General features: G+C 72.4%; 35 protein-coding genes and 1 pseudogene. 17 read left to right on the top strand and 19 right to left on the bottom strand.

What is annotated here, in order from left to right; all coding sequences use genetic code 11:
• Positions 1-675: pseudogene (locus SSP08S_RS61915) on the bottom strand (protein phosphatase 2C domain-containing protein); the annotation flags it as partial.
• 471 nt (positions 676-1146) lie between these two features.
• Here SSP08S_RS61915 and SSP08S_RS31260 point away from each other — a divergent pair.
• Both SSP08S_RS31260 and SSP08S_RS31255 read left to right on the top strand, forming a co-directional pair.
• The gene (locus tag SSP08S_RS31260) at positions 1147-2127 is read left to right on the top strand and encodes a helix-turn-helix transcriptional regulator (RefSeq protein ID WP_026178984.1); all 981 of its coding nucleotides are present in this window, start codon (positions 1147-1149) and stop codon (positions 2125-2127) included.
• A gap of 36 nt (positions 2128-2163) precedes the next feature.
• On the top strand, positions 2164-2646 hold the full coding sequence (locus SSP08S_RS31255) for a DUF456 domain-containing protein (protein ID WP_019071596.1): 483 nt from the start codon (positions 2164-2166) through the stop codon (positions 2644-2646).
• 2 nt (positions 2647-2648) lie between these two features.
• On the opposite strand, the gene SSP08S_RS31250 is transcribed toward SSP08S_RS31255, so the two are convergent.
• Entirely contained in the window at positions 2649-3881 is a 1233-nt protein-coding gene (locus SSP08S_RS31250) for an SGNH/GDSL hydrolase family protein (protein ID WP_019071595.1), read from the bottom strand.
• Positions 3882-4053: 172 nt separating this feature from the next.
• On the opposite strand from SSP08S_RS31250, the gene SSP08S_RS31245 reads away from it, so the two are divergent.
• Complete coding sequence (locus SSP08S_RS31245; protein ID WP_019071594.1) at positions 4054-4425, top strand: PPOX class F420-dependent oxidoreductase; 372 nt, start codon at positions 4054-4056, stop codon at positions 4423-4425.
• On the opposite strand, the gene SSP08S_RS31240 is transcribed toward SSP08S_RS31245, so the two are convergent.
• The 10 genes from SSP08S_RS31240 to ribA all read right to left on the bottom strand — a co-directional run bounded on the left by SSP08S_RS31240 (position 4422) and on the right by ribA (position 15586).
• Complete coding sequence (locus SSP08S_RS31240) at positions 4422-4925, bottom strand: methylated-DNA--[protein]-cysteine S-methyltransferase (RefSeq protein ID WP_019071593.1); 504 nt, start codon at positions 4923-4925, stop codon at positions 4422-4424. The genes SSP08S_RS31245 and SSP08S_RS31240 overlap by 4 nt on opposite strands.
• Positions 4922-6358, bottom strand: a complete 1437-nt coding sequence (locus tag SSP08S_RS31235; protein ID WP_019071592.1) for a bifunctional transcriptional activator/DNA repair enzyme AdaA — start codon at positions 6356-6358, stop codon at positions 4922-4924. Before SSP08S_RS31235 ends, SSP08S_RS31240 begins: the two co-directional genes overlap by 4 nt.
• Positions 6359-6455: 97 nt before the next feature.
• Positions 6456-7580, bottom strand: coding sequence for a ribosome small subunit-dependent GTPase A (gene rsgA / locus SSP08S_RS31230; protein WP_026178982.1), 1125 nt, complete (start codon positions 7578-7580; stop codon positions 6456-6458).
• Positions 7581-7819: 239 nt separating this feature from the next.
• Positions 7820-9073: a flavodoxin family protein gene (locus SSP08S_RS58300; protein WP_019071590.1), complete on the bottom strand. Its 1254-nt coding sequence runs from the start codon at positions 9071-9073 to the stop codon at positions 7820-7822.
• On the bottom strand, positions 9070-10368 hold the full coding sequence (locus tag SSP08S_RS31220) for an ATP-grasp domain-containing protein (protein WP_019071589.1): 1299 nt from the start codon (positions 10366-10368) through the stop codon (positions 9070-9072). Before SSP08S_RS31220 ends, SSP08S_RS58300 begins: the two co-directional genes overlap by 4 nt.
• Positions 10365-11099 carry a serine O-acetyltransferase EpsC gene (gene epsC, locus SSP08S_RS56220; RefSeq protein WP_019071588.1) on the bottom strand — a complete coding sequence of 245 codons (735 nt, stop codon included), beginning with the start codon at positions 11097-11099 and terminating at the stop codon, positions 10365-10367. The genes SSP08S_RS31220 and epsC overlap by 4 nt, the downstream gene beginning before the upstream one ends.
• A gap of 3 nt (positions 11100-11102) precedes the next feature.
• A complete protein-coding gene (locus tag SSP08S_RS56215) occupies positions 11103-12158 on the bottom strand; it encodes a pyridoxal-phosphate dependent enzyme (protein ID WP_019071587.1) in 1056 nt (351 codons plus the stop codon).
• Positions 12155-13144, bottom strand: a complete 990-nt coding sequence (locus SSP08S_RS31205) for a formylglycine-generating enzyme family protein (RefSeq protein ID WP_019071586.1) — start codon at positions 13142-13144, stop codon at positions 12155-12157. The genes SSP08S_RS56215 and SSP08S_RS31205 overlap by 4 nt, the downstream gene beginning before the upstream one ends.
• Positions 13134-14834, bottom strand: a complete 1701-nt coding sequence (locus SSP08S_RS31200) for a WD40 repeat domain-containing protein (protein ID WP_019071585.1) — start codon at positions 14832-14834, stop codon at positions 13134-13136. The genes SSP08S_RS31205 and SSP08S_RS31200 overlap by 11 nt, the downstream gene beginning before the upstream one ends.
• A complete protein-coding gene (gene ribA / locus SSP08S_RS31195; protein ID WP_019071584.1) occupies positions 14831-15586 on the bottom strand; it encodes a GTP cyclohydrolase II RibA in 756 nt (251 codons plus the stop codon). Before ribA ends, SSP08S_RS31200 begins: the two co-directional genes overlap by 4 nt.
• A 288-nt stretch (positions 15587-15874) precedes the next feature.
• Here ribA and SSP08S_RS31190 point away from each other — a divergent pair, with 288 nt between their 5' ends.
• The 3 genes from SSP08S_RS31190 to SSP08S_RS31180 are packed head-to-tail and all read left to right on the top strand — an operon-like array spanning position 15875 to position 19531.
• Positions 15875-16768 carry an FAD binding domain-containing protein gene (locus tag SSP08S_RS31190; RefSeq protein WP_019071583.1) on the top strand — a complete coding sequence of 298 codons (894 nt, stop codon included), beginning with the start codon at positions 15875-15877 and terminating at the stop codon, positions 16766-16768.
• Positions 16731-17282: a (2Fe-2S)-binding protein gene (locus SSP08S_RS63665; RefSeq protein ID WP_019071582.1), complete on the top strand. Its 552-nt coding sequence runs from the start codon at positions 16731-16733 to the stop codon at positions 17280-17282. The genes SSP08S_RS31190 and SSP08S_RS63665 overlap by 38 nt, the downstream gene beginning before the upstream one ends.
• Entirely contained in the window at positions 17279-19531 is a 2253-nt protein-coding gene (locus SSP08S_RS31180; RefSeq protein WP_019071581.1) for a xanthine dehydrogenase family protein molybdopterin-binding subunit, read from the top strand. The genes SSP08S_RS63665 and SSP08S_RS31180 overlap by 4 nt, the downstream gene beginning before the upstream one ends.
• Here the strand turns inward: SSP08S_RS31180 and SSP08S_RS31175 are convergent.
• Together SSP08S_RS31175 and SSP08S_RS63095 are read right to left on the bottom strand one after the other, a co-directional pair.
• The gene (locus SSP08S_RS31175; protein ID WP_019071580.1) at positions 19522-20670 is read right to left on the bottom strand and encodes a GNAT family N-acetyltransferase; all 1149 of its coding nucleotides are present in this window, start codon (positions 20668-20670) and stop codon (positions 19522-19524) included. The genes SSP08S_RS31180 and SSP08S_RS31175 overlap by 10 nt on opposite strands.
• Positions 20667-21788, bottom strand: coding sequence for a helix-turn-helix transcriptional regulator (locus SSP08S_RS63095; RefSeq protein WP_019071579.1), 1122 nt, complete (start codon positions 21786-21788; stop codon positions 20667-20669). The genes SSP08S_RS31175 and SSP08S_RS63095 overlap by 4 nt, the downstream gene beginning before the upstream one ends.
• A gap of 213 nt (positions 21789-22001) precedes the next feature.
• Between SSP08S_RS63095 and SSP08S_RS31165 the strand changes: the two genes are divergently transcribed.
• Together SSP08S_RS31165 and SSP08S_RS31160 are read left to right on the top strand one after the other, a co-directional pair.
• Complete coding sequence (locus tag SSP08S_RS31165; RefSeq protein ID WP_019071578.1) at positions 22002-23357, top strand: hypothetical protein; 1356 nt, start codon at positions 22002-22004, stop codon at positions 23355-23357.
• A 70-nt stretch (positions 23358-23427) separates the two neighbouring features.
• Entirely contained in the window at positions 23428-24792 is a 1365-nt protein-coding gene (locus SSP08S_RS31160; protein WP_369407103.1) for an MFS transporter, read from the top strand.
• A gap of 47 nt (positions 24793-24839) precedes the next feature.
• Here SSP08S_RS31160 and SSP08S_RS31155 read toward each other — a convergent pair whose 3' ends face one another.
• Together SSP08S_RS31155 and SSP08S_RS31150 are read right to left on the bottom strand one after the other, a co-directional pair.
• Positions 24840-26354, bottom strand: a complete 1515-nt coding sequence (locus SSP08S_RS31155; protein WP_102133440.1) for an MFS transporter — start codon at positions 26352-26354, stop codon at positions 24840-24842.
• Complete coding sequence (locus tag SSP08S_RS31150; RefSeq protein ID WP_245607989.1) at positions 26344-27729, bottom strand: helix-turn-helix transcriptional regulator; 1386 nt, start codon at positions 27727-27729, stop codon at positions 26344-26346. The genes SSP08S_RS31155 and SSP08S_RS31150 overlap by 11 nt, the downstream gene beginning before the upstream one ends.
• A 360-nt stretch (positions 27730-28089) precedes the next feature.
• On the opposite strand from SSP08S_RS31150, the gene SSP08S_RS31145 reads away from it, so the two are divergent.
• Genes SSP08S_RS31145 through SSP08S_RS31105 form a run of 9 tightly spaced genes read left to right on the top strand, consistent with a single transcriptional unit; the run spans position 28090 to position 45510 of the window.
• Complete coding sequence (locus tag SSP08S_RS31145; protein WP_019071574.1) at positions 28090-35178, top strand: non-ribosomal peptide synthetase; 7089 nt, start codon at positions 28090-28092, stop codon at positions 35176-35178.
• Positions 35175-36890: a thioester reductase domain-containing protein gene (locus SSP08S_RS31140; RefSeq protein WP_019071573.1), complete on the top strand. Its 1716-nt coding sequence runs from the start codon at positions 35175-35177 to the stop codon at positions 36888-36890. The genes SSP08S_RS31145 and SSP08S_RS31140 overlap by 4 nt, the downstream gene beginning before the upstream one ends.
• The gene (locus tag SSP08S_RS31135; protein ID WP_019071572.1) at positions 36887-38644 is read left to right on the top strand and encodes a fatty acyl-AMP ligase; all 1758 of its coding nucleotides are present in this window, start codon (positions 36887-36889) and stop codon (positions 38642-38644) included. The genes SSP08S_RS31140 and SSP08S_RS31135 overlap by 4 nt, the downstream gene beginning before the upstream one ends.
• The gene (locus SSP08S_RS56210) at positions 38641-40359 is read left to right on the top strand and encodes an acyl-CoA dehydrogenase family protein (protein ID WP_019071571.1); all 1719 of its coding nucleotides are present in this window, start codon (positions 38641-38643) and stop codon (positions 40357-40359) included. Before SSP08S_RS31135 ends, SSP08S_RS56210 begins: the two co-directional genes overlap by 4 nt.
• Positions 40356-42116: an acyl-CoA dehydrogenase family protein gene (locus tag SSP08S_RS31125; RefSeq protein WP_019071570.1), complete on the top strand. Its 1761-nt coding sequence runs from the start codon at positions 40356-40358 to the stop codon at positions 42114-42116. Before SSP08S_RS56210 ends, SSP08S_RS31125 begins: the two co-directional genes overlap by 4 nt.
• 20 nt (positions 42117-42136) lie before the next feature.
• Positions 42137-42418, top strand: coding sequence for an acyl carrier protein (locus SSP08S_RS31120; protein WP_019071569.1), 282 nt, complete (start codon positions 42137-42139; stop codon positions 42416-42418).
• A gap of 41 nt (positions 42419-42459) precedes the next feature.
• On the top strand, positions 42460-43653 hold the full coding sequence (locus SSP08S_RS31115; RefSeq protein ID WP_019071568.1) for a cytochrome P450: 1194 nt from the start codon (positions 42460-42462) through the stop codon (positions 43651-43653).
• Positions 43654-43684: 31 nt separating this feature from the next.
• Entirely contained in the window at positions 43685-44947 is a 1263-nt protein-coding gene (locus tag SSP08S_RS31110) for a cytochrome P450 family protein (RefSeq protein WP_019071567.1), read from the top strand.
• 5 nt (positions 44948-44952) lie between these two features.
• The gene (locus tag SSP08S_RS31105; RefSeq protein ID WP_019071566.1) at positions 44953-45510 is read left to right on the top strand and encodes an NADPH-dependent FMN reductase; all 558 of its coding nucleotides are present in this window, start codon (positions 44953-44955) and stop codon (positions 45508-45510) included.
• Positions 45511-45535: 25 nt separating this feature from the next.
• On the opposite strand, the gene SSP08S_RS31100 is transcribed toward SSP08S_RS31105, so the two are convergent.
• The 3 genes from SSP08S_RS31100 to SSP08S_RS31090 all read right to left on the bottom strand — a co-directional run bounded on the left by SSP08S_RS31100 (position 45536) and on the right by SSP08S_RS31090 (position 47794).
• Positions 45536-46528 (bottom strand): L,D-transpeptidase, encoded by a 993-nt coding sequence (locus SSP08S_RS31100; RefSeq protein WP_051106016.1) that lies wholly within the window; start codon positions 46526-46528, stop codon positions 45536-45538.
• A gap of 127 nt (positions 46529-46655) precedes the next feature.
• Positions 46656-47219 (bottom strand): YbhB/YbcL family Raf kinase inhibitor-like protein, encoded by a 564-nt coding sequence (locus SSP08S_RS31095; RefSeq protein ID WP_019071564.1) that lies wholly within the window; start codon positions 47217-47219, stop codon positions 46656-46658.
• Entirely contained in the window at positions 47216-47794 is a 579-nt protein-coding gene (locus tag SSP08S_RS31090; RefSeq protein WP_019071563.1) for a cysteine hydrolase family protein, read from the bottom strand. The genes SSP08S_RS31095 and SSP08S_RS31090 overlap by 4 nt, the downstream gene beginning before the upstream one ends.
• Positions 47795-48054 lie beyond the last annotated feature (260 nt).

Here is a 48054-nt window from a genome sequence, read left to right as displayed (position 1 = left end):
GGTGAGGGCGGCCGGGGGCGGCGGGTAGGCGGGCGCGGTGGGAGGCGCGTCCCCTCGGAGGGGCTGCGGGGTGGGCGGTACGGGGTTGATCGGTGCGGGGCTGATCGGTGGCGGCGGTGGCGGGAACGGCGCCGCGCCGAAGGGCGGGGCCGTGCCGACGCCGTGCCCGGCCGGAGACGGCGAGCTGTCGTCGCGCGGGGCCGGGGCCGGGGCCGCCGGACGGTGACCCGGCGCCTCGGGGTCCGCCGTGCCGCCCCGGAGGGAACCGGTGGCACCAGCGGCACCGGCACGCGGTGCCGGAACCCCTGAGCCGGGCACCGGACGCGGACCCTCGCCCATAGTCCCCGGCACCGGACGCGCACCCGCGTCCACAGGCCCAGGCGCTGGACGCACACCCTCGCCCACGGTCCGCGACACCGGGCTCGCGCCCTCGTCCACGGCCCTGGGCACCGGCCGCGGACCATCGTCCGCAGCCCCTGGGACCGGACGCACACCGCCATCCGCAGCCCCCGGCACCGCACGCGCGCCCTCGTCCACGGTCCCGGCCGCCGAGGCGAACCGGTCCTCCAGGGAGTCGGCCGCGGCCGTGGGCCCCGTGTCGTCGGTGGAGTCGTCGTACAGCTGGCCCCACCAGTCGTCCTCGTGACCGGGCGGCTTTCCCCCCTGCTGGCTCATGCCCCTAATTGTCCACCGCGCGGGCCGGATGAAAACGGGGCGTCGGGAAAATCCGGTGCGCGCCCCTTCTCGAACGGCGTGTCGGATGACGTCCCGAACACCCGTACGCCACAAGGCGATACGGCACGACGCAGAGCCGCCGGACGGTTCCACCCCCCACGGGAGAACCGCCCGGCGACCACCGAGTGACCGGATCCCGTCGCGGATCCGGTCCGTCCTGGCCCGAGTGTGGCTTGCCTTCCTGAAGGCCCGCTGTGATGCGCGCCCGACTCCCCTATGACTTACGACGGGCGCGAATCCGCAGGCCGAACAAGCCCAATCCAGGCATTGCGGACGGCTGTTGGTGCCTCGGTGGCGCAACCTTGTCAGAGTGGCCGGTGGTACGGCGATGATGTGCGGAGGCGGGTTCGCGCCGTGGCCGGTTTCCGCCACGGCCCGCGCGGTTGGGTCTTCGGGGAGGGGCGGAACCTGATGCTGGGAGCGATAGGCCTGGACGAGGCGCACGAGTCGGCGTACCGGGCTCTGGTGTCCGTCGGTGCCGCCGACGTGCCCGATCTCGCCCGCCGGCTGACCATCGGGGAGTACGACACCGAGCGCGCCCTGCGCCGCCTGGAACTGCACGGGCTCGCCGCCCAGTCGACGGCCCGCCCCGGCCGCTGGGTCGCCGCCCCGCCCGGAGTGGCCCTCGGCGCCCTGCTCACCCAGCAGCGCCACGAACTGGAGAAGGCCGAACTGGCCGCCGCGCTGCTCGCCGAGGAGTACCGGGCGGCCGCCGCCGAGACCGCCGCACACGATCTGGTGGAGGTGGTGACCGGGGCCGCGGCCGTCACCCGGCGCTTCCTCCAGCTCCAGCTCGGCGCGAGCGACGAGGTGTGCGCGCTGGTCACCGGGAACCCGGTCGCCGTCACCGGCATGGAGAACGACGCGGAGGAACAGGCCGCCGGACGCGGGGTCCGCTACCGGGTCGTCCTCGAACGCGCGGTGCTCGACCTGCCGGACGGCCGCACCGAACTGGCCGCCGCGCTCGGCCGCGGCGAGGAGGTGCGGGTGGTGGACAGGGTGCCGACCAAGCTGGTGGTCGCCGACCGGACCCTCGCCCTTGTACCGCTGACTTCACACACCGCCGAACCCGCCGCGCTGGTCGTGCACGCGAGCGGTCTGCTGGAACTGCTCTGCGGGCTGTTCGAGTCGGTCTGGCGGGACGCCCACCCGTTGCGCCTGGGCGCGTCCGGCGCCGCCGAGCAGGAGCCGGACGGCCCCGACGGCACCGACCTGGAGGTGCTGTCCCTGCTGCTGGCCGGGCTGACCGACGCGAGCGTGGCGAAACAGCTGGACCTGGGCCTCAGGACGGTCCAGCGCCGGGTGAAGCGGCTGATGGAGCTGACCGGGGTGACGACCCGGCTGCAACTGGGCTGGCACGCCTACGAACGGGGCTGGGTGACCCGTTACTGACCTGCGGTTTCCCCCGGGATCCCGCAGGCTGGGCAGATGGGAGTGGCTGAACTCCTGCTGGTCGGCGTCGTCATCCTGCTCGGCCTGTGCGGAGTCCTGGTGCCCGGAGTTCCGGGGTCGTGGCTGGTGTGGGCCGCGGTCCTGTGGTGGGCACTGAAGGATCCGCAGCCGGTCTCCTGGGGCGTCCTAGTCGGCGCCACGGCCGCCCTCCTCCTCTCCCAGGTGGTGCGCTGGTGGCTGCCGCCCCGCCGCCTCCGGGCGAGCGGCGCGACCCCCCGGATGGCCGTGTACGCGGGGACCGGCGCGCTGCTGGGCTTCCTGCTCCTGCCCGTGCTCGGCGCGATCCCCGGCTTCATGGCGGGCGTCTACGTCCACGAACGCCTGCGGCTGGGCCGGCACGCAGAGGCCATGGCCTCCCTGCGGACGGCGATGCGCTCGGGCGGCTCCAGCGTGCTGACCGAACTGTTCACCTGCCTGCTGATCGCGGGGGCGTGGCTGGGCGCCACGATCTGGGGCTGACGCTACGGCGTCCAGGGGGTCAACGGTGCCAGCGTGGTGAGGTCGACCGTGTCGGCGAGTGCGCGCATGCCGGCGTCGTTGAAGTGGAGGTGGTCGCCGGAGTCGTAGGCGGGCCGGATCCGCTGCGGCTGCTCCGGGTCGCGGACGGCCGCGTCGAAGTCGACGACCGCGTCGAAGAGCCCGCCGGCCCCGGCCCGGACGAAGGCGTTGACCGCCTGCCGTACGGCCTCCCGCGCGGCCGTGTACGCGCCGTTGCCGCCGTACGGCGTGAGGGTCGCGCCGACGACGCGGATGCCGTGGGCGTGGGCGCGGGTCACGAGGGTGCGGTAGGCGGTCTCGAAGGCGTCGGGGTCGGTGGCGTTCGGGGTGCCCTTGATGTCGTTGATGCCCTCCATGACGATCAGCACCCGCACGCCCGACCGCGACAGGGCGTCCGCGTCGAGCCGGGCCAGGGCGCTCGGCCCGGTGTCGTCGCGCAGCAGGCGGTTGCCGGAGATCCCGGCGTTGAGGACGCCGAGGCGGCGGTACGACGGCAGTTCGGCGAGGCGTTCGGCGAGCCGGTCGGGCCAGCGGTGGTTGGTGTCGCGGGTGGAGCCGTTGCCGTCGGTGAGGGAGTCGCCGAAGGCCACGACACTGCCGGCCGCCGGGGCGTCGAGGACGTCGACGCCGGTGACGTAGTACCAGGAGGTGGTGGTCGTGGTGTACGCGGCGCCGTCGCTGTCGGCCGCCCAATTGCCGCCCGGGGTGCGGTAGTTGGTCTGCCCGGCGGCGCGGTGGTAGGTCGCCGGGCCGGAGTCGTCGGGGGTGTGGACCGTGACCAGCAGGTCCGCCGCGTCGGGTACGGCGAGCGGGACGGCGTCGGTGACCAGGTCCTCGCCGGCCGGGATCGTGACCGTGCCGGCGCCGTTGAAGGTGGCGGTGCGCATCGAGCCGGGCACGGCGTTTGGACCGGTCCCGCGGAGGGCGACGGTCACCGTGTCGAGGCGGAGGGGGGCGGTGCCGAGCCGGTTGGTGAGCCGGACGCGGACGGCGTCGCCGCCGACGCTGAGATGCACGACGTTGCGGAAGGAGGCGCCGGGATGGGCCGTGGTGGTCCCGGAGGGGGCCGCCTCCCAGCTGCCGGTCCAGGTGTCGAGGGGTTCGCGCGCCGGGGCCCCGGCCGCCGTGCCCTGCCCGGCCCCCGCCCCCAACACCACTACCAGCAGTGCCACACCGATCCGTCCGGCCCCGACCATGAGCGCTCCGCCTCTCCCCGCCGATCACGAGGAGGCGACCGTGGCACGCGGAGCGGGGCGGACGGCGGAGCATCACCGGTGGCCGCGGCCGTATCCGCCTGTCCGGAGTAGGACGGAAGTCCTGGTCCCTGAAGCCGATGCGGTGGGCGGGCAGGCGTGTTTGGCTGCGGGCATGACCGAATTCACCGAGGCCGAGCGCGCGTACCTCAAGTCGCAGCGGCTGGGGCGACTGGCCACCGTCGACCCCCAGGGACAGCCGCAGGCGAATCCCGTCGGCTTCTTCCCGCAGGACGACGGGACGATCCTGGTCGGCGGGTACGCGATGGGTACGACGAAGAAGTGGCGCAACCTGCGGGCGAACCCGAAGGTCGCGCTGGTCGTGGACGACATCGTCAGCGTCAGGCCGTGGAAGGTACGCGGCATCGACATCCGCGGCGAGGCCGAACTCCTCGTCGGCCCGCACGAGTTGGGGCCGCACATGAGCGAGGAGGTGATCCGCATTCGTCCTCGGCGGATCCACAGCTGGGGCCTGGAGGCCGACTAGTTCGAGGAGTCCGACGGGTCCAACACGTCTTCCAGGGTGAGGAGTTGGACCTTGCGGTCCAGTCCGCCCGCGTAGCCCGTCAGGGATCCGTCGGCGCCGATCACGCGGTGGCAGGGGCGGACGACCAACAGCGGGTTGGCGCCGATCGCCCCGCCCACGGCCCGCACGGCGGCCCGGGACGCGCCGATCCGGGCGGCGATCTCGCCGTACGTCGTCGTCGCACCGTACGGAACGGAGTCGAGCGCACTCCACACCCGCTCGCGGAAGTCCGTGCCGGAGGTGTGGAACTCCAGCTGGAATTCCTTGAGTTCACCGGCGAAGTAGGCGGCGAGCTGCTCGCCGGCCGTACGGAAGGGGCCGGGGTCCCGCCGCCACTCCGGCTGGACGGTACGGCCGCCCTTCTGACCGGGGACGGAGAGGGAGGTGAGGGCGCCGCTGTCGTCGGCGGTGAGAAGCAACTGCCCCAAGGGGCTCTCGAAATGCGTCCAGCGGATGGTCACGGCAACTCCAACTCCCCTGCTGCGAGCAGGTGTTGTACGGCGTAGGAACGCCAGGGGCGCCAGGCGTCCGGGATGTCGGCACCGGGCGGTGCCACGTCGGGGTCGCCGAGGGCGCGGGCTCGGACGACGGCGACCGTCGCGGCGTCCATACCGGGCAGCGCGAGCAGGGCGGCTTGAGCGTCGTCGCGGTCGGCGCCGACGTCGAGGCGTACGGTGCCGTCGGCGAGGGCGGTGACCAGGCCGCCCAGCGGATCGCCGGGCAGGGCCTCCGCCAGCACGGACGGTTCGGGGAAGAGGTGGGTGAGGCTGCCGGACGGGGCGTCCAGCGTCCTGCCGTAGCGCCGTACCAGCCGCTCGGACTCCGCCCTCCCGACCAGCGCGCGTACGGCCAGTTCCTCCGGATCGGCGGCGCCCGGTGAGCGGAGGCCCGGCCGGGCGGCGACGAGCGGGCCGAGCCGGGGGTCGGCGCCGAGCCGCTCGTCGACGGCGTACGGGTCGGCGTCGAGGTCGAGGAGGCGTCGTAGCCGCTGTACTGCGGTGGTCAGGTCGCGGTGGTCGGTGAGGTGGAGGCGGGCGTCGAGCCAACCGCCGGTGTGGGGGCGGCCCTTGAGGGTGCCGGGGCGTTCGTCGACGGCGACGATCCCGGTGCCGTAGGGGAGGCTGAGGGTGCGGCGGTAGGTGCGGCGGCCGGGGGTGCCGGTGACTTCCTCGATGCCGGGGACGGCCTCGCGTTGCAGCAGGTCGAAGACGGCGGCGGACTGGTACGGGCCGCGGTGCGCGAGCCGCAGGGGGATTCCGGCGGACGGTTCGGCGGCGGGGTCGGCCCCGTTGGCCGGTGTCCTGTCCAGCTCTTTCGCCGGCGACTTGGCCGGTGGCTGGGGCGCGCTGGTGCGCAGTTCGCTGGGGGTCGAGGCGTACACGGCGCGGATCGTGTCGTTGAACTGGCGCACGCTGGCGAAGCCGGACGCGAACGCGATCTCCGTGATCGGCAGGTCGGTGGTCTGTACGAGGACGCGTGCGGTGTGCGCCCGTTGGGCCCGGGCGAGGGCGACGGGACCGGCGCCGAGTTCGGCGGTGAGCTGCCGCTGGACCTGCCGTGCGCTGTATCCGAGCCGTACGGCAAGCCCGGCGACGCCCTCGCGGTCCACCACTCCGTCGCCGATCAGCCGCATGGCGCGGCCCACGACATCGGCGCGCACGTTCCACTCGGCCGACCCCGGCACGGCGTCCGGACGGCACCGCCGGCAGGCCCGGAACCCCGAGCCCTGCGCGGCGGCGGCCGTCATGAAGAACCGCACATTGCGCCGCTTCGGCGTCACGGCCGGGCAGCTGGGCCGGCAGTAGATCCCGGTGGTCGCGACGCCGAAGAAGAACTCACCGTCGAACCGGGCGTCCCGGCTCCGTACGGCCTCGTACCTGCTGTCTTCGTCCATCACGCCGTCCAGTCTCCGCCATCCCCGGGGGTGGGGCTGGCGGAAATCGGACGCGGCGTTGACGTGGCGTCGGAGCGGGCCGAAGTGGACCGGTCCGCTAGGCCCAGCGCCCGCGCTTCGCCTCCATGGCCGCCTTCCCCTCCGCCCCCTTCCGCTTCCAGTCGCGGCGCAGCTCGGTCCTGAGCCGGGCGTCGGTCTTGGCGACGATCCACTGGTTCTCGCGCATGAGCTTGCGGTAGCTGTCGAGCCGGCGTACGGGCAGCTCGCCCGACTCGACTGCGGTGAGCACCGCGCACCCCGGTTCGGCGATGTGGGCGCAGTCCTGGAAGCGGCACCGCCCCGCCAGTTCCTCGATCTCGGCGAACACCTGCCCGACCCCGGTCCCCGCGTCCCACAGTCCGACACCGCGCAGCCCCGGGGTGTCGATCAGGACACCGCCGCCGGGCAGTACGAGCAGGTTGCGCGTGGTGGTCGTATGACGGCCCTTGCCGTCCACGTCACGCGTCGCCCGCACATCCATCACGTCCTCGCCGAGCAACGCGTTCGCGAGCGTCGACTTGCCCGCACCCGACTGGCCGAGCAGCACGGACGTACCACCGGCGGCGACCGCGGCGAGCACGTCGATCCCCGCCCCCGTCGTGGCACTGACACTCAGCACCGGCACACCCGGCGCCGTGGTCTCCACGTCCTGGACGAGATACGACAACGTCACCGCGTCCGGCACGAGGTCGGCCTTGGTCAGCACGACGAGGGGCTGGGCACCGGACTCCCAGGCGAGCGCGAGGAACCGTTCGATACGACCCAGGTCGAGATCCCCGGTCAGCGGTACGGCGACGATCGCGTGGTCGACATTGGCCGCGAGGATCTGCCCCTCGGACCGCTTGGAAGAGGTGGACCGCACGAACGCGGTACGACGCGGCAGCAACGTCCGCACATAACGCGGATCGCCACCCTCGGGATCGACGGCGACCCAGTCCCCCGTGCACACGACCTTCATCGGGTCGCGGGGGACGACGAACTCGGTGTCGGCACGGACCGTGCCGGCCGGAGTGACGACGTCGCACAGGCCGCGATCGACCCGCACGACACGACCGGGCAGCAAAGCCTGCCCGGCGAACGGGGCGAACTCGGCCTCCCACTCCGCGTCCCAGCCGTACGGCTGCAACGGATGCACGGAAGAGGGCGACGACGAGAACGAACCCGGGAGAGAAGAGAAAGACAAGGGGTGACCCTTCACAAGGGTGGCCCCGGCACCGCGCACACAGACGCGGGAAAACGAGAGAGGTCAGCCGGCGGCCACGGGAGTGGACTTGACGAACTTCCGGATGCGGGCAGCGCCCGTCACAGAGACAGCCATCGGTCACACCTCCCCAAGCACAAGCCAAGTCACCGGCGGCAACACACGGTTGCCGCTCGAACAGCACCGACCCTAAAAGACGCGCGGGCCGTGACGCCACCGAATTACGGGACACCCACAGCGAGCACGTCGTGAGGTGTGCGCGGTGGGGTGGCCAGTGCGGCCGTGGCGATGGCGAAGCGGCGGCCCTGGTAGTGGGCCGCCGCGGCGGCGCTCTGCTCGGACGGGCCGTTGCCGGCGTGGTGGAGCGTGCCGTACGGGTTGCCGCCGGCGGCGTTCACGACGGGGTCGGTGTAGCCGGGGGCCAGGACGACCGCATCCCACTGGTGCATCGCCGTGTACGCGGACAGCAGCGTGGATTCGCCGCCCGCGTGCGCGTTCAGGGTCGTGCCGAACGCCGTCACGGCCTTGCCCCGGTAGCCGGGACCCGGCAGTTCGCGTTGGGTCCGCTCGACGAAGGCGGCCAGCGGAGAGGGGAGCACGCCGGTGCGGGACCGCATCCCCCAGGCAATTCCGTCCGCCCATTCCACATCGGCCGGCGTCGCCTCGTCTCCGTCCGCGTGACGGAGCCCGGTCTCGTCGCCGTCCACCTGCCGGAGCCTGATCTCGGCGCCCTCCTCGGCGGCGCCGAGGGCCAGCGCGTCCGCGAGTCCGCGGAGTCTGCGGTCGCCCTGCTGGAACACGATCAGAAGCCGCTGGGCGCCACCGGCACGAGGGCGCGACGGCCGGGCCCGGGAAGGGCGGAGAGGGCGGACGCGGGCGGCCAGGCCGGTCATCCTCGCGCCGAGGGTCCGTGCCGCCGCCTCGGCCGATGGGCTGATCCTGCCTTGTGGGTCGGCGCACACGGAGAGGCCGTAGGGGTTGCCGCCGGTGTCGTGCCAGTCGTCGGCGGAGGCCTCCGGGGCGCCGCCGGACGTGACCAGCGCGCCCCAGTGGTACATGGTGCGGTGCAGGCTGAGCAGTGTGCCCTCCTGGCCACCGTTGAGGCTCGTCGAGCTGGTCAGGGCGGAGACCGCGAGATTGGCCAGACTGCCCGCGGACCACAGGCCGGCCGGGCCGGTGGAGTCGATGAACTCCTTGAGCGGCACGGACACGTTGCCGTAGTGCGTCGGTGTGCCCCACACGACGGCGTCCGCCCACACCAGGTCGGCGAGGTCCGCCGGTTCCGCTCCCGGACCGCCGGCCTCTTCGCGGACGCTGCGCAGTCGGACGCTCGCGCCCGCGGCCTCGGCACCGGACGCCACCGCGGCCGCCAGGGAGCGCACCGTGCCCTTCCGGGAGTGGTAGATGACCGCGACGTTCGCTCCGGTCGGGGCACGACCGTTCGGGTCACGGCCGGTCGGGTCGCCACCGTTCACGGCGCGACGACGATCTCGACGTCCTCGGCGGCGCGCTCGGCCACCGGGTGGATGTCCGTGCCGAGGGGCGCGTCGACGATCACCGACACCGAGCGCTCGCCGGAGTCGACGATGGCGCTCAGCCGGTCGCCCGGCTCCCTGGCCGTCAGCACGGCACAGCAGCGCGGCCCGGCGTCGGGACCGGTGGGCACGAGATCGGGCCAGCGCTCACCGGAGGTCGTCCAGCTCACCTCGGTGCCCTTGCTGCGGACATCGACCAGGACCCCGTACGGGTGGTCGAGGAACAGATGCCGGACCCGGCGGCCGGGCCGCGGGTAGCGGGTGGGCCGGCCCAGGGCGATGTCGACAAGGCGCTCCTCCATCGAACTGCCGGTCGCCAGTCCCCACAGCGCGGCGATGCCGTCTCCCGGGATGCGGAACGCCACCTCCATCAGGACCACCCGTTCGTCGGTGACGCGGTACTCGGCGTGCGCGATGCCGTCACGGAAGTCGAGCCGGCGCAGCACCTCGGCATGCACCCGGGACAGCTCGGCGAACTGCGAGGGTGACGACTCGGGCGCCGGCACGGTGTGCCCGATCTCCACGAAGGTCGACCCGTTGGCCTCGTTGGTGAGCTTCTCGGTGATGCCCGACCAGACGGGCTCACCGTTCTGGACCAGGCTCTCCACCGAGTACTCGGGGCCGACCACCCGCTCCTCGACCAGCAGGGTCTCGTGCTCGGGATAGCCGGCGACCACCTCGGCCAGCCCGTCGACCGAGCTCAGCTCCCGTACCCCGGAGCTGCTCATCCGGCTGACCGGCTTCAGCACGACAGGGCCCGGCCAGTCCTCCGCGGACAGGCTCAGACCGTCGCGCTGTTCGGGATGGATCGCCTGCCACCTCGGCGAGACGTCGGGCAGCGCGGTGCGCTGGAACATCTTGTTGCGGCTGATGGCGGCGGCCGGCCAGCCCGACCCGGGCAGACCGAGCAGATGGGTCAGCGCACCGGCCGCCTCGACGTAGTACTCGCCGCACGAGAGGGCTCCGCGTACGTCGTAGCGCCGCAGCAGCGGCTGCACTCCGGCGATGGTGCTCGCCGGTGACGGATCCGTGACCGGGCAGAGGTCGCCCAGTGCGGACAGCGGATGTCCGGGGTCCGCCATGAGCTCGCGGAGCCGCTCCTCGTCCCCGCCCCGGGTGAACAGCAGGACGGGAGTCACCCCCAACTCCTTTGCGTACTCGACGAGTCGGAGGTTGCGGATGATCATCTTGAGCGAGGTCATGATGATGAGGGCAGGCTCCTGCACCGTGGTCACTTCTCCTTCTCCGGCTCTCCTGTCGAGGTGACGAGCCGGCCACCGTTCTGATGTACGCCGGTCGGGTTCACGCCGTTCTGGCCGGCGCTGCCTTGACCGGCACCGTCCTGGGCGACGCCGTCCTGGCCGGCACCGTTCTGGCCGGCGCCGTTCTGGCCGGCGCCGTTCTGGCTGACGGCGCCATTGCGTCCGCCCGGCACGATGACCTCACTGCGCTTCGCGACGACGACCGTGCCGGCCGGCACATCGTCCGTGACGAACGCCTGCGCACCGATCCGGGCGTCGTCGCCGACCCGCAGCGGTCCCAGCAGTACCGAGTTCGCGCCGATCACTACCCGCGAACCCACCTCGGGATGCCGCCGCTGGCCCGGCGGCCGCCGTTTGTCGCGCCACCACCCCAGCGCGCCGAGCGTCACCTGGTGGTACAGCGTGACATCGTCGCCGATCACCGCCGTCTCGCCGATCACCGTGCCGCAGCCGTGGTCGATGAACAGCCTTCTGCCGATCCGCGCACCGGGATGGATCTCGATGCCGCCGGACAGCAGCCGACCGGTCAGGAAGATCAGTCTGGCCAGCAGCCGGTGGTCGCTGCGGTACGCGACGTGGGAGACGCGGTGCGCCCACAGTGCGATGAGGTGCGGCGACAGGATCGCCTCCGCCGTGGAGGAGACCGCGGGGTCGCGCTCGACGACCACCGCGATGTCCTCACGGATGCGCGCGAAGCGCTTCATCGCTCACCGCCCCAGTTCCGACCACTGCTCGGGGTTCCCGGCACACGCGAACACCGTGACCACCACGGCGTCGGGGGGCAGTTCGGCGGCGACCTCCTTGGCCGCCAGCCAGTTCGCCGCCGCCGAGCTGCCGATCCGCAGTCCCGTCAGGTCGAAGAACTCCCCCATGCCCCGCAGTGCCCGGGGAAGCGTCACATGACGGTGGCCCTCGACCAGGTCGTCGTGTGCTTTCACGAACGGCTGCCGGATGCCGTATCCGTGGCCGCCCGATCCCTCGTACGTCGGCTTTCCGCCGGGGCGTCCCGGGTTCGCGTACGGAGCTTCCTGCGGTGTCACACCGATCGCGCGGATGTCCGGGAACCTGCCGAGCAGCGCCCGCAGTACGCCGACGAAGGTGCCGCCGCTGCCGATGGAGGCGAGCCAGGCGGCCGGGCGGGCGTCGCCCAGGTCGGAGAGGATCTCGCCGCCGGTGGTCCGCTGGTGGATGGCGACATTGACCGGGTTGTTGTGCTGGAAGACCAGGGTCCAGTCCGGTTCGGCCGCGGCAATGCGCTGGGAGGCCCTGATGGTCTGGAGGAAACCGCCCTCGGCGGGCACCAGATCCACCTCGGCCCCCCGCTCACGGAGCTTTTCGAGCAGGCTGGGCGGGCTGCTCGACATCAGCACGAAGCGGGTCCGTACGCCGGTCCGCTGACCGAGCAAGGACATCGCCGAGGCGAGCTTCCCACCCGAGTACACCAGCAGGCGCAGTTCCTCGGGCGGCCGGTCGCCGTGGGTACGGAGCGCGTCGGCCATCAGGGCGTAGGCCGTGCGGTCCTTCACCGAGCCGTTGGGGTTCTCCCATTCGCACTTGGCGAGAATCCGCGCCCCACCCGGCTCGGAGGGCACCTCACGCAGCGAGGTGCCGCCGAGCCGTGCGTGGAAGTCGGCCATCGCCGGATACCGCTTGTGGACGTCGGCGAAGTCCAGCACGTCCTCGGGCTCGAGCGCGGTGAACGGCCGCTGCAACTGGTCGTCCGGGGGCGCGGTGGGATCGGTGTTGGTCGACGGGACCGTCATGGGCGCTCCACCAATCGGAAGCCGATCGCATAGATCGAGCGGTTGAACCAGCCGTGTCTGCGGGCGCACCGGGTGAGGTCTCCGAAGCGGGTGAAGCTGCCTCCTCGTGCGATGCGATAACTGCCCTGCCGGGTGAACAGGTCGTCGTCGACCGACTCCCCGCCTTCGTAGGGACGGTAGTCGTCGGCGACGTACTCCTCGACGTTTCCGGCCATGTCCTCAGCGCCGAACGGGGTCCGGCCGGCCGGGTAGACGCCGACCGGAGTGGTGGTCAGCGGGCCCTCCTCGACGGTGTTGGCGTGGTCGCCGCGGAAGTCGCCCGGCCACGGGAACTCCCGGCCGTCGCCGCCGCCTGCCGCGTACTCCCACTCCGCCTCGGTCGGCAGCGCGAAGTGGCGGCCGGTACGCGCCGACAGCCACTCGGCGTACCCGTCGGCGTCCTCGGGCCGTACCGTCCACACCGGATGGTTGGCCCGGGTCAGGGGGTATCCGCCGAACCGCCACGACGTGGGGAGGGCCGTGGCGCCGGTGTCGGCGAGGAAGGCCCGGTACTCCAGGTTGGTCACCGGGTAGCGCATGATCCGGAAGGCGTCGATGTCCACCCGGTGGCGCGGGCACTCCTTGCGGATCCAGGAGTCCACCACTCCGACGCGCGCCCAGCGCGCCACCACGGACGCCACCTCGTCCTCGGGGAGGCCGAGTTCGGCCTTTCCGGCCGGTACGTCGACCAGCTCCGGATCGTCGGTACGGATGCGCGGGTCGCCGCGCAGTCCGAGCACGCTGCCGGCCGCGTAACGGCGCTCGAAGGTCTCCGCGGGATCGGCGCAGACAGCGGCGAGCCGTTCGACGGGAGCGGTGAAGAGGTCGGGGTGCCCGGCGAAGAGGTCGTGCGGCAGGCGCTCGACCAGTCGGCCGGGCAGGCCCATGGCGTCCCGGTCGGAGAGCTCGTTGGGGTTGTGGACCGCGGGGAGTGCGTCAGCGCTCATCCGGCGCCCCCGGTATCTCGTAGACCCGGCCGTCGTAGGAGCTCGCCAGGAAGACGCCGCGTCCGGTGTCGTACGACAGCGAGGAGATTCCGGAGGTCGTCGGCCGCAGGGTCGGCCCCCAGGTGCCGCGTTCGCGGTCGAAGACGGCGACCTGGCCGTGGTAGGAGCCGGTCGCGATCATGCGGCCGGTGCCGTCCGCGGCGACGCACTTGATCGAGTGCGAGTGCGGGGTGTCGATCGTCTCGCAGCTGAAGTCCGGTGCCCACAGGCGGAGTTTGAGGTCGCGGCCGATGCTGGCGAAGTGGCCGCCGGACAGCGCGACGCAGCCGTTGGCGATCCGGTCGTGGGCGCCGTCCAGGCGGTGGACGAGTTCGAGGGTCCGGATGTCGTGCCAGGCCACGCTGGTGTCGGCGCACACCGAGAAGATGTGGTCGTCGGAGGCGGCGACGCCCTTGACGGCGTTGTCGTGCAGCTTGACGTCCTCGAGGTGACGGAGCCCGCCGTCCTCCGTCAGGCGGAAGACGAGCCCCTCGCCCGTGTAGGCGCCGACGACGAGGTGCGGGACGCCGTCCCGGACGAAGGGGGCGGCACAGTTGAGCGGGGACTTGTGCTGGTGCAGCACGCGTCCGCCGAGCGCGTCCATGACCTTGCCGAGCTGGCCGCTGGTGACGACCAGGGGGCCCACCGGTGTCAGGAAGTTGCAGAGGCTGCCCAGTTCGGTGACGGGCACGCCGTCGCGCATGACGATGCCGGCGTCGCCGACGCCGAGGACACCGCCCTCGTACGCGCAGGCGGCGTTCAGCCCGAGGGTGGGGGCGACCTCGGAGGGCAGCCACTGCCGGGAGCCGTAGTCGTAGGTGCGGTAGGTGGTGCCGAAGGTGCCGAACACCAGCGTCTGCCGGGCGCCGAAGGCGCAGGAGCGCGGCCAGACGTCGGCGGGGATGTCGGCCTTGTCCACCTGGGTGAGCTCGCCGCCGGAGGTGTCCCACAGGAGCATGTTCCGGTCGTAGCTGAGGCTCACCATCAGCTCGCGCGAGCTGTCCAGCACCAGTCGTTTGATGCCGGCGGCGTGGGCGGGCACGGCGTGCGAGTCGGTACCCCGGACGACCACGATCTCGCCGTCGTCGTTGCCGGCGTAGAGGGTGCCGTCGGTGCCGATGGAGATGGTGTCGGTCTCGACTCCGCCGAGGTCGATCGTGGCGACGAGGCCGCCGGTCGCCAGCGACCAGCGCCGTACCGTGCCGTCGTCGCTGGAGCTGATCAACTCGTCGCCGTCACCGGCCCATTCGACGGAGATCACGTCGGCGGTGTGCCCGTCGAAGCGGTGCACGAGGTTTCCGTCGAAGTCGTACACCCTGACCCCGTGGTCGCGGGACGCGGTCGCGACGAGTTCCCGGCCGGGGTGGAAGGTGGACATCTCGACGTCGTCGTCGTGGTCGTTGAGCACGGCGCGCAGCCGCAGGTCCGGTATCGACCACAGGCGCGCGGTGTAGTCGCTGGAGGACGTCACCAGCAGGGTGCCGTCGGGGCTGAAGCTGCACTGGTTGGCCAGGTGGTCGTGGACGACGCGGGTGAGGGCGTTCGCCCCTGCCTGGTCCCAGAGGATGACCTGGTTGTCGTAGCCGGCGGTCGCCACGTACCGGTCGCCGTAGGTCGCGATGCCGCTGATGGGACTCTTGTGCTCGATCACTTCGCGCTCCTGACGTCATCGACGTTGATCTCGTGGCCGGCGTGGTCGATCTTCGCCATCAGATAGCCGCGGTTGGCCTGCGTCACATGCACGCCCGTGGACAATCTGCGCCGCACCACGATGCCGCGCTCCCTCAGCCCCGCGGCCTTGGCGGGGTTGTTGGTGAGCATGTCGACCTGGTGCGTGCCGAGCGCCGCCAGCATCTGGGCGGCGACCCGGTAGTCGCGCAGGTCGTCGCCGAAGTTCAGCGCGCGGTTGGCGGCGAAGGTGTCCATGCCGACGTCCTGCAGCAGATAGGCCTCCAGCTTGTTGTAGAGGCCTATCCCGCGGCCCTCCTGGCGCAGATAGAGCAGCAGTCCGCCGCCGGCCCCCAACAGGTCCATGGACTCCCGGAGTTGGGGCCCGCAGTCGCAGCGCGCCGAGCCCAGGACATCGCCGGTGAGGCATTCCGAGTGCACCCGTACCAGCGGGCAGTCCTGCTTCAGCGCATCGCCGAACACCACCGCGACGTGTTCGCCCTGATCGGCCAGTCCGTGGAAGGAGACGACCTCGGCCGGCACGAACCGGTCCGGCCCGAGCTGGAGTGGGATCGACACGGAGGAGCGGATCCGGGCCGGTGGCAGCGGCTCGTCCGGTGCGCGGACCGGCCGGGTCTCCGGGCCCGGGTCCGCGTCGATGTCCGTTTCCGTGTCGGTTTCTGTGTCGGTTTCGGCGTGTATGGCCTCGTTGCGTTGACGCACCTCTGCCCCCATCGTCAGTACTTCTCGGGAGGGCACCGGTGGGAACTCCCTGCGCCGGCAGTCCGCGCGCCCCGTCACCGTGCCCGGCTCACCCGCATCGGGGCATGAGCCACTCTGTATCGGCTCGCCCACCTCGGAATCCTGGCACCCGGGGCGCCGGACGGGCCACTACGCGATCGTGTAGCGGGGCTACTCGAAGGGTCCAGCTCCGTACCGTCCTTGAATTCGGCCGAACCCGCCGTGCAGAGTGAGGGCCGTCCGGTGACGGACCCGGTGGTGCCGTGACTCCAGGGGGAATACGTGCAGGTGCTACGGCCGCAGAGCTGGCACGAGGCGCTGGCCGCACGCTCCGAACTGCCCGGCGCCACACCCGTCGCCGGCGGCACGGACGTGATGGTGGCGATGAAGCTGCGGCACTTCAGACCCGAGGTGCTGCTCGACCTGAGCAGGGTCTCCGGCTCGGAGCGGTACCGCATCGGGCCGGACTCGGTCCACTGCGGGCCCCGCGTGTGCCACACCACGGTCGCCGAGCGGCTGCACCGCCAGCTGCCGGGTCTCGCCCTGGCCGCCGGCTCCGTCGGGTCACGCCAGGTGCGCAACCGGGGCACGATCGGCGGCAATCTCGGCACGGCCTCCCCGGCGGGCGATCTGCATCCGATGCTGCTGGCCGCGGGCGCCGACGTCGAGCTGAGTTCGGTGCGGGGCAGCCGGTGGGTGCCCGCCGACGGCTTCTACCGCGACGGGGGCGGGACCGTCCTCGGCGCGGACGAGCTGATCACGGCCGTACGGGTGCCGCTGGCAGCCGGACCGCAGCGGTTCCAGAAGATCGGCCGCCGGCAGGGGCTGGTGAAGTCGCTGTGCTCCTTCGCCCTCACCCTCGACCGCGGGCAGCGCAGGATCCGCGCGGCCGTGGGCGCCTACGGGGCAGCTCCGGTTCGGCTCCTCGCCGCCGAGCAACTGATCGAAGAATCAAGGGTGTTGTACGGCGCCGGGACGCTTCCGGCGGCTCTCGTCGCCGAGTTCGGCCGACTCGCCGCCACCGCCACCACCCCGGTCGAGGAGGGCGCCGAGGCCGGCTACCGGCGCCGGGCCCTCGCCGTACTCGCCGCCCGAAACCTCACCCAGGCCTGGGCCATGTTCCTCGCGGAAGGACACGATGGACATCACCGTGACGGTCAACGGCAAGACCCATGACCGCCTCGACGACGAGGACGGGCCAGGTGAGAGCCTGCTCTTCCTGCTGCGCGAGCGGCTCGGTCTGATCGGCCCGAAGAACGCCTGCGAACAGGGCGAATGCGGCTCCTGCGCGGTCTGGCTCGACGGCGTCCTGGTCAACTCGTGCCTGGTCCTCTCGGCCCAGGCCGACGGCTGCTCGGTGCGGACCGTGGAGGGCCTGGCCTCCGACACGGCCGGACCGCTCGAAACGTCCGGCGCCTCACGGGTGCCCGGAACCTCCGGCGCGCTGCACCCCGTACAGCAGGCGTTCCTCGACACGGGCGCGGTCCAGTGCGGCTTCTGCACCCCGGGCATGGTGGTGACGGCCACGGACCTGCTGGAACGGCTGCCCCGTCCCTCCGACGCGGAGGTGCGCCGGGAGATGGCCGGAAACCTCTGCCGCTGCACGGGCTACCAGCAGATCGTCGAGGCGGTCCTGCTCGCGGCCGAGCGCATGGCCGGCCCGGCCTCCCCGGAGGTGGGGCGGCCGTGACCGCGCAGGGCATCGGCACCAGTCCGGCCCGGACGGACGGGCCGGCCAAGGTGAGCGGGACCTTCGTCTACTCCTCCGACCTGTCCGCCGAGGACATGGTGTGGGCCGCGACCCTGCGCAGCCCGCACCCGAGCGCGCTGATCCGCTCCATCGACACGACGGCCGCACTGAAGTTCCCCGGAGTGCTCGACGTCATCACCCACGCCGACATCCCGGGCCGCAAGCTGTTCGGCCAGATGAAGGTCGACCAGCCCGTGCTCGCGGAGGACCGGGTGCGCCACCACGGCGAGGCGGTGGCGGTCGTCGCGGCCGTCGACCTGGAGACGGCACGGGCGGCGGCCGGACTGGTCCACGTCGACTACGACGTCCGGCCACCGGTCACCGACGCCGCCACGGCACTCGACGCGGCCTCCGACCCCGTGCACCCGGACGGCAACCTGGTCGCGCACACCCGCATCCGGCGCGGCGCCGCACAGTCCGGGGAACTGCCCGCCGCCGATGTCGTGGTCCGCGGCAGTTACTCCCTCGGCATGCAGGACCAGGCCTTCCTGGGCACGGAGTCCGGCCTCGCGGTCCCCACCGGTGACGGCGGCGTCGAACTCCACATCGCCACCCAGTGGTTGCACGTCGACCAGGAACAGGTGGCCCTCTGCCTCGGTCTGCCCCCGGACAAGGTGGTGCTGAAACACGCGGGCGTGGGCGGCGCGTTCGGCGCGCGCGAGGATCTGTCGCTGCATGTGCACGCCTGTCTGCTGGCGCTGCGCCTGAACCGTCCGGTCAAGATGGTCTACACGCGCACGGAGTCGTTCTTCGGCCATGTCCACCGCCATCCCGCAGAGCTGCACTACGAGCACGGCGCCACCTCCGACGGCAGGCTGCTGTACGTCAGGGCCGACATCGTCCTGGACGGCGGGGCCTACGCGTCCAGTTCACCGGCGATAGCGGGCAACGCGGCGACCCACGCCGTCGGCCCCTACGCCGTTCCCCATGTCCAGGTGGACGCCCGCGCCGTGTACACGAACAATCCGCCCTGTGGCGCGATGCGCGGATTCGGCACCGTACAGCCGTGTTTCGCCTACGAGAGCCAGATGGACCGGCTCGCCGCGGCACTCGGCATGCATCCGGTGGAGTTCCGGCAGCGCAACGCGCTGCGGGAGGGCGCGAGCCTGCCGACCGGCCAGGTCCTCGACAGCCCGGCGCCGGTCGCCGAACTGCTGGAACGGCTGCGCGGGCTGCCGCTGCCCGCCGCCGACCCCGCACAGCCCGCCCATGTGGCCCGCGGTGTCGGCTACGCGGCCTGTCTGAAGAACATCGGTTTCTCGGAGGGGTTCGACGACTACTCGACGGCCCGCGTACGGCTCGAGGTCGTCGACGGGGCGCTGCTGGCCACGGTCTCCTCGGCGGCGGCCGAGGTCGGGCAGGGGGTCGTCGGCATCCAGCGCCAGATCGTCGCCACCGAACTGGGCGTCCACCGGATCGAGGTCCGCCAGGAGGACTCCAGGTTCGGCACGGCCGGCCCCAGCTCGGCCTCCCGGCAGACGTACGTCACCGGTGGCGCGGTCCGGGAGGCCTGCCGCCGGGTCCGTGCGGACGTCCTCGCCCTCCTTCACGAGTCCGGTGCCGAACTCCCGTCACCGTCCTGGCAGTTGCACGAGGGTGCGGTCGTCGACGACGCGGGCCGGCCGGTGGCCCGGCTGGCCGCTCTGCTCGGCGGCCGGGTGATCGAGCGGACCGCGGAGTTCCACCACCGCAAGACCTTCCCCCTGGACCCGGAGACCGGGCAGGGGAACTCCAGCATGCAGTTCGGCTTCGCCGCGCACCGGGCCGTCGTGGAGGTCGACCGGGAGCTGGGCCTGGTGAAGGTGATCGACCTCGCCATCGCGCAGGACGTCGGCAGGGCGATCAACCCGGAGGCCGTCGCCGGCCAGCTCCGGGGCGGCACCGTCCAGGGCGTCGGTCTGGCGCTGCTGGAGGAGATCGAGCTGGACGGCGGGCGGGTGCTCAATCCGTCGTTCGCCGGCTATCTGCTGCCCACGATGGCGGACGTGCCGCCGGTGCGGGTGGAGATCCTGGAGCGGGCCGATCCGCATGCGCCGTACGGTCTGCGCGGGATAGGCGAGCTGCCGTCGATCTCGGCGACACCCGCCGTGGCCGCGGCGGTCAGGGCCGCCACCGGGATCGACCTCGACCGGGTCCCGATCCGCCCCGACCACCTCCTGGCCGGCCTGCCGGACCCCGCTCAGCAGTAGGGCTCCCAGAGTTCGTCCTCCAGGGCGCCGGCGACCGCGGGAGAGGAGTCCCGCAGCCGGGTCAGCAGGGACCGGTTGTGCTGCCGGATCTCCTCGTCGTATCCGGCCAGCGGACTGTCCTCGGTCAGGTCGAGCAGCCACAGCGGCCGCAGCGACGCGCCGCGCAGCGCCTTGCCCTCGGCGGTCTCGGTGCCGGCGTGCAGCCGGCGCACTCCGGGGATCCGGGCCGGCATGTAGTAGGTGAGGTTGAAGTACTCGGCGGCGGAGCCGAGTCTGTCGTAGTCGAAGCCGATCGCCCGCAGGTACACGGTGTCGCCCCAGCGGTAGTACAGGCAGAACCCGATGGGCGGCTCCCCCGGGCGGGAGCACAGCACCACCTCGGCGCGCGACCCGGCGAGTTCGCCCTGTCTGCGGAAGGACTCGGCCATCGGAGCCACGTCCACGCTCCTGCCGTAGCGCAGTTCCGTGCGGGCCAGCAGCCGGGCGACGTCCTGCCAGGACTCGGCGAGCGTGCTGTGCCGCACCTCGTATCCGGCCTTCTCGAACTTCCGTACCTCGCTGCGGATCCGGCGGGCCCGGTGCGGTGACAGCGACTCCATCCAGGCATCCCAGCCGCCGGGCGGTATCTCGATCCAGGCGTCGGTCTTCAGCGCCACCGGCGCGGTCCGCACCCCCGCCTCGCGCAGCGCGACGACGTCCGGGGTGGTCAGGTACATCGCCACCCGGGCGATCTTCGGGTCGTCGTGCAACGGCGACCGCAGCGCGCGCACCGCGTCGAGCACCGCGGCGGCCGCCGCGGTCGGGTCATCGCCCTCGCCGGCCAGGATGTGCGCCAGGTAGCCCCGGCGCTGGCCGACGAGGATGCCCTCGGGTGCGGGGCTCGGCAGGCCGCGCGCGGTCAGGATGTCGTGCCAGCGCAGATGCGGGTTGGGCTCGTCGCGCACCGCGGCCACCGGGATCGCGGCCCGGCCGCCCCCGGAGGTGGCCGCCCGCACGCCTCCGGAGACCGACCCGGGTGCCATGGCGCACAGCCTCAGCCACAGCGCCGACGAGTAGAACCTGTCGCCGGCGAGCCGGTCCCACTCGGCGTCCGGGACTCCGCCCGTGGCGTCGGCGAAGCAGTCCGTCGTGGCGCTCATGGCGACTCCCGTAGTCTCTGCCGGACCGTGCCCGCGAGCTCGCTGCGGGACCGGATGCCGAGTGTGCCGAACATTTTCCGCAGGTGGTAACTGACCGTGTGCGGGGACCGGTTGATCCGGGTGGCGATCTGACTGTTGGTGAGACCGTGGCTGACCAGGTTGGCGATCAGCAGATCGGTCTCCCCCAGGCTGGCCGGCCAGGAGAGGTCCTTGACACGGCCGGGGGGACGGGCGGGCTCGCAGGGCAGGCCCGCCCGCATCGGTTCGGGCAGCGACTCAAGGACCGTCTGCCAGAACAGCGGTTGGGTGAAAACGAGCCGATCTCCGACGCCGCTGATGACACCGACGTCGGTGGCCTCCTCCACCGACGGCAGCAGCATCCCGGCGGGCTGCTCGAAGACTTCGGCGACCTCGCACAGGTCGAACTCCCGCCCGCTGAGCGCGGCGAGCTGGATGAACAGCCGGCAGCGCGGCGAGACCTCGGCCAGCAGCAACCGGACCGTCCGGCGCACCCGTTCGGGCAGGCCGGTGGAGGTCACTTCGACCATCCCGTCGACGACGGCGAGAGAGTTCTCCTCGCGTAGACCCTGCAGCAGCTCGACGAGCAGCCGGGCGTTGCCGTTCGCGGTGGCGGCGAGTGCGGCGAGCCTGGGGGAGGCGGGCGCGCCGAGCAGGGCGGTGACGAGTGCCTGCATGGTGTTTTCGGACAACGGGCCCAGGCTCACCCGGGTGTTGGGCAGCGAGGCTTCGCTGGGTGGCAGCGCGAAGACCCGCTCCACCTCGGGACCGCCGCGACCGGTCCGCCGGGCCAGCGCCCACACGACGGGCGCCGACGTGAACTCGGCGACGAGCGGGGGCAGCGCGGACGGCAGCTCTTCGTCGAGCTTGTGCAGATCGTCGACAGCGACCAGGACGGGCGTCCCGCGGTCCTCCTGCGCGAGCCAGATCCGCAGCAGGGCCGGGACCGTGACGACATGGGCGGGCGGGATCCGGAAGCCCCGGTCCCGGGCCTCGTCCACCAGGGCGGTCAGCAGATGGCTCTTCCCGATCCCTGAAGGGCCCTCCACCAAAAGGAGCGAGCCCGCTCCCCGTTCCCCCGTCGTCAGGATGCGTTCCACCGGCGTTCGTCGTTCTTGTGACATGGCCGAACATAACCGTGCCTGCATGGTTGCAGAACCATTCCCTTCGCGACTTCAAGTAATCTATTGTTAACACACAAGTGCCGTGTTGCCCGAGGTAGTTGACCGGATATTTGAGACTGACCACGGTTCGCACGGGAACGGTGTATGCGGACCGAGTGAGCGACCACCACCAAGCGGAATGGGGTATTCATGTCGGCGGAGCTGGTAACTGCCCAGTACAACCGGGAGTTCCGCACAGCGGGCAGCGGTCTGCCCGCAGTCGCCCAGCATGTCAACGAGTTTCCGACACTCGCCCCGTGGCGCGGCGAGCATCTGCCCAGGCCGTTCTTCGTCGCCGAGCGGGAAATTCGGGAGTTCGCCGACGACCTTCACCATCTCCTCAACATGCTCACATCCTTGCCGGAGCGGCTGTTCGACGGAGATCTGGACGCCTTCCGGTCGGTGCTGGGAATCAGCGACGACCGCTGGGCGGCGATGCGGCGGCTCGGCGACGGACCACTGGTCCATAACGGCCGCGCGGATATGTACCACGACGGAACTTCTTTCAAAGTTCTGGAGTTGGGCCTGGGCAGCGAGGTCGGCGGCTGGGACCTCGCCGGCGAAATCCCCAGAGCGATGCTGGAGAAGGAGGCCTTCGCCGAATTCGCGCGCCGGAACCGGCTCGGCTACACCCATCCCGCGCGGGCCGCGGTGGAGGCGCTGCGACAGCTCGGCGCGACGGTGGCACCCGGCCGCGAACCGGTGGTGGCCCTGCTGGAATGGCAGGGCGGCCTCGCGGACTACGGCGACACCTGGCACACCTTCCAGTCCGTGCTGAAGTGGGCGGGGCTCGACCTCCTGGTGGCCGAGGTCACCGATGTGCACGAGCGGGACGGCGCCCTCTACCTCGGGGACACGAAGATCGATGTGGTCTACCGCTGCTTCGTCGCAGCTCAGATAGCCGAGGAGCCCGGCGGCTGGGACCTGGTCGAGCCACTGCTGCGTGCGCACCTGGCGGGCGGGACCCTGCTCTGGACACCGCTGTCCAGCAACCTGTTCAGCAACAAGAGCTGCATGGCACTGCTCTCGGACCCGGCGCGGCGGCGGAACCTGGGCGAGGACGAGTGCCGGCTCGTCGACCGGGTGCTGCCCTGGACCCGGCTGCTCAGCAAGGACGCGATGGCGGCCGACACCGACCTCGTCGACGAATGCCTCGAGCGGCGCGAGGAGTTGATCCTCAAGGTCAACGCACGGGGTGGCGGAGTGGGTGCCGTGGTGGGCTGGGAAACAGCCGAAGCGGAATGGCGGAAGGCGCTGGAGAACGGCGCGGAAGAGGGCTGCGTGGTTCAGCAGAGGGTGATTCCCAGGGCAGAGCCCGTGGTCGATCCGCTATCGGGAGAAACCGAGGAATGGCACGCCGCCTATGGAATGTTCTACACCCCGCATGGTTATGCGGGAATGTATGCCAAAGCGGTGCCGGCCGGAGCGGGCAGCATCATCACGATCAAGGCGAATGCCAATGCGCGGAGCGTAGGCGTCTTCCATCAGAGCGATCTGCCGAAGTGAACCGTCCGCCCGTCCGCCCGACGAAAGCGAAATTTCCGCCGACGCCGCGTCGCCGGACCGAAGAGAGGCCATGATGTCCCAGCCTTCCCCCGCGCCCTCGACATGGCAGCGGATTCAGACAGCCTGGGGTCTGCCCGACCTCACGGGAAAAGGCCGATTCGTCACGGCAAACCTGATCGACAGCCTGGGAAACGGGCTGGTGATGGCGTTCACGATTGTCTTCTTCGTGAAGACGACGCCATTGTCATTGGTCGCCGTGGGCGCCGCCCTGACCGCCGGCCGGCTGCTGGCTCTGCCGATGCCTCCCTTTGTCGGGCCGCTTCTGGACAAATACGGTCCGCGCGCCGTGGTCGCGGCGGGCAACTGGATTTCGGTGGCCGGCTTCGTGGGTTTCCTGTTCTCCCACGCGGTCTGGCAGATCGTGCTGTGGCAGTTCGTGGTGCAGCTCGGCTCCACCGCCTTCTGGATGGGCAGCAGCCCGCTCACCGTGCTGGTCGCACACGGCACCGAGCGGGCCCGCTGGTTCGGGTTCGTCCGTGCCCTGCGCAATGCCGGGGTCGGCTTCGGCGGCGCCGCCTCGGCAGTGGCCCTGAGCATCGGAACCGTCACCGGGCTGCGCGCGGTCATGGTGGCCAACGCGGTCACCTTCTCCATCGCCGGATGGCTCTTCCTCACCTGGCGGCCGGCGGGGGACACGAGCGGGACGGCCGACGCCGCCCCCGCCGGGGCGAAGCCCGCCGCGCCGGCCGAGAGTTCCGAGGAACAGCCGCCGGGCGGCTACCGCACCGTGCTGCGGGACACGCGGTACCTGCGGCTGGTCGCGGTGAACCTCTCCTTCGTGTTCGCCTCCATGGTGATCACGGTGCTGCTCGCCGTCTACGCGGCGGACAATCTCGACGTCGGCGCCTGGATCGTCGGCGTGCTCGTGGTGCTGAACACGGCCATGGTCGCGCTGCTGCAGACGCTCGCCAGCCGCTGGATCGAGACCCGCAGCCCGGTACGGGTACTGGTGCTGGCCCTGCTGGTCAACGCGGCGGCGTTCGTCATCTTCGGCTCGCTGCTCGCGCTGCCGGGCTGGGCGGTGATCGTCGGCCTGCTGATCGCGATGATCCTGTACACCGTGGCCGAGATCCTCAGTTCGCCTCCGACCAGCGAACTGAGCGTGATGATGGCCCCCGAGCACCTGCGTGGCCGCTATCTGGCCGTGTACCAGCTGTCCTGGTCGATCGGCGGCGCCCTCGCACCGGTGCTGCTCACCTCGCTGCTCGACGGCGGCGCGCTCCTGCCCTGGGTGTTCCTCACCGCGATCAGCCTGCTGGCGGTACCCCTCGTCCTCGGCCTCGACCGACAGCCCACGACAGCGGGCGTCTCCACCCCGGCGGCGGACGAAGCCCGCGTCGAGCAGCAGCAGTTCGACGGCGAGCCCGCCGACTGAACCCACCCTCGCACCCCCGGCGACCGGCCCCGGCCCCGGCCCCGGGGTCACTGGGCGGCCACCGCCGCCTGGGCCGCGGCGGCCTTGCGCAGCGGGGGCACGAACAGGGTGGCCAGGAGGGACAGTGCGAGGTTCAGCACCAGCGTCACCGTGAAGGCGTGCGCGTAGCCGTGCCGTGAGGCGCTGTCGCCGAGGGTGCTGAAGTAGACCAGCCCGACCAGGGCGATGCCCACCGACATGCCCAGCTGTCCCACGGTCTCCAGCACGCCTGCGGCGCTGCCCGCCTCCTGCGGCGGCACCTCGGCGAGCGCGGTGCCGAGCAGCGGGCTGACCCCCAGGCCCTGGCCCACGCCGATGACGACGAGGGCGGGGACGAGCATCGGTCCGGTGAGCCCGTCGCCTGCGGCCACGGCGGTCACCAACAGCACAAGATAGCCAAGGGCGTTGAGCCCGTAGCCGACGGTCAGGATGTGCAGGCCCAGCTTGCCCATGATCTTCGGTACGACCAGGGAGACCGCGGTGAAGGCGATGCCGAGCGGGGCGAACAGCAGCCCCGACCGCAGCGCCGAGTAGCCGAGGCCGCTCTGCAACTGGACGGCGAGCACGAAGAACAGGCCGGCGTTGCAGGCGAAGAACGCGAGGAACACCGCGTTGCCCGACCGGTAGCCGCGCAGCCGCAGCAGGGCGGGGCTGACCAGTGGCTGCCCGCCGTTCGCGGCCAGCCGCCGCTCCCACCGGCCGAACGCGACGAGGAACGGCACGGACAGCACCATCATCACGAAGCACCACGCGGGCCAGCCGGCCGTACGCCCCTCGGCGAGCGGGAAGGACAGCAGCAGCAGCGCGACCGTGAGCAGGCCGACTCCGGGCAGGTCGAGGCGGGGCCGCCGGTCGCTCTTGACGCCCGGCATGACCAGCGCGGCACCGGCGATGGTCACGAGCCCCAGGGGCAGGTTGACCAGGAAGATCGGGCGCCATCCCCAGCCGAACAGGTCGAGGTGGACCAGGACTCCGCCGATCAACTGGCCGGTGATCGCGGCCAGTCCGATGGTGACGCCGAAGAAGGCGAGCGCCCGGTCGCGCCGTGTCCCCTCGAAGGAGGTCTGGATGATGGAGAGGATCTGGGGGAAGAACAGCGCCGCGGAGAAGCCCTGGACGCAGCGGAACACGATCAGCGACTCCGGGCCCGGCGCGACGCCGCAGGCCAGCGAGGCGGCGGTGAACAGCCCGAGACCGGACAGGAACATCCGTTTGTAGCCGACGATGTCGCCCAGTCGGCCGCCGGTCACCAGGAAGAGCCCGTAGGCCAGGATGTATCCGCCCACCGTCATCTCGATCGCGGACACGGAGGCGTGGAGGTCGGCGCGGAGGGACGGGACGGCCACATTGACGATGTAGGAGTCCATCATCGCCATGAAGGTCGCGGCCATCGCCACCAGCAGCATGGCGCGAACCCGTCGTGGGCTGAGGCCCGGTGATCCGGTCCCGCTCGCTGCCGCCGGGGTGGAGTCCGTGTCGCCCTCCTGCCGTCGGGGAAGGGAAACGGCCTGCTCATCGCGCATCTGCGGTCCTGCTCTCCGGTGTGGGGGGCGTGGTGGTGGACTCGTCCTCCAGGTGCAGCTGGTGGAGGTGCGCCCCCACGAGTTCGGCCCGGGAGAAGACGCCCAGTTTTCGAAAGATCTTGCGGAGGTGGAAGTTGACGGTGTGGGGCGACAGGCTGACCCGTGAGGCTATTTGACGGTTCGTCAGACCGTCGGCGACGAGCCGGACGATGTTGTGCTCGGCCGGGCTGAGCGGGTTGGGCTCGCCGCCCTCGCCCGCCGGGTCGCCCGTGGACGCGACGGGACCGGCGTGGACGGTCTCACGGGCGGGTGCCGTCGCCCGTCCCGCGGCGACCGGCCGGGCGACGGCGCCGCGGCGCTCGGCCGGCCGGCTCGACAGCAGGGCCACCGCCTCGCGCACCAGCGCGTGCCGGAACCTGAGCCGGTCGCCCTCCACGACGAGCACCCCGGCCTCGGCCGCCTCGCGCACCGCGCCCAGCAGCGGGACCGCCCGTTCGTCGGGCAGTTGTATCAGCTCGCTCATCCGGACCGGGCGCGGCTGGGCCGCCACCTCGGCCACCAGGGCCCGGGCCCGCCCGGAAAGCCGCGGGTCGTCGTGGAGCAGCGCGGTCAGCACAGGCCGGGGCAGTGGCCCGGCGGCCGACCGGGCGACGCCGCCGCGCACGGTGTGCCCGCCACAGGCGATCAGCGTGTCCAGTACGGCGACGAGCAGCGCGGGGTGGCCGCCGCAGGCATCGATCAACTGCCCGAGCGTGGCGTCCGGCACTCCGCCGAGCCGGTCCGCGGCCATCCGGACGGTGTCGCGCCGGCGCAGTGGGCCGAGGGCGAGACGAACGGTGTCGGGGCCCTGCGGCGGGCCGGGCAGGCCGGGCACACCGACGCCCGAGAAGAGCCACAGCACCCGGCGGGCGGAGCCCACCGAGGGAAGCCGCTGAAGGGCGCCCTGGACGTCGGGATCGTCCCAGGCGACGTCGTCGAGGGCGATCAGCACCGGCCTGGCCGACGCGTCGTCCGGGCCCGGTTCGCCGCCCGGGCCGGCGAGTTCGGCCGCGACCGTCTCGTCCAACAGGTCCGGACCCCAGGACGTTCCGAGACCGGGGTCTTCGGGAAGTGACTCAAAACCGGCTGTGCCACCCATGAGGGAGGCAGCCAGTAAAAGCTTGCGGTACCTGGTTGCCCGGCCGCTGACGACGTCGAACCCGAGCTGTTCCGCAGTGGCCGAAATTCGATTGACCAAGGCGGTCTTGCCGGAACCTCTGGGACCGTCCAGCAGAATCACATTGCTCCGGCCACGGGCCACTGCATGCAACCGGAGACGTATTACACATTGTTCATGGGCACGGCCGTACAGATCCACAATCTCCCCCGTGTGCATCCACCGTTCAGCGAGCATGCGTACGCGCCTGACCTGGCACGACGCCCCTCATCACGCGACTCTGACCATCGACTGCCCTCCCCTGCCCCGCAAGCGGGCCGGTCCATGCCGTAATCCCGGCGCTTCGTGTTTCCGACGCTAGCCCATTCAGGTAAAGAGATCCCCATCCACGATCAAGAGATTTCTCGCCGGTGGCCGGTATTCGAATCTCGCGCGGGCCTTCTACCCGACCCTTTATGAGCCGTCAACTACTCGAACAAGTAGTGGCTGATTTCCAGAGACTTTGACAGGTTTGAGTGGCCTGCGGAGCGTGCCAGACGGACGCTTGAAGCGATCTCTACGGGGGAGAGCCGAACCGACATGCCACACAGCAACCCGGGCATTCGTCTGCCGTTGACCGCCGCCCAGTCGGGTGTGTGGGCGGCCCAGCAGCTGGACCCCGGGAACCCGCGCTACAACTGCGCCAGCTATCTGGAGATCCGCGGCCCCGTCGATGTCGCGCTGCTCCGCCGGGCGGTGGACACGGCCCTGGCCGAAGCCGAAGCCCTGCGGGTGCGCCTCGACGACACCGACGGCCCGGGACAGACGGTGACGCCGTTGGCCGAAAGTCAGCTGGAGGTGCTCGACCTGTCGGCCGCCGACGGGCCGCGGGCCGCCGCGGACTGGATGCGCGCGGAACTGTCCCGGCCCGTGGACCTGCTGTCGGGGCGGCTGGTGCGGCACGTCCTGATCAAGGACTCCCCCGCCACCCGGCTGCTGTATCTGCGCTACCACCACCTCGTGATGGACGGCCTCGGCCAGACCGCCCACATCCGGCGCATCGCCGAGGTGTACACGGCACTCACCGCCGGCGTCGAACCGCCACCGGCCCGTGCGCTGCCGCTGCGGGACCTGGTCGCCGAGGACCGCGCCTACGCCGTCTCGGCCGCCCACGACCGTGACCGCGCCCACTGGCTCGACCGGTTCGCGGACCACCCCGACCCGGTGAGCCTGAGCGACTACGACGCGGGGTCCGCGCGCGGCCTGCTGCGCCGCACCACCGCTCTGCCCGCGGCCGACGTCGCGCTGCTGCGGGACACCGCCCGGCGACTCGGCGCCCGGCCGTCCGCGCTGCTCGTCGCGGCCGTGGCCGCCTACCAGTGCCGGATCGGCGGGACCGAGGAGACCCTGCTGCGGCTTCCGCTGCCGGCCAGGTCGTCCGGTGCGGCCATCGCGACTCCGGCCATGTCCGCCAACGAACTCCCGCTGCGCATCGCGGCGCCCCGCACCGCCTCCTTCGCCGAGCTGGCCGCCGGGGTCTCGGCGGAGCTCGGCCGGGCCCTGCGCCATCAGCGTTTCCGGGGCGAGGAGTTGCACCGGGAGCTCTTCCCGGCCGGACGGCGCGAGCCGCTCGCCGGGACCACGGTCAACGTGGTGACCTTCGACGCCGACGTCTCCTTCGGGGACCTGCCGAGCACCGCGCACCACCTCTCCTCCGGCCCCGTCGACGACCTCCGGTTCGACTTCTTCTCCGACGCCCGCGGCAGCCGCGTACGGCTGAACACGGACGCCAATCCGCAGCGCCACACGGCGGGCGCCCCGGCCGCACACAGCCGGCGCCTGCTCGCACTGCTGCGCCACGCGCTCACCGAGCCCGAACTGCCCGTCGGCCGCCTGACGCCGATGGACGAGGAGGAACGCCGGTCCGTGCTCGCCGCCGGCGCCCCCGCCGTCCGCGCCTACGACCTGGACGCGCGCCTGCACGAACTGATCGGGGCGCAGGCCGCCCGCACCCCGGACGCGGTCGCCGCCCAGGTCGCCGGGGCGTCCCTGACGTACCGTCAACTCGTCGACGACGCCCGCCGGCTGGCCGCTCACCTGACGGAACGGGGGGTGGTTCCCGGCAGTGTCGTCGGTGTGCACCAGGAGCGTTCGCTGGACCTGGTGGTGTCGCTGCTCGCCGTGCTGATGTCCGGCGCGGCCTATCTTCCGCTGGACCCCGAACTGCCCGCCGCGCGCCTCGCGTTCCAGATCGAGGACGCGGCGGTCGCCGTCGTGCTGAGCACCTCGCGGCTGGCCGGGGACCTGAGCGGTACCGGCGCACAGGTGGTCGCCGTGGACGGCACACTGCCGGAACTGCCCGCCGCCGAGGGCCCGTTGCCCGCCGGGAGCGCGTCCGACACCGCGTACGTCATCTACACCTCGGGCTCCACCGGCACGCCGAAGGGTGTCGCCGTGCCGCACCGGGGCGTGGTGAACCGGCTGCTGTGGATGCAGGAGGAGTACCGGCTCGCACCCGCCGAGTGTGTGCTGCAGAAGACGCCGTTCACCTTCGACGTGTCGGTGTGGGAGTTCTTCTGGCCGCTGCTGGCAGGGGCCCGGCTGCATCTGGCCGAGCCCGGCGCGCACCGCGACCCCCGGGCGCTGGCCGCCGCCGTCCGCGAACACGGCGTCACCACCGCGCACTTCGTGCCGCCGATGCTCGACCTGTTCCTCGCCGAGCCGTCGGCCGCCGAACTGCCGGGCCTGCGCCGGGTGATGTGCAGCGGCGAGGCGCTGCGGCCGGAGACGGTCGCCCGGTTCCGGTCCGTGTACGGACCGGACGCACCCGCGCTGTTCAACCTGTACGGCCCCACGGAGGCGTCCATCGACGTCACCCACTGGCGGTGCACCGAGCGGGACACCACGGGCCCGGTGCCGATCGGCCGCGCGGTGGCCAACACCAGCCTGTACGTGCTCGATCCCGGCGGCGAGCTCCTGCCCTTCGGCGTCCCCGGCGAACTGCACATCGGCGGCGTCCAGGTCGCGAGCGGCTACCTCAACCGGCCCGGGCAGACCGCGGAGCGCTTCGTCGCCGACCCCTTCGGGGAGCCCGGCGCGACGCTCTACCGCACGGGCGACCTCGCCGTACTGCGCGAGGACGGCGTCGTCGAGTACCGCGGTCGCACCGACCACCAGGTGAAGATACGCGGCTTCCGGATCGAACCCGGTGAGATCGAGTCCGCGCTGCTGGCGCTGGCCGGAGTGCGCGGCGCGGTCGTCACAGCACCGCGGCAGGCGGACGGGCAGCACCAGTTGCTCGCCCATGTGGTGGCTCCCGGTGCCACGGACGCGACCCTGGCGGCGGCCCTGCGCGAGCGGCTGCCCGGCTACATGGTGCCGTCCCGGATCGTGCTGCTCGACGAGCTGCCCCTGCTGCCCAACGGCAAGGTGGACCGGCGCTCCCTGCCCGCCCCGGCCGGCCCCGGGCCGGTGTCTTCCCCCGAACCGGACGGCGCTCAGCCGCAGGGCGACGCCGAGCGGCTGGTGCACGAGGCCTTCGCGGCGGTGCTCGGAGCCGAACGCGTCGGCCTCACCACCTCCTTCTTCGCCCTGGGCGGCGACTCCATGCTCAGCATCCGGATGCGCGCCGCCCTGGAACGCTCCGGGCTCACCTTCGCGCTGCCCGACCTGTACGCGGCACCGACCGTACGCGGGCTCGCGCTCCGCACCGTGCCGTACGTCCCGGGCGGCCCGCGCACCGAACCCTTCGCGCTGCTGTCCGCGTCCGACCGTGAACTGCTGCCCGACGGCGTGGCGGACGCCTATCCGCTCAGTGCCATGCAGTCGGGCATGGTGTCCTACGCCGAGTACGAGGAGAGCTCGTCCGCCTACCGGGTGGTCACCGGCATCCGTATCCGACTCCCCTTCGACCCGGGCCTGTTGCGCGACGCCCTGGACGGCACGGTCCGGCGCCATCCGGCGCTGCGCAGCTCCTTCCACCTGACCGGGTACAGCGAACCGGTGCAGCTCGTGCACCGCGAGGCGCGGGTGCCGCTCACCGTGGACGGGCGGCTGCTGGGCGCGGACGACACCGTCCGGGACGCCTTCCTCGCCGAGTGGGCCGAGACCGCCAAGCACCACGACTTCGACCTGACCGCCGCCCCGCTGCTGGCCTTCACCGCCCACCCGCTGAGCGAGGACTCCTTCCAGCTGAGCGTGGTGGAGCACCATGTCGTGCTCGACGGGTGGAGCGACGCGGCGATGCTCGACGAGATCGTGGAGCGCTACCGCGCCGCGCTCTTCGGCGAGGACCTGTGGCTGCCCGAAATACCGTCCACCTACGGCGCGTTCGTCGCCGCCGAGCGCAGGGCGACGGAGCGCGAGGAACACCGTGCCTTCTGGGCGGGCGAGTTGGTGGGTGCCGAACCCGCGCCGCTTCCGCTGCGCACCGCCGCGCGCCCCGGCGGCGCCCGCCACCGCCGTTTCGACGTGCCGCTGGACGAGGTGACCGGGGCGCGCGTGACGGAGGCGGCCCGCGCCGCGGGACTGCCGCCGAAGTCCCTGCTGACAGCGGTCCACGCGGCCGTCCTGCACTCCGTGACGCCCGGCGACGAGGTGCTGACCGGCGTGGTCACGCACGGCCGCCTGGAGGAGGACGGCGGCGACCAGGTGATCGGCGTCTTCCTCAACACGCTGCCGCTGCGGCTCACCACGGCCGACGGTTCCTGGCTGGAGCTGGCCCGCCGGGTGCACGCGCACGAGCAGCGCACGGTGGCGCACCGCCGCTACCCGTACGCCCGCATCCTGCGCGACCACGGAGGTCTCTCCCTGGACTCGTACGTCAACTTCATGGACTTCCACCGGCAATGGGGCTCCGACACCTCCATCCAGGGCGGGTTCGGCATCGCCGAGACCAACTTCCCGCTCGCGGTGAACTTCCTCGTCGACCCGGTGGGCGGTCGGCTCGGTCTCTGGCTGGACTGCGACACCTCGCTGCTGGACCCCGAGTTCTGCGAGCGGCTGGCCGGCTACTACGGGCGGGCCCTCGCGGCACTCGCCGCCGATCCGGATTCCGGGCCGCCCGCCGATCTGCGCGGCGCGGACGAACGCGGCCGGCTGCGGGCGTGGAACGACACCGCCGCGCCCTTCGACACCGGCGCCACCGTGCACGAGCTGATATCCCGTCAGATCTCCGCGACGCCCGGCGCGACAGCCCTCCTCGACGGCCATGAGCGCATCAGCTACGCCGAGTTGGACGAGCGCGCGGGCAGACTGGCGCACCATCTGCGCAGGCGCGGGGTGGGGCGCGGCAGCCGGGTCGGGGTGAGCGTCCGCCGCTCGGCGGACCTGGTGGTCACGCTCCTCGCCGTCGCGCGCAGCGGCGCCGCGTACGTACCGATGGACCCGGACTTCCCCGCCGACCGGCTGCGCCACATCGCCACGGACGCGGCCCTCGACTGTCTGGTCACCGGCCCCGGCGGACCCGAGGGGCTGCCCGCGCGCGCCGTCGTACGGCTCGACCGGGACGCGGCGGACATCGCCGGCTGCCCCGCCGGACCGCTCGACGCGCAGGCCGGGCCCGACGACCCGGTGTACGTCATCTACACCTCCGGTTCCACCGGGCGCCCCAAGGGCACGGTGCTGCTGCACCGCAATGTCGTGAACTTCTTCACCGGCATGGACCGGCGGATCGGCATCGCCGCCGACGACGTCGTGCTGGCGCTCACCAGCGTCTCCTTCGACATCTCCGTACTGGAACTGCTGTGGCCGCTCACCCGCGGGGCGACGGTCGCGGTGGCCGGCGAGCGGATGATCGAGCGGCTCGTCCCCGCCGACGGGGAGGACTCCTTCCAGGAGCTGGTCACCCGGCACGGCGTCACCCTGGTGCAGGCCACCCCCTCGTTCCTGGCGGCCGTGGCCGCGCAGCCGGAGGCGCTGGACGCGCTGCGGCCGCTGCGCGCGCTGCTGGTCGGCGGCGAGGCCTTCCCCTCCGGGCTCGCCCGACGGCTGCTCGGCTCACTGCCCTCGGTGCGCGTGTTCAACATGTACGGGCCGACCGAGACGACCATCTGGTCGACGGTCCACCGGCTCGACCGTGAGCGCGACGTCCACGCGGCGGCGCTGCCGATCGGCCGCCCCGTCGCCAACACCCTGGTGCGGATCGTGGCGGACGACGGACGCGAGAGCCCGGTGGGGGTCGCCGGTGAGCTGTGGATCGGCGGGGAGGGGGTCGCAGCCGGGTACCTGGACCGCCCCGAGCTGACGGCCGAGCGTTTCGTGGACCTGGACGGGGTCCGCCACTACCGCACGGGCGACCGGGTGCGGTGGCGGTCCGACGGAACGCTGGAGTTCCTCGGCCGGATCGACCGCCAGGTGAAGATCCTGGGCCACCGCGTCGAGCCCGACGAGGTGGAGAGCGTGCTCTCCCGGCACCCCGAGGTCGCCTCGGTCGCCGTGGTCGCGGCGCCGCGCGCGGGTGGTGGCGCCGAACTCGTCGCGTACGTCTCCCCGGTCGCGCGCGGCGAGGACTCCGGCGGCGAGCACGCGCACGTCGACCGCTGGCGCGACGTGTGGGAGGGCGCGTACACACCGGGCACCGGCCATGGCCCCGACCCCGCCGAACCCGACGCCGACGAGCGGGACTTCGCGGGCTGGCTCAGCAGCTACACCAAGCGGCCGATCCCCGCGCACGAGATGCGCGAGTGGCTCGGGCACACCGTGGAGCGGATCCGGGCGGCCGGCGCCCGCCGCGTGGTGGACGTCGGCGTGGGCGTCGGACTGTATCTGCGGGAGCTGGCGCCGGCCGCCGACGCCTACCTGGGCATCGACCTCTCCCCCGCCGCGCTGGCCACCGCGGCCGCCGCGGTCTCCGTGGACGGCCGGCTGCCGGGCCACATCACGCTGCGGCAGGGCGAGGCCATGGCGCTGGCCGAACTGCCGGACGCGAGCGCCGACCTGGTGCTGTTCAACTCCGTCGTCCAGTACTTCCCCGGCGCGGACTACCTGCGCCGGGTACTGACCGAGGCGGTCCGGGTGGCCGGTCCCACGGGCGCGGTCTTCGTCGGTGACGTACGGGACCTGTCGCTGCTGCCCGCCTTCCACGCGGACACGCAGCTGCGCCGGGCGCCCGCCCTCGGAACGGCCCGGGAGGTGTCGGCCGCGGCGTCCCGTGCCCTGGCCGAGGAGCGGGAACTCTGCCTGACCGCCGAGTTCTTCCGGGAGTTCGCCGCCTCCGTCGGGGCGGGCGTGCGCATCGAGCTCAAGCGCGGGCGCAGCGCGAACGAGCTGACCCGGTTCCGCCGGGACGTCACCCTGTACGGCCGGGCCCGGGTGCCGGACGCGGCGGCCGACGGCAAGCGGCCGGCCTGGGACGAGGTCGGCGGGCTGGACGCCTTGGAGGAACTGCTCGACGGCACGCCCCCGGAGAGGGCGCTGACCGTCACCGGCCTGCCGGACCGCCGGCTGGTCCGGCCGCTCGCCGCACTCGCACTGCTGCACGGCGGACCGGGCGCCGAGGAAACCGCCTGGGACCTGGAGCGGGCCCTGTGGGAGGCCGGCGACACCGACGCGGTCGATCCCGAGGGCCTCGTGGCACTGGCCGCGCGCCACGGCCGGCAGGTCCGGCTGATCCCCCCGGAACCGGCCCGGGTGGGCGAGTTCGACGCCGTGTTCGAGCCGCACACGGTCTTCGAGTCGAGGGAGCGATGAGCACCGTGAACGCACCGGTCACGCCGACGGCCAACTCCCCGCTGACGCAGGCGAGCTGGGCCGCCTTCCGTACCGGCCTGCGGGAGTTCGCCGCCGGGCAGCTGCCCGACGCGATGGTCCCGGCCCGTTTCGTCGTCCTGCCCGAGCTGCCCAAACTGCCCAACGGCAAGGTCGACCGGGGCAGGCTGCCGGCCGTCGCGGAGGACGACACGACGGGCGCCGCGGGCTACGTGGCGCCGCAGACACCCCAGGAGATCCAGCTCGCCGAGATCTGGGCGGACGTCCTCGGCGTCGGCAGGGTGGGCCTCAAGGACAACTTCTTCGAGCTGGGCGGCGACTCACTGGCCGGCGCCCAGCTGGCGGCCCGGCTCCGGGCGGCGACCGGCGCCCGGATCAGCCTGCGCAAGCTGTTCGACAACCCGACCGTGGAACGTCTCGTACGGCAGCTGGGCGCCCAGGACGACACGGCCGCGCAGGCGGGCGGGGCGGGACACCCGCGGTCCATCTCCGGCGAGGATCTCGCGGCGGAGGCCCTGCTGCCCGCCGACATCGTCCCGGCCGCGGACGCGCTCCCCGCCTCCCGGGGTCCGTACGGCTGCGTGCTGCTGACCGGCGGCACCGGCTACACGGGTGCCTTCCTGATGCGCGAGCTGCTCGACCGCTCCGGCGCCCGGCTGTACGTCCTGGTCCGCTCCGACAGCCCCGAGCAGGCGGCGGCTCGGGTCAGGGCCGCGATGGAGCTGTACGGGGTGTGGCGGGACGGCGACGAGAAACGGTTCTCCGGTGTGCCCGGCGACCTGGCCCGGCCGTACTTCGGACTGGACCGGGAGACCTATCTGCGGCTGGCCCGGGACGTCGAGATGATCGTCCACAACGGGGCCTGGTCCAGCTACGCGCTGCCCTACCGGCGGCTCAAGCCGGTCAACGTCCTCGGCACCCAGGAGGTCCTGCGGCTCGCCGCCCGGCACCGCGTCAAGCCGGTGCACTACATCTCCTCGCTCGCCGTCTACCCGGGCCGCCCCGGCGCGCACCGATGGACGGAGGACGCGGTGGCCGGGCCCGAGGGCGTGGTCGGCGGATACCGGCAGACCAAATGGGTGGGCGACCGCATGATGGCGCAGGCCCACGCGCGGGGCCTGCCGACCTGCGTCTACCGCCCCGGGCAGATCGCGGGGGCGCAGACCACCGGCGCCTGTGCCACGGACACCTTCCTCAACGCGACCGTCAAGGGCTGCGTCCAGCTGGGCGCGGCCCTGGAGTTCGACGTCTTCCTGGAGATGACCCCGGTCGACTTCTGTGCCGCGACGGTGGCGCACGTGGCGCTCGGCGGACAGTGGCACGGCACCTCCTTCAACCTGCCGGGCGGACATCCGCTGGCCTGGGACCGGCTGGTCGAGCTGCTCGCGGAGTGCGGCCATCCGCTGCGCCGCCTCCCGTACGCCGACTGGTACGCCGAGCTGACGGCGGCGGCCGAACGCGGCGAGGAGAACGAACTCGCCCGTTTCCTCCCGCTGTTCGGCCCCGACCGGCCCGCCGAGGACCTCGGCTACCGGGGCAGCAGGCCGGTCTTCGAGACCGCCAACCTGCGGGCGGCGCTGGCCGGTTCGGGCATCGAGTGCCTGCCGCCGGAACGCGAGCTGATCGGCCGCTACCTGGACTACTTCGAAGCCACCCAGTTTCTGCCCGCGCGCGCCGAGAGGACTGCCCCGTGACCGACTCCTCCCTTCTGGACGAGCCCAGCGCCCTGCACCTGCTGCGCCGCCACGCCGTGGAGCGGGCCGACCGCGCCGCCGTCACCTTCGTGCACGACCACGACGCGGCCGACGGTGCCCGGACGCTCGGTTACGCCGAACTGGACGCCGAGGCCCGCCGGGTCGCCTCCTGGCTGCAGCGGCACTGCGCGCCCGGCGACCGGGTCATGCTGCTGCACCCGCCGGGCCTGCCCTTCGTCACCGCCTTCCTCGGCTGCCTGTACGCGGGGGTCGTCGCGGTGCCCTCGCCGATGCCGGGCCAGTTCCAGTACCAGCAGCGCCGGGTCTCCGGGATCGCCGTGGACTCGGGGGTGCGGGTGGCCCTCACCGACACCGGACAGCTGGACGAGGCCCAGTGGTGGAGCGACACCGAGGACCTGGGCCTCACCGTCGCGGCGAGCGACACCGCGGACTTCGGAGACGCCGACCGGTGGCACGACCCCGGGGCCGGCCGCGGCGACCTGGTGCTGCTGCAGTACACGTCCGGTTCGACCGGCGACCCGAAGGGCGTCATGGTCGACCACGGCAACCTGCTGCACAACGCGGACAGTCTGCGCCGCTCACTGGGCCTGACCGCGGACACCAACTTCGGCGGCTGGATCCCGCTCTACCACGACATGGGCCTGATGGGTCAGCTGCTGCCCAGTCTGTTCCTGGGCAGCAGCTGCGTGCTGATGTCCCCCATGGCGTTCCTCAAGCGTCCGCACCAGTGGCTCGCCATGATCGACACGTACGGCCTCGGCTACTCGGCCGCGCCCAACTTCGCCTACGAGTTGTGCGTGCGCCGCGTCACGGACGCCCAGCTCGCCCGACTCGACCTGTCCCGCTGGCGGTTCGCCGCCAACGGCTCCGAGCCGATCCAGGCGTCCACCCTCCGCGACTTCGCCGACCGCTTCGCCGCGGCCGGATTCCGCGCCGAGTCCCTCGCGCCCTGCTACGGAATGGCCGAGGCCACCGTCTTCGTGTCGGGGCGGGCGGGCCGGCCGCCGCGTGTCGAGCCGGTGGATCCCGAGGCCCTGGAGAAGCACACCCTGGAGGCCCCGCGCCCCGGCGGCCCGGCGCGGCAGCTGGTGGGCTGCGGCGATGTGCCGGACTTCGACGTGCGGATCGTCGACCCGGCCGACCACCGGGTGCTGCCCGACGGCACGACCGGCGAGATCTGGCTGCGCGGCCCCAGCGTCGCGGCCGGCTACTGGGAGCGGCCCGACGCGAGCGCCGAGACGTTCGGCGCGCGTACCGCCGACGGCGACGGCCCGTTCCTGCGCACCGGGGACCTCGGCGCGCTGCTCGACGGCGAGCTCTATGTGACCGGCCGCAGCAAGGACCTGCTGATCGTGCACGGCCGCAATCTCTACCCGCACGACATCGAGCACGAACTGCGCCTGCGGCACGCCCCGTTGGCAACCCTGGCGGGCACCGCGTTCACCGTGCCGGTGCCGCAGGAGGAGGTCGTCGTCCTGCACGAGGTCCGGGGCCGCTTCGACGCCGAACAGCTGGCGCAACTGGCCGTGGAGATGCGGGCCACGGTCTACCGCGCCTTCGGGGTGCGCACGGCCGGGCTCGTCCTGCTCCGGCCGGGTGCCGTCCGCAAGACCACGAGCGGCAAGGTGCAGCGCTCCGAGATGCGCGGGCTCTTCCTCGACGGCGCGCTCACCCCGGTGTACGAGGAGGTCGACCCGGCGGTGCGTGCCGTTGTGGCGGAGGAGTCCATATGACCGCAACCGGCCTGGGGTGGCCGTCCGGCCTGCCTGCCGCTCTGGATGCCGCGATACAGGGCTCCCGTGCGGCGGACGGGCCCTTCGCCGCGGCCCGCAGCGCCCGGCTGGACGCCCGGGAGGAGTTCCCCGCCGAGGCCTGCGCGCTGCTGGACGGCTGCGGAATCGCACGCGCCTATGTGCCGGCGGAGTTCGGCGGCGCGCCGGGCGGCCTGCCCGAACTGCTCGCGTCCCTGCGGACGGTGGCGCGGCACGACGTGACCGTCGCGGTCGCGCACGGCAAGACGTTCCTCGGCGCGGTGTCGACCTGGGTGGCCGGCTCCGCGGAGCAGCGGCGCGCGCTCGCCCGGCGGATCCTCGACGAGGACGCCGTGGTGTCCTGGGGGCTGACCGAGCCGGGCCGGGGCAGCGACCTGCTGGCCGGGCGGCTCACCGCGACGGCGACCGAGGCGGGCGGCCGGCGGCTCGACGGGACGAAGTGGCCGGTCAACAACGCGACCCGCGGCGAGCTGATCTCCGTGCTCGCCCGCACCTCCCCGCAGGGCGGGGCGCGCGGCTTCAGCCTGTTCCTCGTCGACAAGAATCGGCTGGCCGAGGGCAGTTGGCGGCCGCTGCCCAAGGAACCCACGCACGGCATCCGGGGCGCCGACATCAGCGGCATCCGCTTCGACGGCGCCGAGGTCCCCGCCGGAGCGCTGACCGGCCGGGTGGGTGACGGCCTGGAGATCGTCCTGAAGAGCCTGCAACTGACCCGGACCGTGTGCTGTTCGCTCTCCCTCGGCGCGGGTGAGCACGCGCTGCGTCTGGTGCACGCGTTCGCCGAGCGGCGCGCCCTGTACGGCACCACCCTGCTCCGACTGCCGCTCGCCCGACGGGTCCTGGGGCGCGCCGCGGCCACCGTGGCGCTCGCCGACGCCGCCTCGCTGATGGCCGCGCGCTCGGCGCACTGCCTGACCGGCGAGATGAGCGTGGTGTCGGCGCTCGCCAAGGCGGGGGTGCCGGCGATCGTCCAGCAGACCATCGACGAACTCGCGGAACTCCTCGGCGCCCGAGGCTTCCTGACGGACCGTCATGTCGACGGGATGTTCCAGAAACTGGAGCGCGACCACCGTGTCGTCGCCATCTTCGACGGCAGCACGGCCGTGAACCGCTCCGCCCTGATCGCCCAGTTCCCGCTCCTCGGCAGGCTGGCCCACAGCGGCGCGCACGACGCGGCCGGTCTCGCCGCAGCCGCCGACGTGTCGGCCCTGCCCGCGCTGGACCACGGCGCGCTGCGCCTGATGAGCCGTACCGGATGCAGCGTCGTCCAGGGGCTGTCCGCGGCGGCCGGCCGGCTCGGTGGACTCGCCGCGGCCGGGGCCGTACCGCAGCGCGCCCACGAAGTGGCCGCCGCGCTCGCCCAGGAGGTCACGGCGGTCGCCGACGCCGTGACGGCGCTGGGCCCGGCCACCCGCGACACGCCCCCGGAGGCCTTCGCCCTCGCGCGCCGCTACGAGCTGTGCTTCGCGGGCGCGTCCGCCACCCATCTGCTCCTCGCGGACCCCGCCGACGAGGCGCGCGCCCTCCGGCTGACGGCCGCCCTGGAGCGCTCGCTCGAACTGCTCAGGCCCGGCCACGAGGCGCCGCCGGACGCGTACGAACCCGTACTGACGGCACTGGCGGAGCCGGACGCGTCAGCGGGCGCGGCGGTCACCGCGAAGGAGCTGATCGCATGACATCCGCCGTTCCCGTCTCCCCCGCCCGGACCGCGGGCGTCGCGGGAGACCACGTGCACGACAAGCACATCAGCACGCTCGAGGAGCTGTTCGGCGACGCGGGCGACCCGGTGAACCCGGTGGGCCGCGCCGAAATCGTCGCCGCCGACGAGCGCGGCGAGATGCTCGCGGCGGGCGAGGATCTCCTCACCGGCTTCGGACTGAACGCGCACTTCGTGCCCGAGGCGCTGGGCGGCCGTTTCACCGGACTCGAGCAGCTGATCGGTGTCATGCGCGCCGTCTACCGGCGCGACCCCTGCCTGGGCCTCGGCTACGGCGCGGGCTCCTTCATGGCCGGGGTCAACGTCTGGACCGCGGGCACCGCCGCACAGCAACTCCGGCTGGCGGACCGGCTGCTGGCCGGTGACCGGGCCGCCTGCGCCTACCACGAGCTGGCGCACGGCAACGACTTCTCCCGCACCGGACTCACCGCCCTGCCGGGGCCCGACGGCCGCCGCCGGCTCAACGGCCGCAAGGAGATCGTGGCCAACCTGCGCCGCGCCGGGTCCATGGTCCTGTTCGCGCGCACGAACCCGGCCCCCGGCAGCCGCAGCCACTCCCAGCTCCTGCTCGACACCGACGACCTGGATCCCGGCTCGGTCCGGCACCTGGAGCGGTTCGGCACCGTCGGCATGCGCGGGGTGCAGCTCGGCGGCATCGAGTTCACCGACTGCGCGGTCCCGCCCGGCAGCGTGCTGGGCGGCACCGCCGGCCTCGGGGTCGAAACGGCCCTGCGCTCCTTCCAGTTGACCCGGATCGCGCTGCCCGGGATGACCGTCGGACTGCTCGACACCGCCCTGCGAACCGCCCTGCGCGGAGCACGGAGCCGCCCCCTCTACGGCGGCACCGTCACCGATCTGCCGCTGTCCCGGTCGATCCTCGCCGAGGCCTTCGCCGACCTGCTCCTCGCGGACACCTTCACCACGGTCGCCGCCCGCTCGGTCCACACGGCGCCCGCGCAGGCCGGTGTCTACGCGAGCGCCGTCAAGTCCTTCGTGCCGCCGGTCCTGATGCGGGCGGTCTACCGGCTGTCCGAACTGCTCGGCTCCCAGTTCTATCTGCGGGCCGCCGAACAGCCTCTGTTCCAGAAGCTGTTGCGCGACGTGCAGCCGTCGGCCTTCGGACACGCCTCCCGGGTCTCCTGCCAGTCGGCGCTGCTGCCCCAGCTGCCGCTGACCGCCCGCCGCGGCTGGCTCGCGGCGGAGGGCGCCGCCCTGCCCGCGGAGACGTTCCGCCCGGGGATGCCGCTGCCCGGGGTGCGTTTCGAGGACCTGGCCCTGACGGGCGGCGGGCGCGACCCGCTGTCCCGCTCGCTGGTGGCCGGTGCGGCGGACGCGCGGGAGGACGGCGGGATCGCGGCGCAGGCCCGCTTCTGGTGCGCCGAACTCGACGCGCTGGCCGCCGCCGCGAGCGGCCTCGGACCCGGTGCGGCCGGGCCCGCAGCCTCGCCGTACGCCTTCGGGCTCACCACGCGCTGGGCCGGTGTGCTGGCGGCCTCCGCCTGCCTCAACACCTGGTGGCACCGGCCGCCCGGCGCCGACGCCTTCGCCGACCGGCCGGCCGGCGTGCTCGCCGCCCTGCACCGCCTCGGCACCCACCTGGACCACCACCGCGACCCGCTCCCCGGGGCGCTCGCCGAACCTCTCTACACCGAACTCGTCCGGCGCTTCGACGCAGGCCTGACCTTCGACCTCGACTGCCGCCCCACCGGGGCCTGACCACTCACCCGGAGGACCCCATGTCCGAACTCACCGCCCGGCCCGTACCCGTCTCCGTCTCCGCGGACGAGGTGCGGGAGTGGCTGCGCGACCGGGTGGCCGCCCACACCGGCCGCCCGGTCGAGGAGATCCGGCCGGACCTGCCGCTCACCGAGTACGGCCTCGACTCGGTGTACGTACTCGGCCTGTGCGCCGAGATAGAGGACCACTACGGCATAGAAGTCGAGCCGACGGTGATGTGGGACAACCCGGCGCTCGACCCGCTCGCCGAGGCCCTGGTCCCGCTGATCACCGCCCACTGACCACCGCACGCCCCTCCTCGTCCTCTCCCGGAGCCGACGCGATGACCGCCACCCTGCCCGAGTTCCCCATGCCCCGCACCCACCCGCTCGACCCGCCGCCCCAGTACCGGGTGCTCGGCGCCGAGCACCCCGTGTTCCAGGTGCGTACGCCCCGCGGCGACACCGCCTGGGTCGTCACCCGTCACGAGGACGTCCGGGCGGTACTCACCGACCGCGCCTTCAGCTCGGACCCGCGCACCCCCGGCTTCCCCACCTACGTCACCGGTGACGTGCCGCCGCCGGCCGGCTTCTTCATGCAGGCGGACCCGCCGGACCACGGACGGCTGCGCCGCTCGGTGACCCGGGAGTTCCTCATCAACCAGATGGAGGCGCTGCGGCCCACGATGCGCCGGATCCTCGACCGGCTGGTCGACGACCTGACCGCGGACGGCGCCGAATCGGCCGATCTGGTACGGCACTTCGCGCTGCCCATGGCCGCCATGACCATCTGCGAGATCCTCGGCGTCCCCTTCGAGGACCATGTGCTGTTCGTGTCCCTCACCGACACGGTCCTGGACCGCACCACCCCTCCGGAGGAGGCCGTGAAGGCGGCCGTCGAGCTGATGGGGTACTTCGACCGGCTGGTCACGGCCAAGGAGGCACGGCCCTCCGAGGACATGTTCGGCCGCATGGTCACCCGCTCCGCCGAGGGCGGCCTCAACCACGAGGAACTCGTCGGCATGGCCGCGCTGTTGCTGCTCGCCGGCTACGACACGATGGCCCAGATGATCGGCATCGGCACGGTCACTCTGTTCGAACACCCCGGCCAGCTCGCCGAGTTGAAGCAGGACCCCACCCTGCTGCCCGGCGCGGTCGAGGAGTTGCTGCGCTATCTGTCCATCAACCACGCCGGTCTGCCGCGGGCCGCCACCGAGGACGTCGTGGTCGGCGGGCAGCGGATCCGCGCCGGCGACGGCGTCCTGGTGATGCTGAACGCCGCCAATCGCGACGAGAGCGTCTTCGAGCACGCCGACACCTTCGACATCCACCGCGAGAACACCGGCAGGCACGTCGCCTTCGGCCACGGCTTCCACAAGTGTGTCGGGGCCACCCTCGCGCGGGTGGAGCTGACCGAGGTGTTCGGCGGCCTCTTCGAGCGCCTGCCGGGACTGCGCCCGGTGAAGCCCATCGAGGAACTGCCGTTCCGTCACGACATGGTGCTGTACGGCGTACGCGAACTGCCCGTCACCTGGTGACCGGCCCCCTCCCCCACGATTGGACCCCGCAGTGACCGCCTGCCCCCACACCGCCTCCGCTCCCCCGCCCGCCGTCTTCACCCCCGCGTTCGTCACCGACCCGTACCCCGCGTACGCGGCCCTGCGGCAGGACGGCCGGGCGCACCGGGTCACCCTGCCGGGCGGGGTCGACGCATGGCTGCTCACCTCCTACGAGGACTGCCGCCGCGCCTTCCTCGACAGCGACTCGTACTCCAAGGACATGGCCGGCACCTGGACCGCCTTCCAGGAGCAGCGGGTGCCGATCACGGGGGACGTGGTGATCGGGATGGGCGACTCCATGCTGGTCTCGGACCCGCCGCGGCACACCCGGCTGCGCGCGCTGGTGTCGAAGGCCTTCACCCCCCGCCGTATCGAGGCCCTCGCCCCGAGCGTCGAGGAGACCGCGGCCCGGCTCCTCGACGGGTTGCTGCGCCGGGACGGCCACCTGGCCGGACGGGCCGACCTGACCACCGAGTTCGCGGCCCTGCTGCCCATGGAGGTCGTCGGGCATCTGCTGGACCTGCCCGCCGAGGACGGTGCGCGTCTGCGCCGCGCGGTCGAGGCCGTGATGAGCAACGACGAGGACAGCCGGGACGCGGCCATGGCCGCCTTCGAGGAAGTGCACGGCTACCTCGGCGAGTTGGTCCGGCGCAAGCGTGCCCGGGGAGGCGACGACCTGACCTCGGCGCTCATCGAGGCCCGCGACCAGTCCGACCGGCTGACCGAGGACGAACTGGTCTCGATGCTCGCGCTGCTGCTCTCCGCGGGCCACGAGACAACCGTGAACCTGCTGGGCAGCAGCGTGCTGGCACTGCTGCGCCACCCCCGCCAACTCGCGCTGGTGACCCGCGAACCGAAGCGCTGGCCCGACGCCGTGGAGGAGGTGCTGCGCTGGGACGGCCCGATCCAGAACGCGATCTGGCGCTTCACCCGCAAACCGGTCACGGTCGGCGACGTCACCATCCCGGCGGGCGAGGCCGTCGCACTGAGCGTGGCCGCCGCCGACCGCGACCCGGCCCGTTTCCCCGGCGGCGAGCGGTTCGACATCACCCGCGGGGAACGCTCGCACCTGGCCTTCGGCCACGGCATCCACCACTGCCTCGGCGCCCCGCTGGCACGGCTCGAGGCACGGATAGCGGTCCCGCTCGTCTTCGCGAAACTGCCGGATCTGGCCCTCGACGGCGAGCCGTCCTACCGCCCGTCCACCGTCTCGCGCGCCCTGTCCTCCCTGCCGGTGACCTTCGGACCGGCGACTCCCGAGAACGTAGGCTGACCAGAATGAAAATCCTTGCGCTGTGCGGAAGTCTGCGGTCGGGGTCGCTCAACGCGGCCGTACTGCGGTCGGCCACCGACCTGTTCGTGCCACCGTGGGAGATCACCGTCGAACCGGACCTGGGCCGCCTGCCCTTCTTCAACGCGGACGTGGAGGAGAACGACCTCCCCGAGATCGTCGCGGAACTCCGCGCCCGCCTCGGCGCCTCGGACGGCCTGCTCATCGCGACCCCCGAGTACGCCCACGGAACCTCGGGCGTCCTGAAGAACGCGCTGGAGTGGCTGGTCGGGGGCGGCGAGATCGCCATGAAGCCGGTGGCCCTGATGAGCGCGTCCCCGGCCGTCACCGGCGGCGACCGGGCCCGCGCGTGGCTGACCGAGACCCTCACCGTCATGGGCGCGAACGTCCTTGCGGACGGCCTGCGTATTCCTCAGGCCACCCGCAAGGTGAAGGACGGCCGCCTCACGGACGAGCCGACCCTGGCCGCGCTCCGTGACCTGCTCGACGACCTCGCCCGCGCGGTGGCCGCGGCGCGCGAGGAGAACCCCCTCCTCGCGCCTTGAACGCACCCCGTGGCCGGCACCACCGTCACAGCGTCGCCGTAGTCCCCTCGCCGGAGCCGCTGCCCGCCAGCCACTGGCTCCAGTCCAGGTTGAAGTCGGCGTAGCCGTTGTCCGCCGGGGCCTTGCCCCGGGGGGAGCCGGTGATGGTGATGGGGTCGCCCTGCTTGACCTGGCCGTAGAACCATTCGGCGTCCGAGAGGGAGAGGTGGACGCAGCCGTGTGAACCTCGGGCGCTGCCGGTGCCCGGGTTCGGGTCGCCGGTCGAGTAGTGGACGTAGGTGCCGGACTGGGTGAGGTGGATGTCCCAGGGCAGGGTCAGGTCGTAGTAGTTGGGGCTGCCCTTGTCGCAGCTGATGCCGACGCTGCAGGAGGTCATGTGGACCTTCTTCTGCTTGTCGATGACGGCCATCGTGCCGTCCCACGTCGGGTACTCGGCGCTGCCCGCGTTGATCGACAGGGTGCGCACCGTCGCGCCGTTCTTGGTCACCTTCATCGTGTGGTCGGTGACCGAGACGTCGGCGCGCACGTCGTCGCCGATCTTGAAGGTGTGCGTGTAATTGTGCACGCCGTAGCGGCCGTTGCCGTTGCTGACGCCCGTCATGTCGGCGTCGATCTTCACCGTCGTACCGGAGGGCCAGTACGTCTTCGGGCGCCAGTCGGCGCGCTGGTTGCCCATCCAGTGCCAGGCGCCGACCACCGGCTGCGAGGCGCTCACCTTCATGTGCTTCTCGACCGTGGCGTGTGCCTTGGCCGCCACCGGGTTGGTGAAGATCACCGAGATCGGCATGGCCACGCCGACCGTGGTTCCGGTCTGCGGGGTGATCGTGTCCAGCAGCATCGGCGGGCCCGCGGGCTTCGTCGGCGACGGCGAGGCGCTCGCGCTGGGCTTGCCCGACGCCTTCGCGTCGTCCCCGCTCCCGCTCGCCTTCGCGCTGCCGCCCCCGCCGCAGGCACTCGCGCCCACCAGCACCACACCTGTGACGAGTGCGATCCCTATGCTGCCCTTGCGCCGTCCCACGACGTGCCCCACTCTCTCGTTGCCTCGGCCCTGAATGGCCCGACTCCATGTCAGACGGTTACCCCGGGGTCAGCAGTTTCGTCCGGCACGTAAAACGTGTCCCAAGATTCCCTGTGCGTCACCGGAGTCAGCGTTCGAAAACGCCGGTCAGGCGGGCACGGCCGAGGACGGGCGCGGGGACGGTGGGCAGGAGGGCGCGGGGGCGTACCCGGTCCACCGGAGTGGCGCCGTCGAGAGAGGCCTGGAGGGCGAACAGCTGGAAGACGTAGCGGTGCGGGCCGTGGCCCTTGACGGGTGCGGGGCCGTGGTAGCCGCGTCCGACGGTGGAGCGCAGTACCCGCACCCCGGGGCCCGGGTGTCGCGCGGACAGGGCGCCGGGGTCCAGGTGTCCGGCCGCCGGGTCGATCAGGGCGAGGCAGTGCACGGCCGGCTTGGACAGGGGGACGTCGATGTCCTCCACGACGATCAGGAGCTGGGCGGTGCCGGGCGGGGGCGGGGTCCAGGCGAGGTGGGGGGACTCGTCGGCGCCGCCGATGTGCTTCGCGCAGTTCTTCAGCGGCATGGTCGCGCCCTCGGCGAAGTCCTCGCTGGTGAGGGTCAGGAGCTCGGGGCCCCGCAGGTGAGGCAGGTTCCACGCGGTGTGCGTCTCGCCCGCTCTGCGGTTGTTGAGGAGTCGGCCGAGCAGGCTCATCGGGTCGCCTCCAGCATCGCTACGACCTCTGCGGCCGTCGTGGTCTCGCCGAGCTTCGGGAACACGCGCTCGACGCTGTGCCGATGGGCCTCGGGGTCCGGATCGGTCATGGCGTCGGTGGCCAGGACGACGTGGTAGCCGTGGTCGGAGGCCGAGCGCGCGGTCGACTCGACGCCGGAACCGGTCGAGATTCCGGCGAGCACGATCTGTGTGACGCCCAGGTCCCGCAGGAGGGTGTCGAGACCGGTGTCGTGGAAGGCGCTGCGCCGCCGCTTGGTGAGCAGGTGGTCGGTCGGCCGGACGTCGAGTTCGTCGACGAGCTCGGCCCAACCGGCCGCCGGCGCCGGGCTGTTCGCGGGCCCTCCGGTATCCGTACGGCCCGGGGCGCGGCCGATGACGTTGACCAGGACGACGGGCAGGCCGTGCCGCCGGAACCCGGCGGCCAGGCGGGTCGCCCGGCCGACGGCGGCGTCGGCGGCCTGCCGGCCCGCGGCGGCGGCGAGAGCGGAAACGATCCCCTCCTGCAGATCGATCACGACAAGTGCGGGCCTGGGGTCGATCGTCGTCAGTGGCACGGGGGTGTCTCTCCTGTGGTCGTCCCGCTCGTCGAACTGTCCGTCCGGTCGGGCGGGGGCGTCGCGGTACCGGGTGTTCGCGGTGCTGGGGTCTCAGTGACGGATGTTCGCGATGCTGGCGTCTCGGTGGCGGACGTTCGCGGTGCCGACGCCTCAGCGGCAGGCACCGATAGCGGGTCGGGGCGCGGCCCCGGAGCCTTGACTGCGGATGTTCGCGGTGACGGCGTCTCAGCGGCGGACGCGCGCGGTCCCGGGGTCTT

It is taken from the genome of Streptomyces hokutonensis (genome assembly GCF_000376565.1).
Classification (GTDB): Bacteria; Actinomycetota; Actinomycetes; order Streptomycetales; family Streptomycetaceae; genus Streptomyces; species Streptomyces hokutonensis.
This window is presented reverse-complemented; position numbering and strand designations above follow the sequence as displayed.

Excerpts from the sequence above, each read along its gene's own strand:
- SSP08S_RS31095 (WP_019071564.1), bottom strand. The coding sequence starts at position 47,219 with ATGAGCCTGCTCGGCCGACTCCTCAACAACCGCAGAGCGGGCGAGACG.
- SSP08S_RS31145 (WP_019071574.1), top strand. The coding sequence starts at position 28,090 with ATGCCACACAGCAACCCGGGCATTCGTCTGCCGTTGACCGCCGCCCAG.
- SSP08S_RS31125 (WP_019071570.1), top strand. The coding sequence starts at position 40,356 with ATGACATCCGCCGTTCCCGTCTCCCCCGCCCGGACCGCGGGCGTCGCG.
- SSP08S_RS31150 (WP_245607989.1), bottom strand. The coding sequence starts at position 27,729 with ATGCACACGGGGGAGATTGTGGATCTGTACGGCCGTGCCCATGAACAA.
- SSP08S_RS31205 (WP_019071586.1), bottom strand. The coding sequence starts at position 13,144 with ATGAGCGCTGACGCACTCCCCGCGGTCCACAACCCCAACGAGCTCTCC.
- SSP08S_RS31250 (WP_019071595.1), bottom strand. The coding sequence starts at position 3,881 with ATGGTCGGGGCCGGACGGATCGGTGTGGCACTGCTGGTAGTGGTGTTG.
- ribA (WP_019071584.1), bottom strand. The coding sequence starts at position 15,586 with ATGGGGGCAGAGGTGCGTCAACGCAACGAGGCCATACACGCCGAAACC.
- SSP08S_RS31120 (WP_019071569.1), top strand. The coding sequence starts at position 42,137 with ATGTCCGAACTCACCGCCCGGCCCGTACCCGTCTCCGTCTCCGCGGAC.
- SSP08S_RS63665 (WP_019071582.1), top strand. The coding sequence starts at position 16,731 with ATGGACATCACCGTGACGGTCAACGGCAAGACCCATGACCGCCTCGAC.
- SSP08S_RS31175 (WP_019071580.1), bottom strand. The coding sequence starts at position 20,670 with ATGAGCGCCACGACGGACTGCTTCGCCGACGCCACGGGCGGAGTCCCG.
- SSP08S_RS31245 (WP_019071594.1), top strand. The coding sequence starts at position 4,054 with ATGACCGAATTCACCGAGGCCGAGCGCGCGTACCTCAAGTCGCAGCGG.
- SSP08S_RS31255 (WP_019071596.1), top strand. The coding sequence starts at position 2,164 with ATGGGAGTGGCTGAACTCCTGCTGGTCGGCGTCGTCATCCTGCTCGGC.
- SSP08S_RS56215 (WP_019071587.1), bottom strand. The coding sequence starts at position 12,158 with ATGACGGTCCCGTCGACCAACACCGATCCCACCGCGCCCCCGGACGAC.
- SSP08S_RS31165 (WP_019071578.1), top strand. The coding sequence starts at position 22,002 with ATGTCGGCGGAGCTGGTAACTGCCCAGTACAACCGGGAGTTCCGCACA.
- SSP08S_RS31260 (WP_026178984.1), top strand. The coding sequence starts at position 1,147 with ATGCTGGGAGCGATAGGCCTGGACGAGGCGCACGAGTCGGCGTACCGG.
- SSP08S_RS31115 (WP_019071568.1), top strand. The coding sequence starts at position 42,460 with ATGACCGCCACCCTGCCCGAGTTCCCCATGCCCCGCACCCACCCGCTC.
- SSP08S_RS31160 (WP_369407103.1), top strand. The coding sequence starts at position 23,428 with ATGATGTCCCAGCCTTCCCCCGCGCCCTCGACATGGCAGCGGATTCAG.
- SSP08S_RS31140 (WP_019071573.1), top strand. The coding sequence starts at position 35,175 with ATGAGCACCGTGAACGCACCGGTCACGCCGACGGCCAACTCCCCGCTG.
- epsC (WP_019071588.1), bottom strand. The coding sequence starts at position 11,099 with ATGAAGCGCTTCGCGCGCATCCGTGAGGACATCGCGGTGGTCGTCGAG.
- SSP08S_RS31235 (WP_019071592.1), bottom strand. The coding sequence starts at position 6,358 with ATGGACGAAGACAGCAGGTACGAGGCCGTACGGAGCCGGGACGCCCGG.
- SSP08S_RS56210 (WP_019071571.1), top strand. The coding sequence starts at position 38,641 with ATGACCGCAACCGGCCTGGGGTGGCCGTCCGGCCTGCCTGCCGCTCTG.
- SSP08S_RS31155 (WP_102133440.1), bottom strand. The coding sequence starts at position 26,354 with ATGCGCGATGAGCAGGCCGTTTCCCTTCCCCGACGGCAGGAGGGCGAC.
- SSP08S_RS31105 (WP_019071566.1), top strand. The coding sequence starts at position 44,953 with ATGAAAATCCTTGCGCTGTGCGGAAGTCTGCGGTCGGGGTCGCTCAAC.